Origin of the sequence: Streptomyces sp. NPDC091412, from assembly GCF_044756885.1 — a bacterium.
Taxonomy (GTDB): Bacteria; Actinomycetota; Actinomycetes; order Streptomycetales; family Streptomycetaceae; genus Streptomyces.
In genome coordinates this window covers 292590-348743 of the sequence record NZ_JBIVTV010000002.1, presented here as the reverse complement: position 1 = coordinate 348743, position 56154 = coordinate 292590, and the positions used below count along the sequence as shown (strand labels likewise).

Genomic DNA, 56154 nt, shown 5'->3' with positions numbered 1-56154 from the left:
ATCACCGGGTGGCTGGCCTTGCCGTGGTTGATCAGCTCCTCGGCGACGCGCCTTGCCTGGTTGACGGGGATGGCGAAGCCCAGGCCGATGGAGCCGGCCTGGCCGGTCTGGAGGTCGGAGCCGGTGTCCGCGGAGCGGATGGCGGAGTTGATGCCGACGACCCGGCCCCGGGCGTCGAGGAGGGGGCCACCGGAGTTGCCCGGGTTGATCGGGGCATCGGTCTGGAGGGCGTCGACATAGGACACGTCGCTGCCGTCGCCCTTCTCGCCGCCCGCCGTGATGGGGCGCTCCTTGGCGCTGATGATGCCGGAGGTGACGGTGTTGGCCAGGTCGAAGGGCGCGCCGATGGCGATGACCGGATCGCCCACCTGCACGTTGTCGGAGTTGCCGAGCGGGATGGGGGTCAGGCCGCGCACACCGCGGACCTGGACGACCGCGAGGTCGTATCCGGCGTCCCGGCCGATGATCCTGGCCTTGGCGGTCTGCCCGCCGCTGAAGGTCACCGATATGTCGCCGCCGGAGGCCGCGTTCTCCACGACGTGGTTGTTGGTGAGGACGTGGCCGAGGCCGTCGAGCACGAACCCGGTGCCGGTGCCCTGCTCGCCGGAGCCGCTGACGTGCAGCGTCACCACGCCGGGCAGGGCCCGCGCGGCGATCCCGGCGACGCTGTCCGGGGCACGCCCGGCGGGCTCCTTCCCGGCCTGCGGCAACTCCACGGTGCCCACGCCGCCGTTGCGCTCGATGTACGCCCCGGCCAGCCCGCCGAGCGCTCCGGACACGAGCGCGAGCACCACGGCCGCGCCCACCAGCGCCCGTGTGACCCGCCGGTGCCGCTGCTCGACGCTGAGCACGCCGGCTCCGGTCTGCTGCAACGGCGCGGCGACCCGGCCACCGGCCCAGGGGTCGTAACGCCCCCAGGGGCCGGCTGGGGCGGCACCGTGGTGGGGCTCTGCGGCGCCGGGGGCGGGCATGCCGTACCCGTCACCCACAGCCTGGGCGGGCACGCCGTGCGACGGGCCGCCCCCGAGCGGGGTTCCTTGCAGCACGCCCGCCGGCATGGCGTCCGCGGGTGGCGCCTCCTGCGGTGCGGCGGCCGGGGCCTGCGGCTGCGAGGGGAGGCCGGAGGGCGCGGGGTGGGTGGGAGCCGGGGGCACCGAACCGTACGGCTGGGTGTCCGCGGCGGGCGGGCCCTGGGGGGCGGGTGCAGAGGGGCCGGAGGACGGTGTGCCCTGGGCGGGCGTCACCGCCGGGTGCTGCACCGGCGGGGCGGGCGCCCAGGGACCGGGCTCACCGTACGGAGGGGTGCTGTAGGGATCGGGATCGTGCAGTGGCCTGGGCCGCTCGCCGGAGACGACGGAGGTGTCAACGGCCCCGGAGGGCCCCTCCACGGGACGGTTGGCGACCGTCTCGGCGGAAGCCCCGGGGACACCGGGAACGGCCTCAGCCACCGGCACGGCGGGCCCAGCGGGTACGACGGGTGCAGCGGGTGCAGCGGGTGCAGCAGGTGCAGCAGGATCGCCGGGCACCGCACGCATGCCAGGTGCGGCAGGTACGGCAGGCGCGCAGGGCACGGCAGGCTCGCCAGGTGCGGTGGATACGACCGGCTCGACAGGCACCGCAGGCACGCCAGGTGCGGCAGGTACGGCAGGCGCGCAGGGCACGGCAGGCTCGCCAGGTGCGGTGGATACGACCGGCTCGACAGGCACCGCAGGCTCACCAGGTGCGGCAGGCGCGCAGGGCACCGCAGGCTCGGTACGTGCGGCAGGCTCCGCAGGCTCGGCATCCGTGCCAAGCGTGGCGGGCGTGGTCGACGCGGCCGGTGCCGCCGGTGTGTGGTCCGTTCCGGCGGCAAGGGTGGACGGGGTGCCCTCCGCCTCGGGGGACGCCGGGCGGGGCCGAGCGAGCTCGAAGTCGCCCGTGTCGGGGGCGGCGCCGGAGGTCTGGAGCGGGCGGTCCAGTTCGTAGTCACCGTCTGCGTCGGCGCGTGCGGGGGGCGCGGCCTGCGCCTGCTCGGCCACGGGCCCGCCGGCTGCCGCACCCTGGGCCGGCGTCCCGGCTGTGTCGGCGGCCGGGGCGGGACCGGACGTGCCCTCCGGCCGGTCGTCCGGAGGGACTGAGCGGCTCCACCACTTCGGGCGGGCGGACTTCGTGGGCTTGCCCTCGTTCATGTTCTCCCCACAGCGGGTCGCGGCACGGCTCGTCGTTCGGTGGCCGTACGGCGTCGACTCCGCGCCCCGACCGGTGTCATGGGCGCGACCACTGTGGATTCAACCAGGTTCCCGCGCCGGGGCGCAGGGACCGGTCAGCGCGCGGTGCGGGAGGAGGCGGTGGGAGAGGGCGCGGCGAGCAGACCCGGGGTGGTGAGCCCCGGGTCTGCGGACCACGAGGTCAGGGAGATCGGCGGGGTCGCGGTGAGCGGACGTATCAACGGCGACATGACGGCCGCGCCGGCGACCACCGGGGTGGTGAGCGGATGCATCACGTTCTGCGTCTGCCCGCCGGGAGGCACGGCCCCCGGCAGCAGCGGTGCGGCCGGCGGCGTCGAGGCCGCCTGCACCGAGCCCGACGACCGCTGTCCCCGGCCCGACTGCGGCGCGGCCGACTGGCGGCGCCGCGCGGTGTCGGAGGCCGACGCCGCGCCCGCGCCCGCACCCGCGGTGCGCGCCGGAATCACGTTGCTGCCGGCCCCGGAGCCACCGCGCGCTTCCGCGGCGGTGTCACCCGCCGAGCCGCCGGTGGTCACCCCGCCCAGGGCGAGGGCGGCCAGCGACACCGCCCCGGCGGCGACGAACGCGAACCGCAGCCCGCGCGAGGCGGACCGCTCGCTGTCGGGACGGCCGACGGGGTGGACCCGGAAGCCCCGGTCCTCGGCGGGGACGGCGGGGTGCGACCGGGCCGGCACATACCCGAACTCGAACTGCTCGCCGCGCTCCACCCCGAACACCCCGGAGCCCGAGGACAGCCCCCCGGGCAGCCCTCCGCCGCCCAGCGGCGAACCACCGCCGCCACCGGTACCACCCCCCGGGAGGCCCTGCAGGCGGGCCAGGAAGCTCTCGGAGGGAGGCGGTGGGGCCGCCTGGGCGAAGACGTTCTTCAGACGGCGCTGTGCGTCGACCTCCGCCTTGCACTTCGGGCAGGTGGCCACATGCGCCAGGACACGCTCGCGCGTGTCGTGACCGAGCTCGCCGTCCACGAGGGCGGCGAGCCGGTCTCCCAGATGCTGTTCCGCGAGGCGCCCCGCGGGGTCCGGCCGTGATCCACTCACGCGGTCGCGCCCCCTCCCCCCAGCGCGGGGACCGTGGCCACGAAGCCGCGGCGCTCGGCCCGGGCCTGCGGCGAGCGGTGCGCGAGGGCCTTGCGCAGCTGCGAACGGCCGCGGTGGATGCGGGAGCGCACCGTGCCCAGCTTGACGCCCAGGGTCGCGGCGATCTCCTCGTACGACAGTCCTTCGATGTCGCACAGGACGACCGCGGCGCGGAACTCGGGCGCGAGGGTGTCCAGGGCCTGCTGCACGTCCGCGTCGAAGTGCGCGTCGTTGAACAGCTGCTGCGGAGTGGGCTCCTTGCTGGGCAGCCGCTCGGCCGCGTCGTCGCCGAGCGCGTCGAAGCGGATGCGCTGCTTGCGGCGGACCATGTCCAGGAAGAGGTTCGTGGTGATGCGGTGCAGCCAGCCCTCGAACGTGCCCGGCGTGTAGGTCGACAGGGAGCGGAAGACGCGGACGAAGACCTCCTGGGTGAGATCCTCGGCGTCGTGCTGGTTGCCGGTGAGGCGGTAGGCCAGGCGGTAGACACGGCCGCTGTGCGTGCTGACGATCTCCTCCCAGGTGGGCGGAGTCCACGCCTGCCCGTCCGCGTCGGTCGAGAAGGTCGCGGTCTGGGTGGATTCGGCGGCGTGGCTCACGTCAGCAGCGGTGTTGGTCACGGATTTCGGCCTGCCCGCCGATCCGAGAAAGCGCCGTAGCACTCCTCCCCGATCTCCAGGCGCGGCCGCACCTCCCCTGTCAGCTCTGGTGGTGTCCAGTGGAGCCCCTACCATAGCCACCTCGCCCGTTAGCTCCGGATAAGCAGTTTTACGAGAATTTGACACGTGCTGGCACGGCTGGTGCGTCTGCGTCAGCACTTGCTCGGTGTCCCGATCCATCCCATACCCCCCGTCCACGCCGTCGTCGCGCCCCGTGTCGTTTCCTCACCCCATCAAACGACCGGTCCCATCTGCGGGTTCCCGGCCCCAACGGATACAGTCACGCCCAGGCATCGACGGGGACAGGAGAGGGTCATTACCGGCAACCGGCAGACGAGCTGGGCGTTCGCCGACGCCTATGTCGCCGAGGACGAAGCGCTGCGCTGGGCCCGTGAGCGGGCTCGTGACGCAGGGCTGCGCTCGGTGTCGCCCGGCGCGGGCGCCGCGCTGCGGTTGCTGGCCGCCACCGTGGACGCGAAGGCGGTCGCGGAGATCGGCACCGGCACCGGGGTCTCCGGGATCCACCTGCTGCACGGCATGCGGCCGGACGGGGTGCTGACCACCGTCGATCCCGAGCCGGAGCACCAGCAGTTCGCCCGCCAGGCGTTCCGCGCCGCGGGCTTCGCCGGCAACCGTGCCCGCTTCATCCCCGGCCGCGCCCTGGACGTGCTGCCCCGGCTCGCGGACGCGGGCTACGACCTCGTGTTCTGCGACGGCGACCGGCTGGAGTTCCCCGAGTACCTCGCTGAATCGTTGCGCCTGCTGCGACCGGGAGGCCTCGTCGCCTTCGAGGGCGTCTTCGCGCACGGGCGGACGGTGGACTCCGGACCGCAGCCGACGGAGGTCGTGCGGCTGCGGGAGTTGCTGCGCACAGTGCGCGAGAGCCCCGACCTGACGCCGTCCCTGCTGCCGGTGGGCGACGGGCTGCTGTGCGCCGTCAAGCGCTGAGCGCTCCCGTCACCCGTGTGCCGCGCGCCCCCGCACAAACAGCGACCCCGACACCGCGTACGATGCCGGGGCTACTGAAAGGGTATGGTCGCTTCCGCGTCAGCCGACGACCTTCTTGAGGGCGTCGCCGAGCGCGTCGGCCTCGTCAGGGGTCAACTCGACGACGAGCCGACCGCCGCCTTCGAGCGGAACGCGCATGACGATGCCCCGCCCCTCCTTGGTCACCTCGAGCGGGCCATCACCCGTCCGCGGCTTCATGGCCGCCATGCTCGTTCCCCTTCCTGAAACCCAGCTCATCGTCAAAGCCGACGGCCCACCGACAGGGCACGCGCGCGATCCCTGCCCAGAACGGCACAGGACACGCGACACCGGCATCGAACACATTGCTTCCAAGCCATTATCCCGCATCCCAGGACCCGATGACCAACATCAGTTGGCATCGCTTGGGCAACGCGCGCGAGCAAAACCACTCAATTCGGCGATGTGGCTGCGATACTTCGCGCCCACGCCTTCGTGTGCCCGCCGCGGACGCGCCGGAATTCTTTGACGCAGGTCACATGCCGGGTCCGCGCCCCGGCCGGTGATCTCCGTCATGCTGTCCTCGGACCAGGACCGACCATGACGTACCGAGCGGTACGTCGTCGAGGCGACACCGGAGGGGATGCCCCATGGCCGACACCGTGCTCTACGAGGTGAGCGACGGGCTCGCGACGATCACGCTGAACCGCCCCGAGGCGATGAACGCGCTGAACGTCGCCGCCAAGGTGGCCCTCCGGGACGCGGCCCGGGAGGCGGCGGACGACGACGCCGTGCGGGCGGTGCTGCTGACCGCCGCCGGGGACCGGGCGTTCTGCGTGGGCCAGGATCTCAAGGAGCACATCGGGCTGCTGGCCGCCGACCGGGAGTCCGGGTCGGGGCAGACCATGAGCACCGTGCGGGAGCACTACAACCCGATCGTGCGGGCGCTGGCGGGGGCGCGGAAGCCGGTGGTCGCCGCGGTGAACGGGGTCGCCGCCGGGGCGGGCTTCGGTTTCGCGCTCGCCGCCGACTACCGGATCGTGGCGGACACGGCGTCCTTCAACACCTCATTCGTGGGGGTCGCGCTCACCGGGGACTCGGGGATCTCGTGGACCCTGCCCCGGGTGGTGGGGCCGGCCCGCGCCGCCGACCTGCTGTTCTTCCCGCGCCGCGTCACCGCCCAGGAGGCCCACGAACTGGGCATCGCCAACCGGGTCGTAGCCGCCGCCGAACTGCGGGCCGAGGCCGAGAGGACGGCGCGGGCGCTGGCCGAGGGGCCGACGGTGGCGTACGCGGCGCTGAAGGAGGCGGTGGCCTTCGGACTGACGCACTCCCTGGAGGAGACCCTCCAGAAGGAGGAGGAGCTCCAGACCCGGGCCGGGCAGTCCGAGGACCACGCGATCGCCGTCCAGGCGTTCGTCGACAAGGAGAAGCCGAAGTACCTGGGCCGCTGACCGCGGCGCAGGCGGGTGCCGCCCCTGACCGGCCGGGTCAGGGGCGGCGCGCCACGCAGTCCGCGAGGTGGTCGTCGACCAGGCCGCACGCCTGCATCAGGGCGTACGCCGTCGTCGGGCCGACGAAGCGCAGACCGCGCTTCTTCAGGGCCTTCGACAGGGCCGTCGACTCGGGGGTGACGGCCGGGACGTCGGACAGGGTCCTGGGTGCCGGGCGGACGGCGGGGTCGGGGGCGTGGGACCAGATGAGGCCGTCCAGCTCGCCCGGGGACCAGTCGGCGATCACGCGCGCGTTGGCCAGCGTCGCGTCGATCTTGGCGCGGTTGCGGATGATGCCCGGGTCGGCGAGCAGCCGCTCGCGGTCGGCGTCGGTGAAGTCGGCCACCGCCGCGATCTTGAAGTCGGCGAAGGCGGAGCGGAAGCCGGCGCGGCGGCGCAGGATGGTGATCCAGGACAGGCCGGACTGGAAGGCCTCCAGGGCGAGGCGTTCGTAGAGCGCGTCGTCGCCGTGGACCGGGCGGCCCCACTCCTCGTCGTGGTAGGCCACGTACTCCGCCGTGGACAGGGCCCACGGGCAGCGCAGGGCGCCGTCCGGGCCGGCGATCGCGGCACCCGGCGTCAGGGCCTCTTCCGTCACCGCTGGTCCTCCGGTTCGGGCTTGGTCAGGTGGACGTGGGGGGCCGCGGCCCGGGCACCGGCCAGCGCGGACTCCAGGTCGGCGATCCGCGCGTCGCGCTCGGCGAGTTCGGCGCCGAGACGGCCGAGGGCGTCGTCGACGTCCGCCATGCGGTAGCCCCGGACGGTCAGCGGGAAGCGGAGGCTCTCCACGTCCGCGCGGTCCACCGGGCGGTCCGGTGGCAGCGGGTCCACGAGCCGCTCGGGCGCCGCCTCGGGCAGCGGTCCGGTTCCCTCGCCGCCGCCCACCACCGCGAGGGTCACCGCGGCGACCACGACGGCGAGCGCGACGACCAGGAAGAAGAACATAACCATCGCTGGGGTCCCCACGGAGTCTGTCGTAAGTGTCAGGGTCCGATCGTGCCATGCGAGGCTGACAGTTAGGGTCGCCGGACGACCGAAGACCGGGAAAGGCCCGGGAAGACCGGGCAGGACCGGGCAGAACCGGGAAAAAGAGGAGAGGCCACAGGGGATGCTCAGGCTGGGCAGGCGCGAATTCGACGCGCACGAGCCGGTGATCATGGCGATCGTCAACCGGACCCCGGACTCCTTCTACGACCAGGGCTCGACCTTCCGTGACGAGCCGGCCCTCGCGCGCGTGGAGCAGGCGGTCGCCGAGGGGGCCGCGATCATCGACGTCGGCGGGGTGAAGGCCGGGCCCGGCGACCAGGTGACGGCCGAGGAGGAGGCCCGGCGGACGGTCGGCTTCGTGGCCGAGGTGCGGCGGCGGTTCCCGGACGTGGTCATCAGCGTCGACACCTGGCGGGCCGACGTCGGCGAGGCCGTGTGCGAGGCGGGTGCCGACCTGCTGAACGACGCGTGGGGCGGGGTGGACCCGCGGCTCGCCGAGGTCGCGGCGCGCTACGGCACCGGCCTGGTGTGCACGCACGCCGGCGGCGCGGAGCCCCGGACACGGCCGCACCGGGTGACGTACGACGACGTCATGGCCGACATCCTCCGGGTGACCGTGGGGCTGGCCGAGCGGGCGGTGGCGCTCGGCGTGCCCCGGGAGTCGGTGATCATCGACCCCGGGCACGACTTCGGCAAGAACACGCGGCACAGCCTGGAGGCGACCCGGCGTCTGGGCGAGATGGTCGCGACCGGGTGGCCGGTGCTGGTGTCGCTGTCCAACAAGGACTTCGTGGGCGAGACGCTGGACAAGCCCGTGAAGGAGCGACTGGTGGGGACGCTCGCGACGACGGCTGTCTCGGCGTGGCTGGGTGCCCAGGTGTACCGGGTGCACGAGGTGGCCGAGACACGACAGGTGCTGGACATGGTGGCGTCCATCGCGGGACACCGGCCGCCGGCCGTGGCCCGGCGCGGGCTGGCGTAGGGCTTTCCCGCCGCCGGCGACCCGGTGGGGCCGGGCCGGGCGCACAGCGCCCCGCGGGCTGGTGGGGGCCGGGCGCACAGCGCCCCGCACCCCGCCGTACGGGCGCGCCAGTGCTGTGACCGGGAAGGTCTGCCGGAAAGCTCGCGGCGTCCGGTGCCGGGGGCACCTCCCACGCCCTTCAGGCAGTGGGGGAACATCGCAAGACGGAGCATCGCCCGCGTACCGGATGTACTCGGGTGATGCGACAACGCGGCGTGGGGGTACCCCCGGCCGAAGGCTGGGGGAGTGCCGCGCCGGGCGCCGCGAGCCGGTGAACCTCTCCGGTCACCGCACTAGCGGCCCGCCTCCTTCGACATCAGGGCCACCGCCTCCGCCACGTCGTCCGTGACGTGGAACAGGGTGAGGTCCGCCTGGGCCGCCTTGCCCTGGGCGATCAGGGTGTTCTCCAGCCAGTCGACCAGGCCGCCCCAGTACGCGGTGCCGAAGAGGACGATCGGGAACCGGGTGACCTTCTGGGTCTGCACCAGGGTCAGGGCCTCGAAGAGCTCGTCCAGGGTGCCGAGGCCGCCGGGCAGGACGACGAAGCCCTGCGCGTACTTCACGAACATCATCTTGCGGACGAAGAAGTAGCGGAAGTTGAGGCCGATGTCGACGTAGGCGTTCAGACCCTGCTCGAAGGGCAGTTCGATGCCCAGGCCCACCGAGACGCCGCCGGCCTCCAGCGCGCCCTTGTTCGCCGCCTCCATCGCGCCCGGGCCACCGCCCGTGATCACCGCGAAGCCCGCCTCGACCAGGCCACGGCCGAGCCGCACCCCCGCGTCGTACTCCGGCGAGTCCACCGCCGTCCGCGCGGAGCCGAACACGCTGATGGCGGGCGGGAGTTCGGCGAGCGTGCCGAAGCCCTCGATGAACTCCGACTGGATACGGAGGACGCGCCAGGGGTCCGTGTGGACCCAGTCCGTGGGGGCGCGCTCGTCCAGCAGCCGCTGGTCCGTGGTGCTCGCCTGGACCTGGCCACGCCGCCGGAGGACCGGTCCGAGTCGCTGCTCCTCCGGTGGCTGCTTCTTGCCCTCGGGATTGCCTGTTGGCATGTGCGCTCCCTCCGTGTGCGTGACGTTCCACCTCAGCGTAGATCCGCGGGGGTTACGAGAGGGGGACGTCGGTATGTCCGCCGTGAAGCGCCGTGCGGACGCCTGTGGCGGCGGTCGGACACTCGTGGCGGCGGTCCGGACGCCCGTTGCGGCGGTCCGGACGCCCGTTGCGGCGGTCCGGACGCCCGTTGCGGCGGTCAGTCCGTCAGCCAGGCCCGCAGTCGCTCCTCGCCTGCGAGGATCTTGGCCGTCTCCACCCGCTCGTCGCGCTTGTGCGCCAAGTGGGGGTTGCCGGGGCCGTAGTTGACGGCGGGGATGCCCAGCGCCGAGAAACGCGAGACGTCCGTCCAGCCGTACTTCGGGCGCGCGGTGCCGCCGACCGCCTCGATGAACGCCGCCGCGGCCGGGTGGTTCAGCCCCGGCAGGGCGCCGCCGCTGTGGTCGTCGATCACGAACTCCTCCACCCCGCAGTCCGCGAACACCTCGCGGACGTGGGCGACGGCCTCCTCCTCGGTGCGGTCCGGGGCGTAGCGGAAGTTGACCGTGACCACGCACTCGTCGGGGATGACGTTGCCCGCCACCCCGCCGGAGACGCCGACCGCGTTGAGGCCCTCGCGGTACTCCAGGCCGTCGATGACCGGATAGCGCGGCTGGTACTCGGCGAGCCGCCGCAGGATCGGCGCGGCGGCGTGGATGGCGTTGGAACCCATCCAGCCGCGCGCCGAATGGGCGCGCTCGCCCGTGGTCCTCAGCAGCACCCGCAGCGTGCCCTGGCAGCCGCCCTCGACCTCGCCGTCGGAGGGTTCGAGCAGCACGGCGAAGTCGCCGGCCAGCCACTCCGGGTGCGCCTCGGCGACGTGCTTGAGGCCGTTCAGCTCGGCGGCGACCTCCTCGTTGTCGTAGAAGACGAAGGTCAGGTCGCGGTTGGGGGCGGGGACCGTGGCCGCGATGCGCAGCTGGACCGCCACGCCGGACTTCATGTCGCAGGTGCCGCAGCCCCACAGGACGCCGTCCTCGTCGAGCCGCGAGGGGACGTTTCCGGCGATCGGGACCGTGTCGATGTGGCCGGCCAGGATCACCCGCTGCGCGCGCCCGAGGTTCGTGCGGGCGACGACGTTGTTGCCGAAGCGGTCGACCGTCAGGTGCGGCAGGGCCCGCAGGGCGGCCTCGATCGCGTCGGCCAGCGGCTTCTCGGTGCCGCTCTCCGAGGGGAAGTCGACGAGTCGCGCGGTCAGGCGTGCGGCGTCCAGCGTGAGGTCAAGCGGGTTATCGGCCATGCGGTCGACCCTAACCCGGCGAACCGCCCGTACGTCGCCGCGCGTTGTTCACACCTGCCTCATGCGTCCCGCCGGCCTCCAGTACCTTGTAGGCGTGCCGCACCCTCCCCCCTCATCCAAGCGTCGTGGCCGCCTCCTCCGGTTCGGGGCGGCCGTCGTGGTCCTTCTCGGGCTCGCGGGCTACCTCTCGGTGCAGTACCTCACCGGAGGCACCGGAGGCCCGGGCTGCGAGGTCGTCTCCGGCAAGGGCGACGGCGCGTCGTACCGGTTCACACCGGAGCAGGCGGTGAACGCGGCGACGATCGCGGCCGTCGGCACCGGGCGCGGCATGCCCGAGCGGGCGGTGACCATCGCGCTGGCCACCGCCCTCCAGGAGTCCGCCCTGCGCAACATCGACTTCGGCGACCGGGACTCCCTCGGCCTGTTCCAGCAGCGGCCCTCGCAGGGCTGGGGCACGCCGGAGGAGATCATGGACCCGGCCTACTCGGCGGGGATCTTCTACGAGCACCTGAACAAGGTCCCCGGCTACACGCGGCTGCCGCTGACCGTGGCCGCACAGCGCGTGCAGCGCAGCGGATTCCCGCAGGCGTACGCCAAGCACGAGCCGGACGCGACGCTGCTCGCCGCCGCGCTCACCGGGCGCTCCGGGGCCACGCTGGCCTGCCGGGGCCGCCCGGGTCCCACCCGGACCAGCGGACCCGACGCGGTGCGTGCCGCGCTCGTACGGGACTTCGGCCGGGACGTGGTGCAGGAGGCGGGCGCGGAGGTCGGCGGCAAGCCGTCGCCGACGCCCACCCCGAGCCAGGCCGCGAGCGGGGACGGGCGGACCGTGACGGTGCCCGTGCCCGACGACACGGCCGCCGCCGGGCGCGGCGCGCGGCAGCGCGGCTGGCAGCTGGCGCACTGGGCGGTGGCCAACGCCTCCGCGCTGCACATCGAGCAGGTCTCCTACGGCGGCTGGCAGTGGACGGCCGGGATGACCGACAGCCGGTGGCGGACGGCGCAGACACGGGGTGCCGCCGGAGCGGAGCGGGCGGCGGGCTCGGTCCTCATCACCACGACCGGGCGTTAGTACGGGTCCTCACCCCGACGTGTCACCCCTCCCAAGGGCGCCGGAGCCCTTGGGAGCAGGGGCGGCAAGGGGTTTTGCCGCCGCCCTCCGGCGAGCACCGAGCGCCCTTTGTCCGGTTTTACGCGTACCCGATAATGCGACGCGTTACCAACTCTTTACGTTGGCCCGCCGCAACCTTCGCGGACTTCGAGCGGTAGTCAGAGCGTCCGTTCCCTCCGTCGAAGGAGCAACATGTCCCTCCCCCTGACCCGCCGGATCGCCCGTGCCGCGCTGCTCCTCGCTGCGGGAGCGGCCGCGGGGGTCGGTGCGGCCGGAGCCGCGAGCGCTGCCCCCGAGCTGCCGGCCGCCCCGAACCTCGGTGGGCTGACCGCCCTGGACGGGGTGAGCGTCGGCAACACCGTGGACGGCGCCGCGCAGCACGTCGCCGGGGTCGCGGGCGACGCCGGTGGCAAGGTCGTGAAGCAGGCGACGCCGACGGCGCGGAAGGCGGCGGGCGACGCGGCGGGGTCCGCCGGAGGTCTCCTCGGCGGCGCCACGAACAAGGCGGCCAAGGGCGGGCTGCCGACACAGTCCCTGCCGGTCCCCGGTCTGCCTTTCGGCTGAGCGCCCCTCGAACGACCGACGGGGTCCGGGGTCTTCTCCCCGGACCCCGTCGGCGTGCGGAGCCCGTCCGCGCGTGGACGCGGGTACGGCCGTCGCGGACTACGCGGCCAGGCGCTCCACCGCGGCGCGGACCCGCTCGTCCGTGGCCGTCAGCGCGACGCGTACGAAGTCCGCGCCCGCCGGGCCGTAGAAGTCGCCGGGGGCGACCAGGATGCCTCGTTCGGCGAGGTGGGCGACCGTGGTCCAGCAGGACTCGTCGCGGGTGGCCCACAGGTAGAGGCTCGCCTCGCTGTGCTCGATGCGGAAACCGTGGGCGAGGAGGGCCCGGCGCAGGTCCGTGCGGCGGGCGGCATAGCGCTCGCGCTGCTCGCGGACGTGGGTGTCGTCGCCGAGCGCGGCCACGACCGCCGCCTGCGTCGGCGCCGAGGTCATCATGCCGCCGTGCTTGCGGATCTCCAGCAGAGGGCCGAGGACGGCCGGGTCGCCGGCCAGGAAGGCGGCGCGGTAGCCGGCCAGGTTCGAGCGCTTGGACAGCGAGTGGACCGCGACGATGCCCTCGTACGAGCCGCCGTTCACGTCCGGGTGCAGGACCGAGACCGGGTCCGCCTCCCAGCCCAGCTCCAGGTAGCACTCGTCGGAGAAGACCAGCACGCCGTGCTCGCGGGCCCAGGCGACGATCCTCTTCAGCTCCTCCTTGGGCAGCACCTGGCCCGTGGGGTTGGAGGGCGAGTTCAGCCACAGCAGCTTCAGGCCCGCCGGGTCCAGCTCCGTGGGGCCCGGTACGCCGGTGCCCGGTGTCGCCGAGTAGACGAGGTGCTCGGCGCCGGCCAGGCGGGCGCCGACCTCGTAGGTCGGGTAGGCCAGGCGCGGGTAGGCGACCTTGTCGTCGGGGCCGAGGCCCAGTTGGGTGGGGAGCCAGGCGACCAGTTCCTTGGAGCCCACGATCGGGAGGACGTGCCGGTGGGTGACGCCCCGCGCGCCGAGGCGGCGCTCGACCCAGCCGGTGATCGCGTCACGCAGTTCGGGCGTGCCCCACACCGTCGGGTAGCCCGGGGAGTCCGCGGCCGCGATCAGCGCCTTCTGGATCAGGTCGGGGACCGGGTCCACCGGGGTGCCGACCGACAGGTCGACGATGCCGTCCGGATGGGCTGCGGCCGTCTTCTTGTACGGCTCCAGCTTGTCCCAGGGAAAGGCGGGGAGCCGGTCGGAGAGTGCGGACACGGGGATCAGGCTCACTTTCTGGTCCGGGAAACGCCTCGGTCCCGTGCGGCGGGCGGAGCGCTGGAGTGCGATCAGGCCGTACGGGACCGAGGCGGCGCGAAGGCGGGCCGCTCTTACTGGTTCTGCGGCGGCAGCGCGGCGATGATGGGGTGGTCGCGCTCGATCAGCCCCAGCTTGCTGGCGCCACCGGGAGAGCCGAGCTCGTCGAAGAACTCGACGTTGGCCTTGTAGTAGTCCTTCCACTCCTCGGGAGTGTCGTCCTCGTAGAAGATCGCCTCGACCGGGCAGACCGGTTCACAGGCTCCGCAGTCGACGCATTCGTCCGGGTGGATGTACAAGGACCGCTGGCCCTCGTAGATGCAGTCGACCGGGCACTCCTCGATGCACGCCTTGTCCTTGACGTCGACACAAGGCTGCGCGATGACGTAGGTCACGCTGTCGTTCCTCCTCGATAGGGCGCTGGCGGGCCTCCACAGGCTCCGCCGCCTGGCGCGCGGGAGCGCGGCGTCGTCGATGCCCGCCCCTAGTATCTCCGTTCTGGGGCATGATCCGAACAGGAGGGGTGAACAGACCTGTGGAAATATCGGCTTCAGGACGCCTCGAGGTCCGAATCACCGCTGCTGACGTGGGCAAACGGGTCTCCATACGGCGCTTGAGCGAACCTGGCGCGCCGGGTGAGAAGTTCACCGACACGGTCGGAGTTCTCACATCATGGGACCACGGTGTGCTGCTGATCACACGAAAGAGTGGCGAGACCGTGCGGATCGCGGAGTCCTCCCTGGTCGCGGGCAAGGTCGTACCGGCCGCACCGGCCCGGCGGCGGGGCCCGGTGGCCACGTACGAGGAGCTCGCGCGCGCGGCGGCGCGGGCCTGGCGGCCGGTGGAGAGCGAGCCGTTGGGCGAGTGGGAACTCCGGGCGGCCGCGGGATTCACCCGCCGCGCCAACTCGGTGCTGCCGCTCGGCGATCCCGGACTTCCACTCGACGCGGCCCTGGCCGCCGTACGACGCTGGTACGGCGAGCGCGGCCTGCCCGCGTACATCCAGACGGCCACCGGCGCCGACGGCACGCAGGAACTGCTGTGCGCGGAGCTGGAACGGCGGGGCTGGGTGCGCGAGGTGACCGCCGAGCTGTGGATCGGGGCGCTCGCGCCGGTCGCCGACCGGGCCGAGGGCTCCGAGGTCGTGCTGTCCCGCACGGCCGACGAGGCGTGGCTTGCGCGGTACCAGCGCAAGGGGGTGAGCGAGGTGGCCCTGAAGGTGCTCGGCAGCGGGCCGTCGGTGTGGTTCGCGACGGTGCCCGGTGAGGGCGCTGTCCCCGCGGCGATCGGACGGTGCGTCGTCGACGGCCGCTGGGCGTCCTTCGCCGCAGTCGAGGTGGATCCGGCGCTGCGGCGACGGGGGCTCGCCACCACCGTGCTCGCCGCGCTCGCCCGCAGGGCCCTCGACGAGGGCGCGTCGGCGGCCTGGCTCCAGGTCGAGAGCGACAACGCCGCGGCGCGGGCGCTGTACGCCGGAATGGGCTTCGGCGCGCACCACGCGTACCACCACTACCGCGCCCCGGAATCCGGCGACGGCGGCCACCCGCGGCCGTCACGGGCGGAGTCCGCGCCGGGGCTCCCGTCGGGGCCCCCGCGAAACTCCGGCGCTCGTCCGTCGTAGGGATCGTCGTGAAAGGGCACGAGCCTGCTATGCGTCCCCTGCATCCGCCGTCTCCGGAACGGTCCGCCGCGGTGCGCCGGTGGTTCGGCGAGGAGGTACGGTCCGAGCGGCCGGACCTCGCGACGCTGTGCCTGCTGGTGGGCGCGGCGGCCGACGGGGCGCTGGACGAGGCCGGCATGGACGCGGCGCAGCTGGAGCTGGACCGGCTCGCGGGGCAGCTGCCGTACCGGCCGGGCGGGCCGCGGGACTGGGCGCGGGCCCTGTGCGAACTGCTCGGCGAGCGGTACGGCTTCCACGGCTCGGCGGCGGACTACCAGCGGCTGGAGTCGTCCCTGTTGCACGAGGTGCTGGTGCGGCGGCGCGGGCTGCCCATCCTGCTGTCGGTGGTGTGGATGGAGGTCGCGCGGCGGGCCGGAGCGCCGGTGTACGGGGTCGCGCTGCCCGGGCACTTCGTCGTGGGGTTCGGGGAGGCCGGGGAGCAGGTGCTCGCGGACCCGTTCGACGGGGGCCGGGTGCTCACGGGGGCGGACGCCGAACTGCTGGTGGTCGGGGCGACGGGCGCGCCGCTGCACCCGTCGATGCTGGTGCCCGCCTCTCCCTCGGAGGTCGTGTCCCGGATCCTGAACAACATCCGGGCCTGGGCGGCCATACGGCCCGAGCGGTCGGACGTGGCGCTGTGGGCGGTGGAGCTGTCGCTGCTGCTGCCGTCGCATCCGGCGCGGCTGCGTTACGAGCGGGCGCAGTTGCTGGTGCAGCGCGGGGACTTCGTGGGCGGGGCCCGGGAGCTGGAGGCGTACGCCGACGTGGTGGGCGCGGTGGACGAGCCCGCGGCCGAGCAGGTGCGGGGGCAGGCGCGGGCCGCGCGGGCCCTGCTGAACTGAAGCCGGGCCGAGGCCGCCGGGGGCGCTCGCGCGGCCGCCCGGCCCACCCGGCGAGCGCTGCTACAGCCAGCCCTTCTCCCGTGCGATGCGCACCGCTTCCGTCCTGTTGCGCACCGCGAGTTTCTGGATCGCGGTCGACAGGTAGTTGCGGACCGTGCCCTGGGACAGGTGGAGGGCCGCGGCCAGCTCGGCGTTGGTGGAGCCGTCGGCCGCGGCGCGCAGGACCTCGCGCTCCCGGTCGGTCAGCGGGTTGGCGCCCTCGGCCAGCGCCGCCGCGGCCAGCGTGGGGTCGATGACCCGCTCGCCGCCGAGGACCTTCCGTACCGCCGCGGCGAGTTGCGCGGCCGGGGCGTCCTTGACCAGGAACGCGTCCGCGCCCGCCTCCATGGCGCTGCGCAGATAGCCGGGGCGGCCGAAGGTGGTGAGTACGACCAGTTTCACCGCGGGCAGATCCTTGTGGAGCCGGGCGGCCGCCTCGATGCCGGTGCAGCCGGGCATCTCGATGTCGAGCAGGGCCACGTCGACGCCGTGGGCGTGCGCCGCCGCCACGACCTCGTCCCCGCGCGCCACCTGGGCGACGACCTCGATGTCCTCCTCGAGGCCGAGCAGGGCGGCCAGTGCCTCGCGGACCATCGACTGGTCCTCGGCCAGGAGGACCTTGATCGTTCGGCTCATGCCGGGGATCCTACGTCCGCGGGGGAGGCGAGAGGCACCCGGGCGACGAGCCGGAAGCCCCGCCCGGCGCGCCCCGCCTCCAGTTGCCCGCCCGCCTTCCCCAGGCGCTCGGCCAGTCCCGTCAGACCGTTGCCGGGGCCCTTGCCCACGCTGCCGGAGCCGCCCGAGCCGTTGTCCTCGACGCACAGTTCCAGGAACGGCCCGTCCAGGGTCTGGCGGCGCACCAGGTCGACGGTGCACCGGGTCGCGCCGCTGTGCCGTACGACGTTGGTGATCGCCTCGCGCAGCGCCCAGGCGAGCGCGGACTCGCTCTCCTCGGGGACGCCGTGCAGGTCGGGCTCGGCGGGCACGTCGGCGGCGACGTCGGCGGCGGTCAGCGCCACCTGGGCGCCCGCCAGTTCGGCGTGCAGGCGGGGGCGGCGGTAGCCGGTGACGGCCTCGCGGACGTCGACCAGGGCCTGGCGGCTGACCTGTTCGATGTCGGCGACCTGCTGGGCCGCCTTGTCGGGGTGGTCCGGCAGCATCCGGCCGGCCAGCTCGCTCTTCAGCGTGATCAGCGAGAGTGAGTGGCCGAGCAGGTCGTGCAGGTCGCGGGCGAGGCGCAGCCGCTCCTCGTTGGCGGCGAGCTGGGCCACGGTGGCGCGGGCCTTGCGCAGGTCGATCGTGGTGCGCACGAGTTGCCGTACGCCGGTCATCGCGAAGCCGACGAGCATCACCAGCAGGAACAGGGTCCACTCGCCCTCGGCGCCCGTGTGCCGGGCGACGAGCAGCATCACGGCCGTGGTCAGCGGGATCGTCCAGTAGGCGATCCGCAGCGGGTTCGTCGCGCCGCAGGCCACGGAGACGTACACGAACAGGCCGATCCACGGTGAACCGAGGGTCAGGCACAGCACGACGGAGAGCGCGCCGAGCACGGCGACGAGCCAGCCGACGACCGCCCCGGAGAACGGCCGGCCCATGTTCCGGTAGACCAGCGTCAGATAGGTGCCGGTGAAGGCCGCGAGGCCCGCCCAGCCGGCCGCGGTGGCGGCGGCCGTGTGGGCGCCCGAGACCAGATCGTGCACCGGCGAGCTGAGGAAGATCAGCCAGGGCAGGATCCACACCAGTTTGCGCAGCGCCTCGCCCCCGTTCCGGGGCGGTTCCCCCATGCGCATCAGCCGGTCCGCGCGGGCTTCGCCGGGCCGCAGGTCTTCCGTCATGGCGCTCACGCCTTCAGCGTGTCCTTCCGGTACAGCCAGGCCGCGCCGCCCGCGAACAGGGCGAAGAAGACGACGAGGATGGCGATGTCCTTCGCGTGCGGGGCCTGGCTCTCCTCGATCGCCCGCCCCAGTGCAGCGTACGCGTGCGTGGGAAGCCACTCGGCGATGTCCTGAAGCCACCGCGGGAAGGTGGTCGAGGGCATCCACAGACCGCCGAGCATGGACAGACCGAAGTAGATGATCATGGTGATCGGGCGGACGGCGTCCCCGGTGGCGAGGTAGCCGATGGCGACGCCGAGCGCGGCGAAGACCAGGCTGCCGGCCCAGATCGCGCCGGTGAGGGCGAGCCACTGCCAGGCCTCCAGGCGGACCTGCTTGACGGCGGCGGCGACCACGAAGACGACGACGATGGACGGCAGGCTGACCACGGCGGCGCCGGCGGTCTTGGCGAGGACGTAGCCGCGCCCGGGCAGGGGGGTGAGGCGCAGCTGCCGTACCCAGCCGCTCTCACGCTCCTTGGCGATGCGCTCGCTGTTGCCCATGAGCACGGCGGTGAGCGCGCCGAAGGAGGCCATGGAGACCATCATGTACGTCGGGACGGTCAGGCCGGTGCCGTCGACCTTGGTGACGCCGTCCGCCTTGCCCGCGATGATCAGGAAGAGGATCGAGGGGTAGAGCACCGAGAAGAACAGGAACTTGCGGTTGCGCAGGGCGCGGGCGAGCTCCAGCCGGATCAGACTGTTCACGACTGCCTGGCCTCCTCGGCCTCGGTGATGGCGACGAAGGCCTGCTCGAGCCCGAGCCCGGCGACTTCGAGGTTGCGGGGGTAGACGCCGAGCCCGTACAGGGCGTGCACGGTCGCGTCGGCGTCGGAGGACTGGAAGCGGACGGTCTGCCCGCTCACGGTCATCGAGGTCAGGAAGGGCAGACCGCGCAGGGCGGCCTCGTCGATGGGGCCCTGAAGGTCGAAGGAGACGCGTCGCGCCCCCGCCGTCGCCTTGATCTCGGCGGCGGTGCCGTCGGCCAGCAGCCGTCCCCGGTGCAGCACCAGCACCCGGTCGGCGATGGCGTCGGCCTCCTCCAGGTAGTGCGTGGCGAACAGGACCGCGCGGCCCTGGTCGGCCTGTTCGCGCATGGTGGCCCAGAAGGCCTGGCGGGCGGAGACGTCCATGCCGGTGGTCGGCTCGTCCAGCACGACGAGGTCGCTGTCGCCGGCGGTGGCCAGGGCGAAGCGGACGCGCTGGGCCTGCCCACCGGAGAGCTTGTTCACCTTGCGGTCGGCGATCCGGGAGATGCCGGCCCGGGCCAGCACGTCGGCGGTCTTGTACCGCTTGGGGTGCAGGTCGCAGGCGAGCCGCACCAGTTCCGCGACGGTGACGTCCTCCATCAGCCCGCCGCTCTGCAGCATGGCGCCCACGCGCCCGGCGACGATCGCCTCGCGCGGGCTGGTGCCGAAGACGCTGACGGTGCCGCTGTCGGGCTGCCGGAGGCCGAGCAGCAGGTCGAGGGTGGTCGACTTGCCGGCGCCGTTCGGGCCGAGCAGGGCCACGGTCTCGCCCGGACGCAGGGCGAGGGTCAGCCCGTCCACGGCCCGTACGTCCCCGTAACTCTTGGTCACCTGGTCGAACCCCACCACCGTGGTGGTGCCGGCTCGCTCCGCTGTTGTCGTCATGGCCGCCATGCTGGCCGACGGGCGGGGGCGCCGGGCAGTGTCGGCGGTCCTGACTACCGCATGACAGATGTCATGGCGCCGCGCGGCGGCCGGCCGGCCGCCGGCTCAGCTCAGCGGAGCACCTGGGCCGCCTTCCGCAGAGCGCTCTGCCACCGCTGCCGAACGTCTTCGAGGTCCTGCTTGTTGGCCTCGATGATCTTGTTCTGGTAGGTGGTCTCGACGGACTGCCAGACCGTCACGTAGTCCACCTGCTGCTTGCATTTCACATCGGCCACCGCGGTGGCGATCTCGGCGGCACGGGTCTTCTTCAGGGCGGCGGAGTCTCCCTCGCCCTCGGTCCACCAGGCCGGGTCGCCGGCGGCGGCATGGGGATCCGCGTAGGTGTGGCCGGCCTTCTTCATACAGGCACTCCACTTGGCGTTCACGGCCTTGGCCCGGCTGTCCGCCTCCGTACGCTTCCATCCTTGCTGCTGCGCCAGGTCAACGGCGTTCAACGCCTCCAGCCGGAGCAGGCCGAGCTGCTTCAGGGCCTCGCCGCGGCAGCCGCCCGTGAGGCTCGTTCCGGTCGTCGCCCCGTCACGGCCGGTGTAGGCCTTGGTGAGCGCATCCGTCATGAGGGCCTTGCGCTTCTTCTCCTGCCGCGTCTCCTCGGCCAGTTGCTCGGCGGTCACGCCGGCCGGCGGAGCCAGGTGATAGCCGTACACGCGCACGGTGCCGGGGTCGGTGACCCCGTAGCGCCGCTCATTGGCCGAACGCGCCACGCCCAGCCGCTTCGGACGAGCGGGCCAGGTATATCCCTTCGCCTTCATGCACGTACCGGCCAGTTCGTCGACGGCCTGGTCGAGAACGGCTCGCTGCTCCGCGCTGACGCCATAGGAATCAAGGGGAAGGACCGGCGCCGGGACACCGGCAACGGTCTTCGTGACCGGAGAGGAAGAGATCTCGGGTTCGCTCCCCGTCCGGCCACCCGATTGACATGCCGACAGCACCACGACGGAAAGGACGGCAACGCCGACGGCCACTGAGCTCTTCCGCATCAATTCAGACGCTTTCTTCGCTGGAGAAGCTCCGAACGGGATGCGCCCCGAGAAAGGGGCGCATCGTCGCGTTCAGTTCGGGCAGGCGGAGTTCGAGCCGAAGCAGTGCGAACTCGCCGTGTTGTCGTTGGGTACCTGATTGATCTGTTCACCCGGGGGAATGGCGGTGAGGTTACCGGTGTAACCGGAGTACTGGTAGAAGTACACCAAGGTGTCAGGGTCCATGTTCTTCACCGAGGACATGGTGTTGTCGATGAGGGTGCTGGTGCCGTAGTACGTGCTGCCGTTGTAGTTGGGCTTGCTGTAGAGCGTGTCGTACAGGCCGCCGCTGTAGTTCGCGAGTCTGTAGATGCACACCTCGCCACCACCCGAGGACTCACACACACCGTTGTAACTGCCGGCGAAGGCGGTGCCGCTGAATCCCAGAACCAGCGCCGCGCTCGCCAGCCCCACGAGGGCTTTCTTCCTTGCGCTCATCCACTCACCAATCCTGTCCTCATACCCACTGAAGTCGGCAGGGCGCTGGAATGAGCGCACAACGAATCCCCGACCCCATGGGGTGAACTTGGTTCGGCCCATGCGCCGGAGTGATCCTAGGGGGTCACACAAGTACAGGAGGGATCAATTTCGGTCATTCGCAAGCAGCATCCGGATGCCCTCCGAACGTCAGAGGGCGCCCCGGCCATGGACCGGGACGCCCCCTCGAACTGCTCGCCGCCAGTGCTGCGGCCGGAAAGGTTTGCCGGGAAGCTCACGGCGTCCGGTGCTGGGGGCACCTCCCACGCCCTTCAGGCAGTGGGGGAACATCGCAAGGCGGAGCATTGCCCACGTACGGGATGTACTCGGGTGATGCGACAACGCGGCGTGGGGGTACCCCCGGCCGAAGGCTGGGGGAGTGCCGTGCCGGGCGCCGCGAGCCGGTGAACCTCTCCGGTCACCGCACTAGCTCGGGTTGGTCTCGATCACACCGACCCGGTCCGCCGCCGTCTTGCCGAGCAGGGCCTTGTGCATAGCACCGATGACGTCCTCGGGCGTCACGGGGGTCTTCTTGCCGTTGCCCCGGGTGATCAGCACGCTGTCGTAGGCGCCGCCGTACAGCTCCTTCAGCGCGGCCTTGTCGTAGTACTCGACCAGCTTGTTGCCGACCGGCTTGACGGCGAGGAACCTCCACAGGGAGTTCTGGGGGCTGAACTTGACCTCCACCCCGCCCGCCTCGATCGCGACAATGCCCGACATCGCCGGCTCCGCGAACTCCTTCATCATCCGGTCGACCTCGGCGTTGGACACTGTCGGCTGCTTGGTGACCGTGGGCAGCTGGGCCGGCGTGGCCGTGCCCGTCTCCACCTGCGTGCGGTACGCCTGCTGGACCAGCCGGGTCGAGCCGCCGACGTCGATGCCCTTGCCCGGCTTGCCGTACACGGCGACGGCCTTGCCGGACTGGAACTTGATGCCGCCCTCGGTCATCGACCCGTCGCCGCCCGAGACGCTCTGCAGGGCGACCTGGAGCTTCTCCTCGTCGACCGGCATCCGCGGCTCGATCACCCGGTGGTTGCCGAACAGCGAGCCGATCACCGACATGGGGTTGTAGTCGCTCGTCGCGGCCGAGCTGGCTGTGGCCTGGGTGTCCAACTGGAGCCCGGCCTGGTCGGGCTTGAGGGTGACGGTCCTGCCCTCGACCGACAGCTTCAGCGGCTGGTTCACCCGGCCGCCGAAGGCGTCGTCGAGCTTCTTGACCGCGTCGTCACGGGTGCCGCCGCCGATGTCGACGCCGAGCACGGTGGTGCCCTTGGGCACGTCGGAGTGGTTCATCAGCAGCCCGGCGCCGTAGGCGACACCGGCGACGACGATCACGGCGCCGCAGAGCAGGACGAGCTTGTTGCGGCCCTTCTTCTTGGCCTTGGGCGCGGCGGGGGCCGCGGCGGCGCTCTGCGGGGCCGGCTCGGACAGTCCCGGCGGCATGTGCGCCTGCGGCCCGCTCCAGTCGGCCTCCGGCCCGAACGGCGAGCCGGGACCGGGCTGGATCACGGGCATGCCGCTGGTGACGGTGTTCCCGGAGACGTTGTCCGGCCGGGCGCCGTAACCGGGGGTGCCCGGCTCCGGAACCTGCTGCTGCGGGGTGAGGACCGCGGTGTCGTCGCTCAGACCGCCGCCGGAGCGCGCCGTGTGCGCGCCGTGTGCACCGGCCGGGTGTCCCGCGCCCGCGGCGGGACCCGCGGGTGCGCCGACCCCGGGCGGCCGCAGCGGTCCGTCGCCGGTGACGGGGCCGCCCGTCGGGCCCGTGGGGCCCTGCGGGCCGCCCGGCACACCGGGGGCGCCCGGACCGCCCAGGCCGCCGGTGCCGCTCGGGCCGCCCCGGCCGTCGTGCCCGTTGTCGGAGAAGTACGCAAGGTCCTCGCGGCGCGGCTCGTCGCCGGGGCGGGGGCCGCCGGAGAGCGGGCCCGCGGCCAGCGCCTCGGTGACGTCGAAGGACCCGGTGCCGCCGCCGTGGCCGGGGGCGACGGGGCCGCCGGTGACCCCGGGCAGCCCGGCGCCGTTGGTGGAGCCGGGGCGGGAGCCGTTGGCCGCGCCGGGCACGTTCATGGAGCCGACCACGCCGCCGGGGCGGGCCCCGCCGGAGGAGCCCGGAACGGAGGAGCCGGCGCCCGAGGACCCGGGGACGGAGGTTCCCGGACCGGAGGCGCCGGGGCCCGAACCGTTCGCCGCGGGTGCGCCCGAACCGCCCGGCAGTCCCGCGCCGTTGGTGGAGCCGCCGCCCTGACCGCCTTTGTTCGCCTGGGGCTTGCGGGGCGCGAACCAGTCGCTCGTCACCTTCTCCTCGGCCGGTGCCGCGGGTTCGGCGGGCGGCTCGACGGCGGCCTCGGGCGCCGGGGCGGGCGGCTGCTGGGCCTCGCCGCCGGTGTCCTGGGCGCTGTTCTCGGATCCCTCCGAGGAGACGGGCGTACGCACGACGACCGGCGGGATCGGCCGGGATCCGGGGATGTTGATCCGGATCCGGGTCGTCAGCGTGGTCTCCGTCTTGCGTTCCTCGGGCTGCGTGGCCGAACGGCCCGCGTCCGCACGGTCGTCGGAGACCGCCGGGATTCCGTACGGCGGGGTCCCCGAGGGGTAGGCGGCTCCGCCGCGCCCGTTGGGCCCGGACGACGGAGTGTCAGTTTCACGACTCAAGGCAGGTTCTCCCGATTGGCTCCGCCGCACGTTACGACCTCAGTGCGGGCGGCTCGGCGGCGCGCGCACCACCATACTGGCCACTCCGGGCCCTTATCCCAGGACCGCTGGGTAAACCCCCACCGGACACGCACCGGTCCCACGGGAAGAAGTGGTACGTCACTTGCCAAGTCGGGCGTCGCGGTCGTGCCGTTGCCGCCCCGGCGCAAGGGTGGCGCAGATCACAGCAACGGCCATGCCGCCGAGCAGGAAGAGATAGGAGCCGCTCGCGGCCGCGAAGAAGAAGTCGCCTTCGGGGCGGCCGGCGGTGAGCACGAACACGGTGACCACCCAGCCGGCCGCGCCCGCCACGGCCCCGCCCCGGCTGCGCGCGGCCCGGGCCCCGCCCAGGAACAGCCCGGCGGCGCCCGCGAGCGCGAGCAGCAGCCCGCCGGGGAACCAGGCGGCCTGCACCAGGGCGCCCGCGACCGCGACCACCGCGCCGAGCAGGAAGAGCCCGAGATACGCGGCGGCCCGCCCGGCGGAGGGCGGCTTGAGGGGCTGCGCGAGCATCGGGCCCCCTCCCTCTGAACTCATGACGCCTCCTTCTCGGCCGCGGCGAACAGATCGATCCCGGCGAACAGGTCGGTCTCCCGCTCCCCCTTCCCGGCTCCGGGTTCCCCGCGCACCAGCTCGTAGAACTCGGTGGTGAAGAGCGGCTGGGCGAGCTGGTTGGACAGGGCGAAGTACGGCTCGGCCATCGCGATCTGGGTGGCGTGCGCGGCCATCGCGGCGGTCTTGGCGGCGGCGTACGCGCTGCCGTCGACCGCCGTGGTGACGCGCTCGTCGCCGACGACTCCGGGAACGTCGCCGATCGTCGCCGGCTCGTCGAACGGCAGCCCCGGCAGGTCGTCCTTCAGCCGTGCGAAGGCGGCCTCGGCGACCGGACGCGGGACGCGGTTCCAGTACACCTTGGCGATCCGCCAGGGCTCGCCGAGGTCGGGGCGTACGGCGGGGTCGGCAGCCAGGTCCGCGGCGCGCATCGCGATCCGGTGGGCCTGGATGTGGTCGGGGTGGCCGTAGCCGCCGTTGTCGTCGTAGGTGACGAGGACCTGCGGGCGCACCTCCCGGATCACGGCGACGAGGTGTTCGGCGGCGCTGTCGAGGCCGGCCTGCCACAGGCAGTCCGGGTCGTCGTTGTCGGCGAGCCCCATCATCCCGGAGTCCCGGTACCGCCCGGCCCCGCCGAGCAGCCGGAAGCCCTCGACTCCGAGCTCCCGCATGGCCGCGGCCAGCTCCTGCCTCCGGTACGCCCCGAGCCCGGCCGACCCCTCCAGGTGCCGCAGCTCCTCCGGGATGACCTCGCCCAGCTCCCCGAGCGTGCAGGTCACCAGCGTCACCAGGGCGCCCTCGGCCGCGTACCGCGCCATGGTCGCGCCGTTGTTGATCGACTCGTCGTCGGGATGCGCGTGCACCAGCATCAGCCGCCGAGCGGCCCGTTCCGTCATGGGGCCAACCCTACGAGGGGCCGGTGAGCCGCCCGGCTGCGGCGTCGGCGATCACCGGTGGCAACGTGATCCATTAGACATGTGCACGCCGTAAGTTGGCACCATGTCGACCCAGCCGCAATGCAGTTCTCCCGTCCGGTCGGCCTCCGCGGTACCCGTGCCTCCCCGTCGCCCTGTCGGCATCCTGGTCGCCGTGCTGGTGATCGGCCTCTTGGCCGGCGGAGGCACCGTGGGCGCGGCATGGGGTCTCAGCGGTGACAGCCGGACCAGTGCGTCTGCCCCGGCAGACGACGCACGCGATGCGTGCCGCGCCCTCGATCGACTGGATGAAGCAAAGCTCGAGACCAATGGGTCGGAGTTCGACGTGTCGATGCACCGGCTCGCGGGCGCCAGTGACCTTTCGGCATCGGCAGCCGCGGGCGACCGTCAGTACAAGCCACTCGCGGAAGCCGTCATGCAAGTGATGTTGGGCTATGAGCGGATCCATGACATCGACAAGGAGGGCAAGCAGTCCCTCCAAAAGGCAAGGGGCATCTGCGCCGGCCTCTGACAGCAGCGGGCCGCTGGAACGGGCTGATACGCCGGCTCTGGCTGTGGCCACGCGTGGCGTGAGCGCGATCAGCCTGATTGTTCACCGCCGACGGTATCGGTCCGAGTGCTCACGCATCGGCTGCCGCTGTGCTCTCGTCCTGGTAGCGCGGCAGCCCGTCCGTCGAGATCGTCCAGTCGCCGATGGTGACGTCCTCGCCGTAGACGAAGTCCTTGCGGGTCGCATAGCGGGGGCCGTCCGGGGTGGGGTGGATATCGGTGAAGACGGCGCCTTCGCCGGTGCGCGGGTCGAAGACGGCGTAGACGGGAATGCCGAGCAGCGGATAGTCCCGCGCTTTGCCCACCCAGTCATTGCTCGGGTTCGAACGGGAGACGATCTCGATGGCGGCGATGAGCGTTCGGGGATCGATGGACCCCTCGGTGTCCATGTCCTCTTCGGCGATCACCATCACGTCCGGGCGGCGCATGACGCCTTCGGGCTCGTTCTCCACGTCGGGCTCGCCGGTATGGGCGACGATCTCTTCCGGCATCACCTTTTCCAGGCGCTTCCGGAGCCGCAGTGCGGTCAGCTCGTGGCGGCCGCTGGGCGACATCCTGTCGTGGACGATCCCTTCCCTGGTGATCTCGAATTTGCCCGGCAGCGTGTCGTCCGCGGACTGAACGAAGTCGCGCATGGCCCGGTACAGGTGGGAGCCGCCCTGCTTCGCGTTGTCCGGTACGACGGCCATGGCGCTCGCTCCTCGTCGTCTGTGCCCAGGGGCAAGGATCGTCACGTTCATGCTAGGCGTCCTCCTGGAGATCGGTTCGGCAGTCGCGGCAGCGGCCGGGTTCGGGGGCGCGGAAGGCGCGGTCGCAGCCCGCGCAGGTCTGGAGCGGATGCCGCACGGGCGGAGGGGCGGCCGGGGCGCGGAACGGGAGTGGCGGCGGGAGCTGGGCGGCGAGGCGGTGGGCCAGAACGGCAGCGGGCCGCCGCAGTCCCTCGGGCGGGAGATCGGCGGTCAGGGCATGGCGTACGGCGGCGGGGCCCACTTCACGTTCCAGCCAGGCGGCGACTCCCGGGGCCAGGTGGGCCGTGTCGCAGGCGGAGAGCAGGAGGCGGGAGTCGTGGCGGCGGAGGCCCCCGAGGAGGTCGGAGGCCGCCTTGAGGAGGGCAGGGGCGGGGTACGCGGGGCGCGGGACACCGGGAAGCGGCTTGCGGGGAGCGCGCTTCTCGCGTGCCCGGCCCATCTCGCGCGCCGCCTGCTTCTCACATTGCTCCCGCTTCGGCTCTGTCGTCGCCGGGCGGTGCGGTGCGTCGGGCGCGGTGTGGGGCGCTTCGTCGCGGTGACGGCGGCCTGCGGCCGGCTGGTTGCAGGAGATCGTCCGGGTGACGATACGGCCGCCGGGCACGCGTTCGCGGACGCGGCGCAGGTAACCGTGGGCCTCCAACTCCCGCAGGGCGGCGCCGATACGGGTGGCCCCCTCAGGGAAGCGCGCCGTGAGGGTCTTGATGTCGACGCGGGCGCCCTTCTGCAGCGACTGGAGGTGCACGCCGAGGTCGATGGCGAGCAGCGACAGCTCGCGGTGCTGGGCCAGGTGGTTGCCGATCACCGTGAAGCGCGTGGTGTGGCGGGTGTTGTCGTGGACCAGTCCACCGGTGTGGTGGTCCCGGTTCGGGTCCTTGTCGCCCGCAATACGGAACTGGGCGTGAGAGGGCACGCTAGGGTTCTGGATACCCATCGGGAAGTTGCCTCTTCCTCGGTGGTCAGGCCCTCGCACTGGGATTGCCGTCCCGGCGGGGGCCGTCGCATGTCTGCGGTTGTCGTGCTGGGCTGAGCGTAGAGCCGCCGGGGGCTGTGAAATCCAGCCGCGCCGGGGATGTTCACCCTCCCGAGTGAGCGCGGGCCACGGGCGGGAGGGGTGGGGCTTGGTGGGGGTTCTTTCTCCCTCGTTCCTTTGCTTTCAGCCGTCGGCGGCACCGGAACCCGTGGGCGCGGGTTCCGGTGGCGACAGGCGCAGTTCGGCCCAGATGGTCTTGCGCGGGAAACGCTCCTCGGCCACGCCCCAGCGGTCGGCGAGGGCGTCGCCATCGCCTCCAGCACGGTTCACGTCCGCGACTCGAAGTACATCGAGGGCCCCCGGCTCGCGATGACGCCGGAGTCCTGGACCCGCTTCGTGTCGTACGCCTCAAGGACTGACAGGGCGGAGCGCGCAGCCGGTGACCATTCCAGAACAACTCTGCAGAAATGCCACCCTTTCAGGGAATTGGCGGCATTGCGTCCGATTGGTGATCCTTTTCATGCCCGGTACGCACTCCGAAAGGGATGACATGCGCAAGTTCCTGACCGTCGGGGCCATGGTGGCCGCGACCGCTGCCGCCGCCCTGCTGCCCGCCGGTCCGGCGGCCCCCTCCTCGGCCCCGGCATCGGCCGCGGCGGTCTGCGCGATCGACCACTTCTGCCTCTACGAGTTCTCCAACGGCACCGGCCGCCGCGGCAGCTACGTGAAGGGGACGGACGACGTGAAGCGGCAGAACCTGCCCTCGGCACGCTCGGCATGGAACCGCACCAACGAGTCCTGGTGCGTGTGGAGCAAGGACGACTACATGGGCACCAGGGTGATCATCCAGCCCAACGAGGGGCTCAAGGACCTCCGTGGCGACTTCCGCTCCGCCCTGCCGGCGAGCGCCATCCGCTGCTGAGGCGGACACCCGCCTGTGGTGGGGCAGGTGCCGCCCCACCACCGAGGGCACAGCCCACGGGGACTAGAACTTGAAGTTGCCGATCATCCCCGCGATGTTCGTGGTGAGTTCGCTGATCGTGGGGGCGACCGTGGAGGACGCCAGGTAGAAGCCCAGGAGCATGCACACGACCGCATGGCCGGCCTTGAGGCCCGACTTCTTGATCAGCAAGAAGACGATGATCGCCAGCAGCACCACCGCCGAAATCGAGAGTGCCACGGCGGTTCACCTCCAAAGATCCCAGGACGCGGGGGGTGTCGGGGGTATCGGGGGTCGTCGGACTATGAGGGGCAGATAAATCCACACAGCGGGCAGCAGGTTCATACCCACTATGCGCTAACGATCATAACTATCCGCACGCGCGCATCGGTCGGCGCACGGCCGCACAAGGGGGCGCATGGCCAATATGGTCATGGCATGACGACCGAGCCTGTCTCCTTCCCCCGACGGCACGCGCGGACCCAGCGGTTCACGCTCGGCGCGCCGCGCGCGTTCACCGTGGCTCCCGACGCCTCCCGCGTGGTGTTCCTGCGCTCCGGATCCGGCACCGACCGGGCCAACTCCCTTTGGGTGCTCGATCTTGGCGACGGCGCGGAGCGCATGGCCGCCGACCCGCGCACCCTCCTCGGCGGCGCCTCCGAGCACCTCTCGGCCGAGGAACGGGCCCGCCGCGAACGCAGCCGCGAGGGCGGCGCGGGCATCGTCGGCTACGCCACCGACACCGCCGCGGAGTTGGCGTCTTTCGCCTTGTCAGGGCGGCTTTTCACGGCCGAGTTGCAAGCGGGTACGGCACGCGAACTGCCCGTCCCCGGACCGGTGATCGACCCTCGTCCGTCCCCCGACGGACGGCACGTCGCCTACGTCACCGACGGGACCCTGCGGGTGGTGGGTGCCGAGGGCGACGGCGACCGGGCGCTCGCCGAACCGGAGTCCGAGGGCGTCACCTACGGCCTCGCGGAGTTCATCGCGGCCGAGGAGATGCACCGTTCCCGCGGCTTCTGGTGGGCGCCGGAGTCGGACCGGCTGCTCGTGGCGCGTGTGGACGACACGCCGGTGCGGCGGTGGTGGATCTCCGATCCGGCGCATCCCGGGCGGGAGCCGAGCCGCGTCCCCTACCCGGCCGCCGGCACCCCCAACGCGGACGTACAGTTGTTCGTGTTCGGCCTGGACGGGACCCGCACGGAGGTCCTCTGGGACCGGTCCCGTTACCCGTATCTGGCTCATGTGCACTGGTCAGCGGCAGGGGCGCCACTGCTTCTCGTACAGGCGCGCGACCAGCGCAGCCAGCTGTACCTGGCGGTGGACCCGGAGTCCGGCGCGACCCGTATGGTGCACGCGGACGAAGATCCAGATTGGCTGGATCTTTTCCCCGGAGTGCCGTGCTGGTCCCCCTCCGGGCAGCTCGTGCGACTCGCCGACGAAGGCGGAGCGCGGGTGCTGGCGGTCGGTGAACGACCGCTCACGGGAGCGCAGTTGCACGTGCGGGCCGTGCTGGACGTGTCGGACGACGACGTGCTGGTCTCCGCCTCGGCCGGCGAGGAGGCGGCCGAGCCGGAGACCGGTGAGGTGCACGTCTACCGCGTCAACGAGCTGGGCGTGGAGCGCGTGAGCCAGGAGCCCGGTGTGCACACGGCGGTGCGCGCCGGGGGCGTGGCCGTCCTCGTCTCCGCCACGCTCGACCGGCCGGGCGCCCGGGTGCGGGTGGTGCGCGAGGGCCGGACGGTGGCCACCATCCGCTCCCACGCGGAAGATCCTGGTTTGTCCCCGCGCGTGACCCTCACCCAGGGGGGCGCACGCAGAATCCCGTGCGCCGTGCTTATGCCTACGGACTACCCCCGTGACACTGCCGCCTCCGCCCCCCTGCCCGTCCTCCTCGACCCCTACGGCGGCCCGCACGGCTCCCGCGTGGCGGCCGCGCACAACGCGCACCTCACCTCCCAGTGGTTCGCCGACCAGGGCTTCGCGGTGGTCGTCGCCGACGGCCGCGGCACCCCGGGCCGCTCCCCCGCCTGGGAGAAGGCCGTCCACCACGACTTCACGGTCACCCTCGACGACCAGATCGAGGCCTTGCGGGACCTTGCCAAGACGTATCCGCTCGACCTCAACCGGGTGGCGATCCGCGGCTGGTCCTACGGCGGCTACCTGGCCGCCCTGGCCGTGCTGCGCCGCCCGGACGTCTTCCACGCGGGCATCGCGGGCGCCCCGGTCACCGACTGGCGCCTGTACGACACCCACTACACCGAGCGGTATCTGGGCGACCCGGAGCAGGCTCCCGGGGTGTACGCCCACAGCTCCCTGGTCACCGACGACGGGCTGTCCTCGCCCGCCGAGCCGCACCGGCCGCTGATGATCGTGCACGGTCTGGCCGACGACAACGTGGTGGTCGCCCACGCCCTGCGGCTGTCCTCCGCCCTGCTCGCCGACGGGCGCCCGCACGAGGTGCTGCCGCTGTCCGGGGTCACCCACATGACTCCGCAGGAGCAGGTCGCCGAGAACCTGCTGCTGCTCCAGGTGGACTTCCTCAAGCGTTCCCTCGGGCTCGGCTGAGCGCCGGCGGGACACCGCACACGGGCCTGGGGCCGGGGGCACGCGACACGCCGCCCCGGCCCCGTCCCGGGCCGTGAGGGGCGTCCGCGCGCCGAAGCGGTCACGGTGCCCTGGTGCCGCTGCCCTGTCCCCCGGTGTCCCGCTCCTCCGGCGGCACCACCTGGAGCTCCGCCGCGTAGTGGCACGCCGAGGGGTGCACCGCCGGCCCGGTGTCGTGCCGGAACTCCGCGGGCACCGCCAGCTCCGGCACCTCCAGCGTGCAGCGCTCCCGCGCCTTCCAGCAGCGGGTGCGGAAGCGGCAGCCGGAGGGGATGTTCGTCGGGGACGGCACGTCTCCCGAGAGGATGATCCGCTCCCGGCGTTCCCGTGCCCCGGGGTCCGGCACGGGAACGGCGGACAGCAGCGCCTGGGTGTAGGGGTGCGTCGGATGGTCGTAGATCTGCTCGTCGGTGCCGATCTCGACGATCCGCCCGAGGTACATGACCCCCACCCGGTCGGAGATGTGCCGCACGATCGACAGGTCGTGCGCGATGAAGACGTAGGACAGGTCGAACTCGTCCTGAAGCCGCTCCATCAGGTTGATCACCTGGGCCTGCACCGAGACGTCGAGCGCGGAGACCGGCTCGTCGGCGACGATGATCTCGGGACGCAGGGCCAGTCCCCGCGCGATGCCGATGCGCTGGCGCTGGCCGCCGGAGAACTGGTGCGGATAGCGGTTGATGTACTCCGGATTGAGGCCGACCACGTCCAGCAGCTCCCGCACCCTGCGGCGCCGGTCGCCCTTGGGGGCCGCCTCGGGGTGGATCTCGTACGGCTCGCCGATGATGTCGCCCACCGTCATACGGGGGTTGAGCGAGGTGTACGGGTCCTGGAACACCATCTGGATGTTGCGGCGCACCGCCTTCAGCGCCCGGCCGGACAGCCGGGTGATGTCCTCGCCCCGGTAGCGGATCTCGCCCGCGGTGGGCCGCTCCAGGTTGCACAGCATCTTCGCGACCGTGGACTTGCCGCAGCCGGACTCGCCCACGATGCCGAGCGTTTCGCCCCGGGCCAGGGTGAAGTCGACGCCGTCGACCGCCTTGACCGACCCGATCTGCTTCCTGAACAGGACGCCCCGGGTGAGCGGGTAGTGCTTGACGAGCCCGCTGACCTCCAGGATCGGCTCGGCCGTCCGCTCAGCCGTCTGCTCTGCCATCCAGGCACTCCCTCCAGAAGTGGCAGGCGCTCGCGCGGCTTTCGGAGACCTCGTACAGGGGCGGTACGTCCGTGCGGCACACGTCCCGGGCCATGGGGCAGCGCGGGTGGAACGCGCAACCGGGCGGGATCGCCTGGAGGTTGGGCGGCAGGCCCTTGATGGCGTAGAGCTCCCGGCCCTTGTGCCCCAGGCGCGGGATCGAGTCCAGCAGGCCCTTGGTGTACGGGTGGGCGGGCGCCTTGTAGATGTCGTGCACCGGCGCGGACTCCACGATCCGGCCCGCGTACATCACCGCGATCCTGTCGGCGACGTCGGCGACCACGCCCAGGTCGTGGGTGATGAGGACGAGCCCCATGCGGTACTCGCGCCGCAGTTCGGCGAGCAGGTCCATCACCTGGGCCTGGACGGTGACGTCGAGGGCGGTGGTCGGCTCGTCGGCGATGATGAGCGCCGGCTCCAGGGCCAGCGCCATGGCGATCATGATGCGCTGGCGCATACCGCCGGAGAACTGGTGCGGGTAGTCGCCGACACGCTGCCGTGCGGCCGGGATGCGCACCCGGTCCATCAGCTCCACGGCCCTGGCGCGCGCGTCCTTGCGGGACATGCCCCGGTGCACGACGAACATCTCACCGAGCTGGTCGCCGACGGTCAGTACCGGGTTCAGCGCGGACAGCGCGTCCTGGAAGATCATCGCCATCTCGGCGCCCCGGATCCGCCGCCGTTCGTCCTCCTTCAGTTGCAGCAGGTCCCTGCCGCGGAAGAGGATCCGCCCGCCGCTGATCCGGCCGGGCGGCACGTCGAGGATGCCCATGACCGCCTGCGCGGTCACGGACTTGCCGGAGCCGGACTCCCCGAGGACGGCGAGCGTCTCCCCGGAGTCCACCTCGTAGCCGACTCCGTTGACGGCGTGGACGACGCCGTCCCGGGTCCGGAACTCCACGTGCAGATCACGGACTTCGAGCAGCATGGCGCCGTCACCTCAGCTTCGGGTCGAGGGCGTCGCGCACCGCGTCGCCGAGCATGATGAACGCCAGGACCGTGATCGCCAGCGCCCCGGCGGGCCACAGCAGCGCGTGCGGGGCGTTGCGGACGTACGGGGAGGCGGCGGAGATGTCGATGCCCCAGGAGACGCTGGGCGGCTTCAGCCCGACACCGAGGTAGGACAGGGTGGCCTCCAGCGCGATGTACGTGCCGAGCGCGATGGTGGCGACGACGATCACCGGGGCGACGGCGTTGGGCGCGATGTGCCGCAGCAGGATGCGGGAGTTGGAGGCGCCCAGGGCGCGGGCGGCCTGGACGTAGTCGAGCTGTTTGGCGGTGATGACGGAGCCGCGCGCGATCCGGGCGATCTGCGGCCAGCCGAGCAGCACGATGAACCCGACGACCGGCCAGACGGTGTTGCTCGGCACGACGGACAGCAGGACGAGACCGCCGAGGACGACGGGGATGGCGAAGAAGATGTCGGTGGCCCGGGACAGCACGGCGTCTCCGGCGCCGCCGAAGAATCCGGCGATCCCGCCCAGCACCGATCCGAAGAGCGCCACCCCTAGCGTGGCGCACACGCCGACCGTGACGGACGCGCGGGTGCCGTGGACGGTGCGCGTGTAGACGTCGCAGCCCTGGCCGTCGAAGCCGAAGGGATGGCCGGGCGCGGGGCCGTCCTGGGCTCTGGCCAGGTCGCAGGTGAGCGGGTTGCCCGAGGCGATCAGGGACGGCCGGATCGCGATGACGACCAGGAAGCAGATCACCAGCGCGGAGAGGATGAAGACGGGGTTGCGGCGCAGGTCGCGCCAGGCGTCGGACCACAGGGAGCGGGGCTTGCCCTCCGGCCCGCCCGGCGCCCGCTCCAGCGTCGTCGCCTCGCTCGCCGCGAGGTCCATCGCACCGCCCATGCCGGTTCCGGCGATGACGCGCTCGGGCTCCTGCGACTGCTCAGGCATAGCGGATCCTCGGGTCGAGTACGGCGTACAGCAGGTCCACGAGCAGGTTGGCGACCAGGAAGACCAGGACGAGGACCGTCACGAAGCCGACGACGGTCTGGGTGTTCTGCCGCAGGATGCCCTGGTAGAGCTGGTAGCCGACGCCGTGGATGTTGAAGATGCGCTCGGTGACGATGGCGCCGCCCATCAGCGCGCCGATGTCGGTGCCGATGAAGGTGACCACGGGGATCAGGGAGTTGCGCAGCAGGTGCCGGACGACGACCCGGCGCCGGGGCAGTCCCTTGGCGACGGCCGTGCGCACATAGTCCGAGCGCCGGTTCTCGGCGATGGAGGTACGGGTCAGCCGGGTCACGTAGGCGAGGGAGACGGAGGCGAGGACCAGGCCGGGCACGATCAGCTCGCCGAAGGCCGCCGCCGGGGACACCGAGGGTCTGATCCAGCCCCACTGGACGCCGAACAGCAGTTGCAGCAGCAGACCGGTGACGAAGGTGGGGACGGAGATGACGACGAGGGTGAGGACCAGGACCGAGGTGTCCACGGGACGGCCCCGGCGCAGTCCGGTCAGCACGCCCAGGGTGATGCCGACGACGATCTCGAAGAGGATCGCGACGACGGTCAGCCGGATGGTGACGGGGAACGCCGACGCCATCAGCTGTGTGACGGGCTGCCCGTTGAACGCGGTGCCGAAGTCGCCGGTGAACACGTTGCCCATGTAGGTCGCGTACTGCTGCCACAGCGGCTTGTCGAGGCCGAACTCCCGTCTGAGCTGGGCGGCCGTCGCGGTGTCGCAGGCGCGCTCGCCGCACAGTCCGGCGATGGGGTCGCCCATCACGTTCACCATCACGAAGATCAGCAGGGTGGCCCCGAAGAACACCGGGATCATCTGGAGCAGCCGCCTGGCGACATACCGTCCCATGCCGGATCAGCCGACCTTGATCTCGTCGTAGACGGGGACGCTGAACGGGTTGAGCGCCACGTTGTGCAGCCGGTCGGAGTAGCCGGCGCTGCCGTTCTGGTACCACAGCGGGATGGCGGCCATGTTGTCCCGTACGACGCCCTCGGCCTGCTGGAAGAGGCCGATCGCCCGGGGTCTGTCGGTCTCGGCGTTGGCCCGGTCGACGAGGTGGTCGAACCGCTTGTCGGACCACTTGCCGTCGTTGGAGGAGGCGTCCGTGTAGTACAGCGGTTGCAGGAAGTTCTGGATCAGCGGGTAGTCCATCTGCCAGCCGGCCCGGAAGGGTCCGGTCATCCGGTGCCGGCCGATCTGGTTGCGGAAGTCGGCGAAGGTGCCGACCGGGTTGCCGACGCATGCCCTGTCGTTGCCGAGCGCGTTGTTGATGGAGTTGCACACGGCGTCCACCCACTGCCTGTGCGAGCCCGTGTCCGCGTTGTACGTGATCTTCACCTGGCCGCCGGGGAGCCCGCCGCCCTCCTGGACCAGCTTCCTGGCCCCGGCGGGGTCGTAGTCGCAGGCACGGCCGCACAGGCCCGGCTTGAAGCCGCCGGCCGTGCCGAGGACCGGTGAGGTCCAGTCGGTGGCCGGGGTGCGGGTGTTCCGGAAGATGGTCTCGGTGATCTGCTTGCGGTTGATGGCCATGGACAGGCCGGTGCGGACCTTGCGCGCCCCGCCGGTGTTCCACTTCGGGTCGTAGAACGGGAAGGCGAGGGTCTGCAGGATGCCGGCCGGGCTGTTGATGTAGCGGCCGGCCAGGTCGGTCCGCACGTTCTTGAGCTGGCCGGCGGGGATGTCGTCGACGAGGTCGAGGTTGCCGGCCAGCACGTCGGTGTACGCGGTGTTGCTGTCGGTGTAGACCACCAGGGTCACGCCGTCGTTCCGTGCCTTGTCCGGACCGGGGTAGCCGTCCCACTTCCTGAGGGTCATCTGCGCGCCCCTGGTGTACGACTCGATGGTGTACGGGCCGTTGCCCACCGGCTTGTCCAGCCAGGCGGCGTGGTGGGTGAAGAAGGCGCGGGGCAGCGGGGCGAAGGCGGCGTATCCGAGGGTGTCGGGGAAGGTGGAGAACTTCTGGGCGAGGGTGACGGTGAAGGTGCGCGGGCCGGTGACCCTCAGCCCGGAGAGGGTCTCGGCGCTCTGTTTTCCGCTCTCGGGGTGGACCTTGCCGTAGCCCTCGATGTAGCCGAAGAAGTAGGCGTTCTTCTGGTTGTTCCGCAGGCTCGCGCCGTAGTTCCAGGCGTCGACGAAGGACCTGGCGGTGATTGGTTCACCGTTGCTGAACCGCCAGCCGTTCCTGACGGTGATGGTGAAGTGCCGCGAGTCGGTGGTGTCGATGCGCTCGGCGAGCATGTTCTCGGCCTTGGCGGTCTTCGGGTTGTACCGCTTCAGCCCGCGGAAGATCATGTCGAGCACCTTGCCGCCCTGCACCTCGTTGGTGTTGGACGGCTCCAGCGGGTTCTGCGGGTCGCCCCAGGAGGCGGTCAGCGCCTTGGCGCCGACGCCCGCTCCCCCGCCCCCGCAGGCGGCGAGGACGAGCACGGCCCCCACCGCCCCCGCGGCAGCGCGCGCGACTCCACGCATGGGTGCCTCCTCGGGATGCGGTGACCTGAGACATATCAGCACATAAGCCGCATATCACGCGGTCGCCGCACCGGGCACTCCCGCCGGACGGGTGGAAGGGTCCACGGAGGACCGACCGACTACGTCATCGGCGGGGTCCTCGGCATCCTTGGCACGCTCAGGCGAAAGCCGGGTACGGGTCCGTCGCGAGTCGCGCGTGGAGGTGGGTGTCGTCGTACGTGCCCGGCGCGCCCGAGGCGGGCAGAAAACCGCGCAGCACGCCCTCGTACACGAAGCCGCAGCGGTCGGCGACCCGGCAGGAGGCCGTGTTGCCGACGGCGTGCCCCAGATCGATGCGGTGCAGGCCGAGCTGTTCGAAGCCCCAGCGGACGCACAGCTCGACGGCCCGGGTCATCGTGCCGCGGCCGCGCGCCTCGGGCAGGAGCCAGTACCCGACCCCGGCGTGGCCCATGCGGGGCTCTATCTTGTGGAGTTCCACGCTTCCGAGCACCTCTGCGGTGGCCGCGTCGGTGACGCAGTACGGCGCGAACGTGCCCTGTTCGAGTAGCGCGGCGCGTCTGGCGATGAAGGCCAGCGCTCCGGCCTCATCCATGGGCATGGGCTGGGCGCCGGACCAGCGCCGCGACTCGGCGTCGTTCAGGCCCCTCAGCAGGGCCGGCACGTCGTCCTCGCGCCAGGCCCGCAGGCGCAGGCCGAAGCCGTCGAGTTCCGTGTACGGCAGGGCGTTCGCCGCCGCGGTCTCCGTCATGGGGTGCTCCTTGGGAACAGTAGGGAACCGGTCCGCCCAGCGCTGTGCCCGCCCGGCACGCGGACGCCACCCGGCACGCGGACGTCGCCCGGCGTCACGGGTGCTCGCCGGGCGGTCCGGGATCCGTTCCGTCCGGCGCGGCGTCGGCGTGCTCCCCGGCCGGCTCGGGGCGGGCCACGAGCTCCACTTCGAAGCCGTCGGCGTTCTCCAGGTAGGCGGCGTAGTGCCGGGGGCCGCCGGCGTACGGGTGACGGTCGGCGAACATCAGTGTCCAGCCGTGCCGGGACGCTTCGGTGACCAGGGCGTCGAGCCCGTGCCGGGTGGGCACATGGAACGCCAGGTGGTTGAGGCCGGGGCGGAGCCGGTCGTGCCGGTCCCCGCGGAGGGCCGGGGACCGCTCGATCACGAGGTAGGTGTCACCCGACCGCCAGCTCACCCCCGCCGGCCAGTCCTGGTACGGCGACCAGCCGAGCCGTTCGAGGAGCCAGCCCCAGCAGGCGCGGGCGCGCTCCAGGTCGGCCACCCAGAGCTCGATGTGATGCAGTGTCACCCAGTGGCTCCCCTTCTCCGGCGCTCCGTGACGTTGCCCGCCGACCGGGAAACGGCCGGCGCATACGGCTGGTTCCCGGCACCGTCCTGCGGTACCGGGAACCAGTTCGGGGATCAGGCCCTGTGCCTCAGCGGGTCATGCCGCGCCGACGACGTCCTTCTCCTCGGCGAAGTGGCAGGCCGACTCGTGGGCCGCCGGGGAGTCCGAGCCCTTGAAGCGCTCGGGCACGGCGAGCAGCGGGACCTCCTCGGCGCACTTGTCCTGGGCCTTCCAGCAGCGGGTGCGGAAGCGGCAGCCCGAGGGCGGGTTGGCCGGGGACGGCACGTCGCCGGCCAGGATGATCCGCTCCCGGTGCTCGCGGGCCTCGGGGTCCGGCACCGGAACCGCCGACAGCAGCGCCTGGGTGTAGGGGTGCGTCGGGTGCTCGTAGATCTGCTCGTCGCTGCCGATCTCGGCCATCTTGCCGAGGTACATCACGCCCACGCGGTCCGAGATGTGCCGGACGATCGACAGGTCGTGCGCGATGAAGACGTAGGAGAGGTTGAACTCGTCCTGCAGGCGCTCCATCAGGTTGATGACCTGCGCCTGGACTGACACGTCCAGGGCCGAGACCGGCTCGTCGCAGATGATGACCTCGGGGTTGAGCGCGAGGCCGCGGGCGATGCCGATGCGCTGGCGCTGGCCGCCGGAGAACTGGTGCGGATAGCGGTTGATGTACTCCGGGTTGAGGCCGACGACGTCCAGCAGCTCCTGCACCTTGCGGCGCCGGTCGCCCTTGGGGGCCACCTCGGGGTGGATGTCGAAGGGCTCGCCGATGATGTCGCCCACCGTCATACGGGGGTTGAGCGAGGTGTACGGGTCCTGGAACACCATCTGGATGTTGCGGCGCACCGCCTTCAGCGCGCGCCCGGACAGCCGGGTGATGTCCTGGCCCTTGTAGAAGATCTCGCCGGCGGTCGCCTGCTCCAGGTTCATCAGCAGCTTGGCGACGGTGGACTTGCCGCAGCCGGACTCGCCCACGATGCCCAGGGTCTCGCCCTGGTACAGGTCGAAGGAGATGCCGTCGACGGCCTTGACCGCGCCGATCTGCTTCTTGAACAGGATGCCCTGGGTCAGCGGGAAGTGCTTGACCAGGTTGCGGACCTGGAGGATCGGCTCGCCGCGGTCGACGGGCGCGTCGATCGCCGCGACCGCCTCCTCCTCGGAGGCCGCGTCGACGGTGTCCACCTCGGAGACGTTCGGCGTGGCGTCGTCCTGCGGCTCGTGGTCCTTCGCGAGCTTCGTGGGCTCAGCCATGGATCGTCTCCTTCCAGAAGTGGCATGCGGAGCGACGGCCGGGCAGCTCCGTGCCGTCGCGCTCGGTCACCGGCACCAGCGGCGGTGCGTCGGTGCGGCAGATGTCCTGGGCCATGCCGCAGCGCGGGTTGAACGCGCAGCCCGGCGGGATCGCCTGCAGGTTGGGCGGCAGACCCTTGATCGCGTACAGCTCCTGGCCCTTGTGGTCCAGGCGCGGGATCGAGTCCAGCAGGCCCTTGGTGTACGGGTGCGCGGGGCGCTTGTACAGCTCGTGCACCGGCGCGGTCTCGACGATCCGGCCCGCGTACATCACCGCGATCTTGTCGGCGACGTCCGCGACCACACCCAGGTCGTGGGTGATCAGGATCAGACCCATGTTGTACTCGCGCTGAAGCTCCGCGAGCAGGTCCATCACCTGGGCCTGGACGGTCACGTCGAGAGCCGTGGTCGGCTCGTCGGCGATGATCAGGTCCGGCTCCAGGGCGAGCGCCATGGCGATCATGATGCGCTGGCGCATACCGCCGGAGAACTGGTGCGGGTAGTCGCCGACACGCTGGGCGGCGGCCGGGATGCGCACGCGGTCCATCAGCTCGATGGCCTTGGCCTTGGCGTCCTTCTTGGACATGCCCTGGTGCGCCCGGAACATCTCGCCGAGCTGGTAGCCCACCGACAGCACCGGGTTGAGCGAGGACAGCGCGTCCTGGAAGATCATCGCCATCTTGGCGCCGCGCAGCTTGCGCCGCTCGCTCTCCGGCAGGCGCAGGATGTCCTGGCCCTGGAAGAAGATCTCGCCCTTGGCGATCCGTCCGGGCGGGCTGTCCAGAATGCCCATGATCGCCTGCGCGGTGACGGACTTGCCGGAGCCCGACTCACCGAGCACGGCGAGCGTCTCGCCCGCCCTGACGCTGTAGTTGACGCCGTTGACCGCCTTGGTCACGGTGTCACGGACCTTGAACTCCACGTGCAGGTCGCGGACTTCGAGAAGCGGCGCGGTCCCGTCCGCCCCAGTGTTGCCGGGTGCCATCTCCAGGCTGGTCATGCCGTCACCTTCATCGTGCTTGGTCACAGGGGTTCGACTCATGGCGGTGCCTCACCGCAGCTTCGGGTCGAGCGCGTCGCGCAGGCCGTTGCCCAGCAGGATGAAGCCCAGCGCGGTGATGACGATGGCGAGGCTCGGGTACGTCCACATGAAGTCCTTGACGCCCATGAAGCCGCGGCCCGCGGCGATCATGTTGCCCCACTCGGCGACCTCGGGGTCGACGCCGACGCCGAGGTACGACAGCGACGCCTCCGCCACGATCGCGATACCGACGTTGCTGGTGCCGTACACCAGCACCGACGTCAGCGAGTTGGGGAGGATGTGCCTGCGGATGATCCGGCTCTGGCTCGCGCCCAGCGCCTTGGCCGCGTGCACGTAGTCCATCTCGCGCACCGAGAGGATCTGGCTGCGCAGCAGGCGGGCGAAGGTCGCCCAGGTGAAGATGCCGAGCGAGAGCACGACGGGCAGCACGCCGCGGCCCATCAGCAGGATGATGACGATGGCGCCGATGAGCAGCGGGAAGGCGAAGAAGATGTCGGCGACGCGCATGATCACCGTGTCGACCCAGCGGCCGTAGTAACCGGCCAGGGAGCCCAGCAGGATGCCGATGGTGAGGGCCACGAGGATCGAGGCGAGACCCACGACGATGGCGATGCGGCTGCCGTAGATGAGCCGGGAGAGCTGGTCGCGGCCGAGGGCGTCGGTGCCCAGCAGGTGATCGCCGCCCGGGGACTGCAGCGTGTTCATCAGGTTCTGCTTGAGCGGGTCGTACGGCGCGAGCAGCGGGGCGAAGATCGCGACCAGGATGAGGACGACGATGATCGCCAGGCCCACCACGGCCAGCTTGTTGGCGAAGAAGCGGTGCCGGATGTCGGACCACTGGCTGACCCTGGCGACGCTGGGTTCGGCGTCCGGCCGCGCCGGGGCGGGGCCGGCCGCCGTCGGCTCTCCCGTGCCCGAGACGAGTTCGGTCATTGTGTGACTCCTAGAGGAAAACGACCCTGCGGGTCAGGCAAGGCGGATGCGCGGGTCGAGAGCGGCGTACAGCAGGTCGACGATCAGGTTCAGCACGACGAAGACCGCCACGCTGATCGTCACCACCCCGACGATGATGGGGTTGTTGTTCTGCTGGATCGCCTGGATCAGCGCGAGGCCGATGCCGTTCCAGTTGAAGATCGTCTCCGTGATGATGGCGCCGCCGAGCAGCGAGCCGAAGGAGATTCCCAGGTAGGTGATCACCGGGATGACCGAGTTGCGCATGATGTGCCGGGCGAGCACCGTCCGGCGGGGCAGGCCCTTGGCGATGGCCGTCTTGACGTAGTCGGCGCGCAGTACCTCCAGCATCGTGCTGCGCGCGAGCTGGGCCACGAGGGCCGCGTCGATGATGGCGAGGGTCACGGCGGGAAGGACGATGGCGTCGAGACTGTCGCCGGCGATCAGCGGGAACCAGCCCAGCTCGATGACGAAGACGCGCTGCATGATCATGCCGAGCACGATGGACGGCACACCGATGGCCAGGGTCGTGAGGAAGGTCGCCGACACGTCCCAGACGGAGTATCTGCGCATGGCGGCGAGCACGCCGACCGAGATACCGATGACGATGTCGATCACGATGGCTGCGACAGCCAGCTTCGCGGTGTTCCCGAGCTTCGGGACCAGGATCTCGGTCACCGGCCGGCTCTGCGTGTAGTCCGTGCCCAGGTCGCCGGTGACGAGCTTGCCGACGTACGTCCCGTACTGGACGACCAGCGGCTTGTCGAGTCCGTACTGCTTGTGCATCTCCGCGATGACGGCCGGGTCCCGCGCCTTGTCGCTGCCGGCGATCTGACCCACCGGGTCGCCGGGGATCACGAACAGGCAGGCGAACAGAATCATCGTCGCGCCGAGCACGACCACGACGAGCTGGCCCAGCCTGCGGACCACGTACCTTCCCATAACTGCCTCTCTACCTCGCTGCCACTTCCTCAGCAGCTCCCTCGCGCCCCGGAATGTGGGGGGGTGGGGTGGGGGCGGGAGAGGTGGATCACACCCCTCCCGACGGTCGGCGGGGGTCGTGGTGTCCGAGCCCCAGCTCGAACCCCACGACCCCCGGTTTCCGGATTCCGCGCCGTGCGCGGCGACCCGTTACTTCAGCTTGATCTCAGCGAGGTTCGGGTCCTCGTGGAAGTCCATCGCCATGTTGTCGAACTTCTTGGTGTTGGCGAGACGCAGCTGGTGACGGTTCCAGAGCGGGATCAGGGCCATGTCGTCCATGGCGACCTTCTCCGCCTCCTTGTAGATCGCGTTGCGGCCGGCCTGGTCCTCGGTGGCGCGGGCCTTGGCGAGCAGGTCGTCGAACTTCTTGTTGCTGTAGCGGCCGCGGTTGTCACCGGTGACCTTGCCGGAGGCGTCCTTGTTGATCGACGCGGTGTCCAGCAGCGGGTACAGGAAGTTGTCCGGCGTCGGGTAGTCCGCGCCCCAGGCGAAGCGGTACAGGCCGGTCGCGTTCGGCTTCTGCTGGTCGCCGAGGAGCTCGGCGAACGGCTTGCCGGTCGCCTTCACCTTGACGCCGAGGACCTCCTCGAGCTGCTGCTTGACGGCCTGGATCCACTCCTCGTGGCCCGCACCGGTGTTGTAGCCGAGCTCGATGGTGGTGCCCGGCTTCAGGCCGCCTTCCTTGGCGAGCTGCTTGGCCTTGGCCTTGTCCTGCGCGACACAGGAGGTGCACAGGTCCTTCTGGTACACGTCCTTGAACGCCGGCGGCAGGATCGTCGTCGACTTGCTCTGCATGTTCTGGAAGACGCCCTTGATGATGGCGTCCCGGTCGATCGCGTAGGAGACGGCCTCGCGCGCCTTCGCGTTCTTCAGCGGACCGTTGTCCGTGATCGGCAGGAGGTAGTTCATACCGTTGGTGTCCTGCTCGAGCCACTCACCCTGCGGGTCGTACTTGGCCTTGGCGGCCGGCAGCTGCGGGGTGGGCATACGGGCCCAGTCGTACTGACCCGACTCGAAGCCCTGGTACTCCAGCGTCACGCCGTTGTTGGAGTTCAGGATGTCGATCTGCACCTTGTCCAGGTGCGCCTTCGTCAGGCCGTAGTCGTCGTTGCGGACGAGCGTGATCGACTTGTTGTGCTCCCACTTGCCCGACATCTTGAAGGGGCCGTTGCCGATGGGGGCGTCGTTGTACGCCTTGTTCTTGGCGTCGCCCGCGACCTTCGGGACGGGGCTGAAGACCGTGTGGGTGAGCTTGATGTAGAACTCGAAGTCCGGCTCGGACAGCTTCACCTGGAGGGTGTTCGGGTCCGGGGCGCTCAGGCCGGTCATGGTCTTGGCCTTGCCGGACTGCACGTCGCCGAAGCCCTCGACGCCGGCCATGTGGTAGGCGACGTCGGACGCGGCCGACTTCTGCGCCACGCGGTTCCAGCCGCGGATGAAGGACTCGGCGTCCACGGCCTCGCCGTTGGTGAACTTGGTGTCCTTCTTGATGCCGAAGGTCCAGGTCTTGCCGTCGGAGCTGACCTTCTTCGAGGTGGCCAGTGCCGGAACGACCTGACCGTCGGCGGTCGGCAGGTACAGACCGGTGAAGAGGTTGGTCGTGACGAGGATGCCCTCGGACTCCTGGGCGTTGTAGGGGTCAATGGCCACCGGCTCGGTGATACCCATCCGGAAGGAGCCACCGTCCTTGCCGGAGCCCTTGCCGCTGCCGCCGCTGCTGCTGTCGTCGCCGCCTCCGCAAGCGGTCGCAGCCAGGGCTATGACGATTGCACCAGCGACCCACTTGGCGCTCCTGGCACCACGCATGGGTTCCTCCTCTGAGTCCTATGTTCACCGCAAGGCGGAGCACACGACATCCCGCGGACACGAAGAACGGGGAAGGTCGGATGCACCCGCAACGCTCGTGAGTCGGCGCCTCCTGCAGCGCATGACCCGTCGACCCGAGCTCTACGCGCCTAACTATCTGCCATTGCTCACCGGTGGGACCACTGCCATTTGGTCTCGGTTCGATCACACCTGATGTCTACATCTTCCAAAATCCGGACAAACCGTTTGGCGAAAGATCCCTGCGAAACGGACTTGTTACACAACTATCGGGATCGAGTGTCCGGATAGCGGACAACGTGACGGCAAATCAGTTGCGTCCGCCGGCAAAGTCGTGCTCGCGACACCGCGAGCGGGATGAACCGGGACACACCCACCGAAGGGCAGGCACATTTGCGCCACCCTAGTGCCGCGGAGTCGCTGATGCGATCCCTGAGCGGCCCCCCGGCCGCTCCCTAGGGAAAACCCTCTATCCGCTGGTCCCGCCCGCGAACGCACCGCGGCCGGGGCTCCTTGCGGAACCCCGGCCGCGGCCGGGCGTGGTGCGCCCCGATCAGCGGGCCCGACAGGGCCCAGGGGTCAGCAGTACCCCTTCTTCGCCGCGAGCTTCACGGTCCCGCTCTTCGGCTTCTCGCTGCACTTGACGGCGCCCTCCGCCTGGACGTTCCAGCTGCGCGCCTTGCCGTAGCCGACCTTGGTCCAGTCCGTGCCGTTGCTGTTGCAGGTCTTGGCCTTGTAGTAGCCGGAGGCCTTCTTGACACCGCTGAAGACCACGTAGGTCCCCGGCTTGTTGAAGTTGAAGGTGACCGACTCGCTCGTCTCCTTCGTCTTCTCCCCCGCCTTGGTCAGGGTCCCGGAGACATGGGCATCCATGCTGGAGATGACCCAGCTGGCCGAGTAGCTGGCCCCGCCGGTGATCTCCCGGCCGGAACTGACCGTCCTGCGGTAGGTCGCGGACTTGGTGTAGGTGCCGGTGCCTCCGCTGGGGATGTTGATCTGCTTGGCGTGGGTGATCACCCAGGCGTTGCTCAGGCTGGACCAGGTCGCGGACTTGTAGCCCGGCTCACACACCAGGGGCTTGGCGCTGGCCGAGGTCACCGGACCGAGCACCACGATCGACGCCGCGGCCAGACCCGTGGCCGCCACCGCCGAGACAAACCTCTTGGTCACTGTCTTCTCCCCGTTTCAACTGGCCCGGCCGGCTGGTCCCGGCCGGGCGGCCGCCTCGCCGAATGACGAGGCCGGGTCAAAGTAGACAGTCGTGATCCAAGGGACACCAGCGACTTGAGAGAAACCTGAGCTTGCGGCCGGTTGCGGCCTTCGCGCCGGTCTGGGACGACGGCAGGGTGATGGAAACCCGTACCATGGGGTGAGGCCGTGGCGTGTCCCGCCCGGCAGGGCCCGCGTAACACCGACGTACGCGCAGGTCGTCCGCACACTTCGGGAGTACGCCTCACTATGGCCACGCGCCACGACATCCGCAACGTCGCCATCGTCGCCCACGTCGACCACGGCAAGACCACCATCGTCGACGCCATGCTGAAGCAGGCCGGCGCCTTCGCCGCGCACCAGCTCGACCAGGTCGACGACCGCATGATGGACTCGAACGACCTGGAGCGTGAGAAGGGCATCACGATCCTCGCCAAGAACACGGCGGTGAAGTACCACCCCAAGGACGGCGGGGAGCCCATCACGATCAACATCATCGACACCCCCGGCCACGCCGACTTCGGCGGTGAGGTCGAGCGCGGCCTGTCGATGGTCGACGGCGTCGTCCTGCTCGTCGACGCCTCCGAGGGCCCGCTGCCGCAGACTCGCTTCGTGCTGCGCAAGGCCCTCCAGGCCCGGCTGCCCGTGATCCTCTGCATCAACAAGACGGACCGGCCCGACGCCCGCATCGACGAGGTCGTCAACGAGGCCTACGACCTGTTCCTGGACCTGGACGCCGACGAGGACCAGATCGAGTTCCCGATCGTCTACGCGTGCGGCCGGGACGGCATCGCCTCGCTGACCAAGCCGGAGGACGGCACGGTCCCCTCCGACTCCAGCAGCCTGGAGCCGTTCTTCTCCACGATCCTCCAGCACATCCCGGCCCCCGTCTACGACGAGGCCGCCCCCCTCCAGGCGCACGTCACCAACCTCGACGCCGACAACTTCCTCGGCCGTATCGCGCTGCTGCGCGTGGAGCAGGGCGAGCTGCGCAAGGGCCAGACGGTCGCGTGGATCAAGCGCGACGGCTCCGTGCACAACGTGCGGATCTCCGAGCTGATGATGACCGAGGCGCTCACCCGCAAGCCCGCCGAGAAGGCCGGCCCCGGTGACATCTGCGCCGTCGCGGGCATCCCGGACATCATGATCGGCGAGACCCTGGCGGACACCGAGAACCCGATCGCGCTGCCGCTGATCACGGTCGACGAGCCGGCGATCTCCATGACCATCGGCACCAACACCTCCCCGCTGGTCGGTCGCGGCGGCACCGGCAAGGGCGCCGACGCGAAGACGGCCGTCAAGGACCGCAAGGTGACCGCCCGCCAGGTCAAGGACCGCCTGGACCGCGAGCTGATCGGCAACGTGTCGCTGCGCGTACTGGAAACCGACCGCCCCGACGCCTGGGAGGTCCAGGGCCGCGGCGAGCTGGCGCTGGCCATCCTGGTCGAGCAGATGCGCCGCGAGGGCTTCGAGCTGACCATCGGCAAGCCGCAGGTGGTCACCAAGGAGGTCGACGGCAAGGTTCACGAGCCGGTCGAGCGCATGACGGTCGACGTGCCCGAGGAGCACATGGGTGCCGTCACGCAGCTCATGGGCGTGCGCAAGGGCCGGATGGACAACATGTCCAACCACGGCTCCGGCTGGGTCCGCATGGAGTTCGTCGTGCCCTCCCGGGGTCTGATCGGCTTCCGCACCGAGTTCCTGACCCAGACCCGCGGCACGGGCATCGGCCACTCCATCCACGAGGGCTTCGAGCCCTGGTTCGGCACGCTGCAGACCCGCAACAACGGCTCCCTGGTCGCCGACCGCTCCGGCGCCGTCACCGCCTTCGCGATGACCAACCTCCAGGAGCGCGGCGTGCTCTTCGTGGATCCGGGCACCGAGGTGTACGAGGGCATGATCGTCGGTGAGAACTCCCGCTCCGACGACATGGACGTCAACATCACCAAGGAGAAGAAGCTCACCAACATGCGGTCGTCGTCGGCCGACTCGTTCGAGGCGATCGTCCCGCCGCGCAAGCTCTCCCTGGAGCAGTCGCTGGAGTTCTGCCGCGACGACGAGTGCGTCGAGGTGACCCCGGAGGCGGTCCGCATCCGCAAGGTCGTCCTCGACCAGCGCGACCGCGCCCGCGCGGCCAGCCGCGCCAAGCACGCCTGACCCTCGGGCACAACGTCACCGGCAGGCGCCGCTCTCCGGAGCGGCGCCTGCCGGCGTGTTTGCGGCGTCAGCCCTTCGGCGACCCGCCGCCCGACGGCTGTGCCCCCTTCTTCAGGAAGCCCATGTCCTCGTAGACGGGGGTCTGGAAGCCGAAGGCCCCGACGTTCGCGAGGTACTTGCGGACGGCCGTCAGCTGGGAGCGCTGGTAGAGGGGGATCGAACCGGCCGCCGCCCAGATGCGGGCGTCGGCCTTGCGCAGCAGGCCGGCCTGCTCGTCCTCGTCCAGGGTGGTGAGGGCCTGGTCGAAGAGCTGGTCGACCTGGTCGGTGCCGACGCGGGTGTAGTTCTGCTGGACGTTCAGGGAGCCGTCGGCGGCCGGTACGGGCTTGGCGTAGATGGGGCGGGCGTCGGTGGCCGGCCAGGCGGAGGCGGGCCAGGAGTACAGCGCGAGGTCGAACTGCCCGGAGGCGATGTGGTCCCGGAAGTAGCTCTCGTCGGGGACCCTGGTGATCTCCGTGCCGACGCCGACCTTCTTGAGCATGGCCGTCACCCGGTCGGCCACCTTGCGCAGCGAGTCCGAGCCGGGGCCGGAGGGAACCACGAAGCGCAGCATGAGCGGCTTGCCGTCCTTGGCCAGCGGCCCGGCGGCGGCGCCGGGCCGCGGCGCGGCGGTGCCCTTGGGGGCGTAGGCGCCGGGCGCGCCGCCCTGCTTGAGGTGGTCGTTCGTATACTGTCTGCCGTCCTGGGCGAGTTGCGTGGCGCCCTCGTCGCCCGGCCCGCGCTGCTCCCGCTGGTCCTTGTGGTCCCGCTCCTGCTCGCTCGGGCCAGGCGCCTTGCCGTCCTCCACGTGGTCGTTCTGGCCGACGCTGCGCGTCCCGTCGCCGTCCCCGGCGGAGTTCTGTGAGCCGTGGCCCTCGCCGCCTGCCGCCTTGTCCCCCTTCTTGGGCTCCTTGGGCTCCTTGGACTCCTTGGACTCCTTGGGGTCCTTGACCGGCCCTGGCACCCAGCCGGCGTCCGCGAGCAGGTCCCGCGCCTGGGCGGTGTCCTGGCCGCCGAGGGCGTCGCTGCTGTCGGCGTAGGCGTTCTGGCCGGACACGGCGAGGTGGCTGCCGACCGGGACCGCGGGCAGGCCGAGCGGCTTCAGGACGATCTCGGCGAGTTCCTTGCGGTCCAGCGCGTGCGCCACCGCGTGGCGGACGCGCTCGTCGGCCAGGGGGCCCTCGGAACCGTTGAGGGCGAGCTGGGTGTACGCGGGCTCCAGCGACTTGCGCACCTGGAAGTCGCGCAGCACCTGCTGCTGCCGCGGGTCCGTGGTGAGCGACGTGCGCTCCGCCGCCAGGGTGCGGCGCTCACGCTCGGCGGCCTGCTCGTCGGATCCGTGCAGCACCGCCCAGGAGAGCAGCGCCCTGGCGGCGGTGCGGCCGCCGGCCGGGCCCTGGAGGGGGCTGCCGCCCCGGGCGCCGGCGGACGTGATCCGCGGGACGTCGGCGGGGTCGATGTCGGCCACGTCCACGGAACCCTCGGCGAGGGCGGCGGCCCGCTTGTCGCGCGGCACCTCGTGCAGCACGATCTCGGACAGCTTGACGGGGCGGCCCCACCAGCGCGGATTGCGGCCGAGGACGATGTCCTTGGCCTTGGTGTCGATCTTCTGCACGGCGAACGGTCCGGCGCTGACCGCCAGCTTCCTGCGGGCGTCGTCGTTGAAGGCGTTCGCGGTGCCCATGACGTCCTTCGGGTACAGCGGCGAGAACAGCGACCGCCAGTCGGCGTAGGGGCGGGCGAAGGTGACCCGGACCTCCAGCTCGTTGGCGCCGCGCTCGATCTTCTCGATGCGGTCGTATCCGGCGTTGCGGGCGGTCCAGTACGCCGAGTTCTTGCCGGACAGGGCGCGCCACTGGGCGGCGAAGTCCGCGGCGCCGATCTCGCGGCCGTCGCTCCAGACGGCCTGCTGGTTGAGCCGGTAGACGACGACCTGCTTGGGCTCGGTCTCGACCACCCGGGCGGACTCCAGGTAGTCGGCGTCGGGCTGCGGGTGGCCGTTCGCGTCGAGCCGGAACATGGTGGGCAGCACGGCCTGGGCGATGCGGGTGGTGCCGGCGTCGGCGTCCGTCTGGAAGGCGTTCAGCGTCTGAGGCATCGCGTCCACCGCCCAGCGCAGCCTGCCTCCGTCGGCGATCTGCTTGCGGGCTGCGGGCGCGATGTCCTGGGCGGCCAGCGGCTTGTTGCCCTCGTCGTCCGAGCCGCAGCCGGCGAGGAGGGGCACCGCGAGGGCGCCCGCGGCCAGGAAGGCGACCGAGCGCATGACCGCGCGCGGACCGACACCGTCGTAGGACATCTGCGCTACCTCCGTGGAGCCGCTCCCGCCGGTGGCACGGGTGGGGTTTGATCGCATTTGGCGGTATTTTGGTGCTCATCAGATCTACGGCCCACTGAAGAGGAAAGGGTTCGTCTGCCGGAGGCGACACGGCGGAGCGGGTCCGGAAGGTCACCCGTTCGGCGCAGGTCGTTCCCGGCGCACACAGAGCGCGTGCGGGCGTGCGTGTGGGATGTGCAATCCGCCAATCGCGGCACATCCCTTCCCACCGACAGGTGTGACGCGCAACACTCGCAGGCGCATGAACGTTGCCGCCTAGGGCTGTACGCCCATGGAAGCGAGGTCACGTCATGTCCGTGCACGACGACCTGACGTCGGTCCAGCGAGCCCTCGACGATCTGCTGCGGTCGGTGGGCCGACTGGAGCAGCAACTCGGTGGCGGGCTGGAGATACGCCGCGTGCGTACCGACGCCGACCACCTGCGGGAGAGTGTGGCCCTGCTGCGCGAGGCCTCCCAGAGTCAGGCCGCCCCCCAGCGGCCCTCGCTCGTCACCATCTCCGACGCTCCCTACGACATCTCCCTGTGGACGGACTCGGACGACGAGGGACTCGGCGCCCGCGACCGCCACGCCCCCTAACCGACCGCGCATGACCCGAAGGGGCTCGGCACCGGCTCCAGTGCCCCGGAGGCGAGCCCGACAGGAAGGTGCGTCCCGCATTGGCCACAGGTACGGAACCTCCCGGCACACAACCCCATCCGCTCGGCGGCGGTGTCCGCTCCCCCGGGCGGGCCGCGATCGCCGCCCGGCATCTGCGGACCGACCGCTGGTGGCTGGCGCCCGCCGCCACCGCGGCCGGACTGCTCGCGTTCGTCGTGTACTCGACCTGGCGGGCTTTCGCGAACGCGCACTACTACGCGGCGCCGTACGTCTCGCCGTTCTACTCGCCGTGTCTGGCGCAGAACTGCCGGACCATGCACGCGGGACCCAACGCCGACCTGTTCGGCAGCTGGTGGGCCATCTCCCCGGCGATCATCATCCTGATCTTCCCGCTGGGCTTCCGGCTGACCTGCTACTACTACCGCAAGGCCTACTACCGGGGCTTCTGGGCGTCCCCGCCGGCCTGCGCGGTCGCCGAGCCGCACCGCACGTACACCGGTGAGACCCGCTTCCCTCTGATCCTGCAGAACGTCCACCGGTACTTCTTCTACGCGGCGATCCTGGTCGCCGGCGTGCTGACCTACGACACCGTGCTGGCCTTCCGCGACCAGCACTACCGCTGGGGCCACATGGGCCTCGGCACCCTGGTCTTCCTGGCCAACATCGTGCTGATCTGGGCGTACACGGTCTCCTGCCACTCCTGCCGGCACATCGTGGGCGGCAAGCTCAAGCACTTCTCGAAGCATCCGGTGCGCTACCGCCTCTGGCAGTTCGTGAGCCGGCTGAACGCCCGCCACATGCAGCTCGCCTGGGCCTCGCTGTTCAGCGTGGCGCTCGCCGACTTCTACGTGTTCCTGGTCGCCTCCGGCGCCTTCGACGATCCGCGGTTCTTCTGATGAGTACGACGAGTGGGGCCTTGTGATGTCCGTGGTGGACCGGCAGGAGTGGGACGTCGTCGTGGTGGGCGCGGGCGGCGCCGGGCTGCGGGCCGCGATCGAGGCGCGCGAGCGCGGGGCGCGTACCGCGGTGATCTGCAAGTCGCTGTTCGGCAAGGCGCACACGGTGATGGCCGAGGGCGGCATCGCGGCGGCCATGGCCAACGCCAACGAGCACGACAACTGGCAGGTCCACTTCCGCGACACCATGCGCGGCGGCAAGTTCCTCAACCAGTGGCGGATGGCCGAGCTGCACGCGCAGGAGGCGCCGCAGCGGGTGTGGGAGCTGGAGACCTGGGGCGCGCTGTTCGACCGTACGAAGGACGGCCGGATCTCGCAGCGCAACTTCGGCGGGCACGAGTACCCGCGCCTGGCGCACGTCGGCGACCGTACGGGCCTGGAGCTGATCCGGACGCTCCAGCAGAAGATCGTCTCGTTGCAGCAGGAGGACAAGAGGGAGACCGGGGACTACGAGTCCCGTCTGAAGGTCTTCCAGGAGTGCACGGTGACGAGGGTCCTCAAAGACGGCGACCGTGTCTGCGGGGTCTTCGCCTACGAGCGCGAGTCCGGCCGCTTCTTCGTGCTGGAGGCGCCCTCGGTCGTCATCGCGACCGGCGGCATCGGCAAGTCGTTCAAGGTGACGTCCAACTCGTGGGAGTACACCGGCGACGGGCACGCGCTCGCGCTGCTCGCCGGGGCGCCGCTGCTGAACATGGAGTTCGTGCAGTTCCATCCGACGGGCATGGTCTGGCCGCCGTCGGTGAAGGGCATCCTCGTCACCGAGTCGGTCCGCGGCGACGGCGGAGTGCTGCGCAACTCCGAGGACAAGCGGTTCATGTTCGACTACATCCCCGACGTCTTCAAGGAGAAGTACGCCGAGTCGGAGGAGGAGGCGGACCGCTGGTACGAGGACCCGGACAACAACCGGCGCCCGCCGGAGCTGCTGCCCCGTGACGAGGTCGCCCGCGCCATCAACTCCGAGGTCAAGGCAGGTCGCGGCTCACCGCACGGCGGGGTGTTCCTGGATGTGTCGACGCGGATGCCGGCCGAGGTCGTCCGCCGCCGGCTGCCCTCGATGTACCACCAGTTCAAGGAACTGGCCGACGTCGACATCACGGCGGAGCCGATGGAGGTCGGCCCGACCTGCCACTACGTCATGGGCGGCATCGCGGTCGACTCCGACACGGCGGCCGCCCGCGGCGTGCCGGGGCTGTTCGCGTCCGGGGAGGTCGCGGGCGGTATGCACGGCTCCAACCGGCTCGGCGGCAACTCGCTGTCCGACCTGCTGGTGTTCGGACGCCGGGCCGGGTGGCACGCGGCCGAGTACGCGCGGGGGGCGGCGCGCGAACGCCCGGCCGTGGACGGCACCCAGGTGGACGCGGCGGCCGCGGAGGCGCTGCGGCCGTTCTCGGCGGAGGGCGGTCAGGACGGGGAACCGGCGGCCGGGCCGCCGGAGAACCCGTACACCCTGCACCAGGAACTCCAGCAGACCATGAACGACCTGGTCGGCATCATCCGCCGCGAGGGCGAGATGGAGCAGGCGCTGAAGAAGCTCGCCGAACTGCGGGTACGCGCGCGGCGCGCCGGGGTCGAGGGGCACCGGCAGTTCAACCCCGGCTGGCACCTCGCGCTCGACCTGCGGAACATGCTGCTGGTCAGCGAGTGCGTGGCGCGCGCCGCGCTGGAGCGCACGGAGTCGCGCGGCGGGCACACCCGGGAGGACTGCCCGTCGATGGAGCGCGCCTGGCGCCGGATCAACCTGCTGTGCCGGCTGACCGACCCGACGGGCGGGCTGGCGGCGACGGACCCCGTACGCGGCCAGATCACCCTCTCCCGGGAGACCACCGAACCCATTCGCCCCGACCTGCTCGCCCTCTTCGAGAAGGAGGAGCTGGTCAAGTACCTCACCGAAGAGGAGCTGTACGAGTGAGCAGCTACGAGGCCCGCTTCAAGGTGTGGCGGGGTGACGCTCGGGGCGGGGGCCTGGAGGACTTCGCGGTCGAGGTCAACGAAGGCGAGGTGGTCCTTGACATCGTCCACCGGATCCAGGCCACCCAGGCGCCGGATCTCGCCGTGCGCTGGAACTGCAAGGCGGGCAAGTGCGGTTCGTGCTCCGCGGAGATCAACGGGCGGCCCCGACTGATGTGCATGACCCGTATGTCGGTCTTCGAGCCCGAGGAGACGATCAGCGTCTCCCCGCTGCGGACCTTCCCGGTCGTGCGTGACCTGGTGACGGACGTCGGCTACAACTACGCCAAGGCGCGCGAGGTTCCGGCCTTCGTCCCGCCGGACGGTCTCGGTCCCGGCGAGTACCGCATGTTCCAGGAGGACGTGGACCGGTCGCAGGAGTTCCGCAAGTGCATCGAGTGCTTCCTGTGCCAGGACGTGTGCCATGTCGTGCGCGACCACGAGGACAACAAGCGGGCGTACGCGGGCCCGCGCTTCCTGATGCGCGTCGCCGAACTCGACATGCACCCGCTGGACGCCGCCGCGGACGCGGGCCTGGACCGCAAGCGCGCGGCCCAGGACGAGCACGGGCTCGGCTACTGCAACATCACCAAGTGCTGCACGGAGGTCTGCCCCGAGGGCATCAGGATCACCGACAACGCGCTGATCCCCTTGAAGGAACGGGCCGTCGACCGCAAGTACGACCCGCTGGTGTGGCTGGGGTCGAAGATCGGGCGGCGGTCGTCCTAAGCCGCGTCCTGGGGGCGGTTCAGGGAGTCCGTGCGGGCGGGGCGCTGGGACACGAACTGAAGGAACGAGCCCAGAAAGAACACGGCCATGCCCACGAGCGCGAGGTTGAAGTGGGCGGCCGGCCTGCCGCCGAGCCCGCCGAGGCACAGGAGGAACGCCCCCATGCCGGCGGCGGCGGTCAGTGAGCCGTACCCCCACAGCTTGGGCCGCAGGACCTTTTTCCGGCCGACCGTCGGCACCCATCCGGTCGTGATCGCCAGGATCCCGATCGCTGCCCCGCCCGCCGCGACCACGAGGGCCAGGGCGGTCGTCCACATCGCCGTCGAGTGCATGCCGCTCATCCTCCCATCGACGCCGTGATCATGACAGGTCGGTCCAGCCTTCCCGGTACGCGGTCCAGTCGTCCTCCGTGGCGGCGAAGTCGACGTACAGCGCGACGCCGAAGCGCTCACGGCCGGCGTCCGTGCGGGAGAGGCCGAGGCGGACACCCCGGACGGCGGCGGGAACGGTTTCGGCGGAGGCGCGGTGGCCGAAGCGGTTGTCGTGGAAGAACGGCAGGCCCATCAGCAGGTCGGTCGTGGGCGGGGTGGCCTCCAGGGCGAGGGAGGTCTGCTGGGCGACGTACCCACCGTAAAGGCTCGGTAGCGGCTGCATGGTGTCGTACGACATCAGGGCGATCTGGTCGACACGGCGGGTGACCTGGGCGAAGTACGCCTGCGACCACCACTTGGGGTGGTTGGTGAGCGTGCCCCACACGGAGTGGAAGGCGGGCAGCGGGTCGATCTGGTGAGCGGCGACGGACAGGGGGACGCCGTGGGCGCGGGTGACGGCGCGCAGGTCGTCGAGCAGGTCGAGGTAGTCGCGGTCGCCGGAGTGCAGCGGCTCCAGGTCGAAGTGGGCGCCGTCGAAACCGGCCGCCAGGATCTCGCGGGTGGAGGTGACGACGGCCGCGCGCGTCGCGGCCCGCTCGAGTCGCATCCCGTCCGGGCTCTCGGTGGCCAGTTCGTCCCCGAGCCACGCCTGCACACGTACGCCGGGCAGCGCGCGGTGCACGGCCGGTATCAGCCAACCGGCTTTGGAATAGGACGACTTGGGGAGCGTGCCGTCGTGTTCGAGCGGTCCCGCGTGCACGTAGAGGTCGCGGATGCCGGTGCCGCGCAGGCGCCGGGCAAGAGCCGCGACATCGGCGTCCGTCTTCCTGCCGTCCACCCAGGCGTGGCCCAGCCAGATCGCGTCCTGGCCCCTGGTGTACGTCCCGTCGGCGGGGTCGCCCGTGTAGTTCACCCGCAGGGCGGTCTCGGCGGCGAGCAGCGGCAACACCAGCAGCAGGACGACACCGAGGGCGACACGACGGACCCAGCGCAGCCCACGACGCCGCCGGGACGGCGGACCCGCGCGCCCCGGATCGGGGTCGGTGCGCGCCGTGTCCACGGCGCGTGGCACGTCGGCGGCTTCTCGCCCGGCAACGGTGCCACCCGTACCGGACGCGCTCGCCGCGCGTGTGCCGCCGTCCTTGCCGGTCTCGCTCCCCGCGCGTGTGCCGCCGTCCTTGCCGGTCTCGCTCCCCGCGCGTGTGCCGCCGTCCTTGCCGGTCTCGCTCCCCGCGCGGGTGCCGCCGTCCTTGCCGGTCTCGCTCCCCGCGCGGGTGCTGTCGTCCCTGCCGGTCGCGCTTTCCGCGCCGGTGGTCTCTCGCTCACCGGCGGGGTCGTCCGTGCCGGACGCGTCCTCCCCGCCGGTGATACTGACCCCGCCGGTCGCGGGCTCCGCGCCGGCGGTCCCCCGCCCGCCGGTGATGTCATCCGTACCGGAGGCATTCTCCGCACCGGTGGTACCGGACG

At 71.3% G+C, this 56154-nt stretch carries 54 protein-coding genes and 1 pseudogene (1 of these 55 cut by a window edge); 16 read left to right on the top strand and 39 right to left on the bottom strand.

The features are described from left to right. The 3 genes from ACIQMV_RS05710 to sigE form a co-directional block, all read right to left on the bottom strand. Positions 1-1535, bottom strand: the 5' portion of a protein-coding gene (locus ACIQMV_RS05710) for a trypsin-like peptidase domain-containing protein (RefSeq protein ID WP_402591392.1). 283 nt of this gene lie to the left of the window's left edge; only the first 1535 of its 1818 coding nucleotides appear in the window; it begins with the start codon at positions 1533-1535; its stop codon lies beyond the left edge, outside the window. A 767-nt stretch (positions 1536-2302) separates the two neighbouring features. After that, positions 2303-3265 (bottom strand): anti-sigma factor family protein, encoded by a 963-nt coding sequence (locus ACIQMV_RS05705; protein ID WP_402591390.1) that lies wholly within the window; start codon positions 3263-3265, stop codon positions 2303-2305. Next, entirely contained in the window at positions 3262-3963 is a 702-nt protein-coding gene (gene sigE, locus ACIQMV_RS05700; RefSeq protein WP_141358680.1) for an RNA polymerase sigma factor SigE, read from the bottom strand. Before sigE ends, ACIQMV_RS05705 begins: the two co-directional genes overlap by 4 nt. Positions 3964-4209: 246 nt before the next feature. On the opposite strand from sigE, the gene ACIQMV_RS05695 reads away from it, so the two are divergent. Then, positions 4210-4908 (top strand): O-methyltransferase, encoded by a 699-nt coding sequence (locus tag ACIQMV_RS05695; RefSeq protein WP_402591926.1) that lies wholly within the window; start codon positions 4210-4212, stop codon positions 4906-4908. Between the two features lie 99 nt (positions 4909-5007). Here the strand turns inward: ACIQMV_RS05695 and ACIQMV_RS05690 are convergent, their stop codons facing one another. Continuing rightward, positions 5008-5175 carry a DUF3117 domain-containing protein gene (locus ACIQMV_RS05690; RefSeq protein WP_003966491.1) on the bottom strand — a complete coding sequence of 56 codons (168 nt, stop codon included), beginning with the start codon at positions 5173-5175 and terminating at the stop codon, positions 5008-5010. 401 nt (positions 5176-5576) lie between these two features. On the opposite strand from ACIQMV_RS05690, the gene ACIQMV_RS05685 reads away from it, so the two are divergent. Next, positions 5577-6380: an enoyl-CoA hydratase/isomerase family protein gene (locus ACIQMV_RS05685; protein WP_401778146.1), complete on the top strand. Its 804-nt coding sequence runs from the start codon at positions 5577-5579 to the stop codon at positions 6378-6380. Positions 6381-6417: 37 nt separating this feature from the next. On the opposite strand, the gene ACIQMV_RS05680 is transcribed toward ACIQMV_RS05685, so the two are convergent. Further along, positions 6418-7002, bottom strand: coding sequence for a DNA-3-methyladenine glycosylase I (locus tag ACIQMV_RS05680; RefSeq protein WP_402591925.1), 585 nt, complete (start codon positions 7000-7002; stop codon positions 6418-6420). Positions 7003-7013: 11 nt separating this feature from the next. Then, positions 7014-7370, bottom strand: a complete 357-nt coding sequence (locus ACIQMV_RS05675; protein ID WP_141366278.1) for a DivIVA domain-containing protein — start codon at positions 7368-7370, stop codon at positions 7014-7016. A gap of 157 nt (positions 7371-7527) precedes the next feature. Between ACIQMV_RS05675 and folP the strand changes: the two genes are divergently transcribed. Continuing rightward, on the top strand, positions 7528-8388 hold the full coding sequence (gene folP, locus ACIQMV_RS05670; RefSeq protein WP_402591387.1) for a dihydropteroate synthase: 861 nt from the start codon (positions 7528-7530) through the stop codon (positions 8386-8388). A gap of 332 nt (positions 8389-8720) precedes the next feature. Here the strand turns inward: folP and ACIQMV_RS05665 are convergent, their stop codons facing one another. Both ACIQMV_RS05665 and dapE read right to left on the bottom strand, forming a co-directional pair. Next, positions 8721-9479: a TIGR00730 family Rossman fold protein gene (locus ACIQMV_RS05665; RefSeq protein WP_141358686.1), complete on the bottom strand. Its 759-nt coding sequence runs from the start codon at positions 9477-9479 to the stop codon at positions 8721-8723. A gap of 197 nt (positions 9480-9676) precedes the next feature. After that, positions 9677-10756, bottom strand: a complete 1080-nt coding sequence (gene dapE / locus ACIQMV_RS05660) for a succinyl-diaminopimelate desuccinylase (RefSeq protein WP_402591384.1) — start codon at positions 10754-10756, stop codon at positions 9677-9679. A gap of 61 nt (positions 10757-10817) precedes the next feature. Here dapE and ACIQMV_RS05655 point away from each other — a divergent pair, with 61 nt between their 5' ends. Together ACIQMV_RS05655 and ACIQMV_RS05650 are read left to right on the top strand one after the other, a co-directional pair. After that, positions 10818-11828: a heavy metal transporter gene (locus tag ACIQMV_RS05655; protein ID WP_141358690.1), complete on the top strand. Its 1011-nt coding sequence runs from the start codon at positions 10818-10820 to the stop codon at positions 11826-11828. Positions 11829-12059: 231 nt separating this feature from the next. Beyond that, positions 12060-12431 (top strand): ATP-binding protein, encoded by a 372-nt coding sequence (locus ACIQMV_RS05650; protein ID WP_402591382.1) that lies wholly within the window; start codon positions 12060-12062, stop codon positions 12429-12431. Between the two features lie 99 nt (positions 12432-12530). Here the strand turns inward: ACIQMV_RS05650 and ACIQMV_RS05645 are convergent, their stop codons facing one another. After that, a complete protein-coding gene (locus ACIQMV_RS05645; RefSeq protein ID WP_402591380.1) occupies positions 12531-13652 on the bottom strand; it encodes a bifunctional succinyldiaminopimelate transaminase/glutamate-prephenate aminotransferase in 1122 nt (373 codons plus the stop codon). A gap of 113 nt (positions 13653-13765) precedes the next feature. Then, a complete protein-coding gene (gene fdxA, locus ACIQMV_RS05640) occupies positions 13766-14086 on the bottom strand; it encodes a ferredoxin (protein WP_100568222.1) in 321 nt (106 codons plus the stop codon). A 140-nt stretch (positions 14087-14226) separates the two neighbouring features. Between fdxA and ACIQMV_RS05635 the strand changes: the two genes are divergently transcribed. Both ACIQMV_RS05635 and ACIQMV_RS05630 read left to right on the top strand, forming a co-directional pair. Beyond that, positions 14227-15312, top strand: a complete 1086-nt coding sequence (locus ACIQMV_RS05635) for a GNAT family N-acetyltransferase (protein ID WP_402591924.1) — start codon at positions 14227-14229, stop codon at positions 15310-15312. A gap of 29 nt (positions 15313-15341) precedes the next feature. After that, on the top strand, positions 15342-16193 hold the full coding sequence (locus ACIQMV_RS05630) for a transglutaminase-like domain-containing protein (RefSeq protein WP_141358697.1): 852 nt from the start codon (positions 15342-15344) through the stop codon (positions 16191-16193). 60 nt (positions 16194-16253) lie between these two features. Here ACIQMV_RS05630 and ACIQMV_RS05625 read toward each other — a convergent pair whose 3' ends face one another. From ACIQMV_RS05625 to mshB, 9 genes are all read right to left on the bottom strand, one after another. Continuing rightward, on the bottom strand, positions 16254-16868 hold the full coding sequence (locus ACIQMV_RS05625) for a DNA-binding response regulator (protein ID WP_401773363.1): 615 nt from the start codon (positions 16866-16868) through the stop codon (positions 16254-16256). After that, positions 16865-18067, bottom strand: a complete 1203-nt coding sequence (locus ACIQMV_RS05620; protein ID WP_402591923.1) for a sensor histidine kinase — start codon at positions 18065-18067, stop codon at positions 16865-16867. Before ACIQMV_RS05620 ends, ACIQMV_RS05625 begins: the two co-directional genes overlap by 4 nt. A 5-nt stretch (positions 18068-18072) precedes the next feature. Next, entirely contained in the window at positions 18073-18813 is a 741-nt protein-coding gene (locus ACIQMV_RS05615; RefSeq protein ID WP_141358700.1) for an ABC transporter permease, read from the bottom strand. Then, the gene (locus tag ACIQMV_RS05610) at positions 18810-19739 is read right to left on the bottom strand and encodes an ABC transporter ATP-binding protein (protein WP_402591377.1); all 930 of its coding nucleotides are present in this window, start codon (positions 19737-19739) and stop codon (positions 18810-18812) included. Before ACIQMV_RS05610 ends, ACIQMV_RS05615 begins: the two co-directional genes overlap by 4 nt. 110 nt (positions 19740-19849) lie before the next feature. Next, positions 19850-20548: a hypothetical protein gene (locus ACIQMV_RS05605; protein ID WP_401773359.1), complete on the bottom strand. Its 699-nt coding sequence runs from the start codon at positions 20546-20548 to the stop codon at positions 19850-19852. A 300-nt stretch (positions 20549-20848) separates the two neighbouring features. Beyond that, positions 20849-21253, bottom strand: coding sequence for a peptidase inhibitor family I36 protein (locus ACIQMV_RS05600; RefSeq protein ID WP_172632855.1), 405 nt, complete (start codon positions 21251-21253; stop codon positions 20849-20851). 465 nt (positions 21254-21718) lie between these two features. After that, positions 21719-23941 carry a hypothetical protein gene (locus tag ACIQMV_RS05595; protein WP_402591374.1) on the bottom strand — a complete coding sequence of 741 codons (2223 nt, stop codon included), beginning with the start codon at positions 23939-23941 and terminating at the stop codon, positions 21719-21721. A 159-nt stretch (positions 23942-24100) separates the two neighbouring features. Further along, positions 24101-24517, bottom strand: a complete 417-nt coding sequence (locus ACIQMV_RS05590) for a DUF6113 family protein (RefSeq protein WP_141358711.1) — start codon at positions 24515-24517, stop codon at positions 24101-24103. Further along, positions 24514-25428, bottom strand: coding sequence for an N-acetyl-1-D-myo-inositol-2-amino-2-deoxy-alpha-D-glucopyranoside deacetylase (gene mshB / locus ACIQMV_RS05585; protein ID WP_402591372.1), 915 nt, complete (start codon positions 25426-25428; stop codon positions 24514-24516). Before mshB ends, ACIQMV_RS05590 begins: the two co-directional genes overlap by 4 nt. A 193-nt stretch (positions 25429-25621) precedes the next feature. On the opposite strand from mshB, the gene ACIQMV_RS05580 reads away from it, so the two are divergent. Beyond that, on the top strand, positions 25622-25978 hold the full coding sequence (locus ACIQMV_RS05580; protein ID WP_402591370.1) for a hypothetical protein: 357 nt from the start codon (positions 25622-25624) through the stop codon (positions 25976-25978). A gap of 109 nt (positions 25979-26087) precedes the next feature. Here the strand turns inward: ACIQMV_RS05580 and ACIQMV_RS05575 are convergent, their stop codons facing one another. The 3 genes and pseudogenes from ACIQMV_RS05575 to ACIQMV_RS05565 all read right to left on the bottom strand — a co-directional run. After that, the gene (locus tag ACIQMV_RS05575) at positions 26088-26705 is read right to left on the bottom strand and encodes a Uma2 family endonuclease (RefSeq protein ID WP_402591368.1); all 618 of its coding nucleotides are present in this window, start codon (positions 26703-26705) and stop codon (positions 26088-26090) included. Positions 26706-26757: 52 nt separating this feature from the next. Then, the gene (locus tag ACIQMV_RS05570) at positions 26758-27696 is read right to left on the bottom strand and encodes a helix-turn-helix domain-containing protein (protein ID WP_402591366.1); all 939 of its coding nucleotides are present in this window, start codon (positions 27694-27696) and stop codon (positions 26758-26760) included. Between the two features lie 222 nt (positions 27697-27918). Beyond that, positions 27919-28041, bottom strand: a pseudogene (locus ACIQMV_RS05565) (ATP-binding protein); the annotation flags it as partial. 3 nt (positions 28042-28044) lie between these two features. Here ACIQMV_RS05565 and ACIQMV_RS05560 point away from each other — a divergent pair. Continuing rightward, positions 28045-28284 carry a DUF397 domain-containing protein gene (locus ACIQMV_RS05560; protein ID WP_402591922.1) on the top strand — a complete coding sequence of 80 codons (240 nt, stop codon included), beginning with the start codon at positions 28045-28047 and terminating at the stop codon, positions 28282-28284. Between the two features lies 1 nt (position 28285). Then, a complete protein-coding gene (locus ACIQMV_RS05555; protein WP_402591364.1) occupies positions 28286-28657 on the top strand; it encodes a peptidase inhibitor family I36 protein in 372 nt (123 codons plus the stop codon). Positions 28658-28720: 63 nt separating this feature from the next. Here the strand turns inward: ACIQMV_RS05555 and ACIQMV_RS05550 are convergent, their stop codons facing one another. Continuing rightward, positions 28721-28915, bottom strand: coding sequence for a hypothetical protein (locus ACIQMV_RS05550; RefSeq protein ID WP_030419064.1), 195 nt, complete (start codon positions 28913-28915; stop codon positions 28721-28723). Positions 28916-29113: 198 nt separating this feature from the next. On the opposite strand from ACIQMV_RS05550, the gene ACIQMV_RS05545 reads away from it, so the two are divergent. Then, a complete protein-coding gene (locus ACIQMV_RS05545; protein ID WP_402591362.1) occupies positions 29114-31243 on the top strand; it encodes a prolyl oligopeptidase family serine peptidase in 2130 nt (709 codons plus the stop codon). 100 nt (positions 31244-31343) lie between these two features. Here ACIQMV_RS05545 and ACIQMV_RS05540 read toward each other — a convergent pair whose 3' ends face one another. The 13 genes from ACIQMV_RS05540 to ACIQMV_RS05480 all read right to left on the bottom strand — a co-directional run bounded on the left by ACIQMV_RS05540 (position 31344) and on the right by ACIQMV_RS05480 (position 45515). Continuing rightward, a complete protein-coding gene (locus ACIQMV_RS05540; RefSeq protein ID WP_141358723.1) occupies positions 31344-32438 on the bottom strand; it encodes an ABC transporter ATP-binding protein in 1095 nt (364 codons plus the stop codon). After that, positions 32419-33405 carry an ABC transporter ATP-binding protein gene (locus tag ACIQMV_RS05535; RefSeq protein ID WP_402591359.1) on the bottom strand — a complete coding sequence of 329 codons (987 nt, stop codon included), beginning with the start codon at positions 33403-33405 and terminating at the stop codon, positions 32419-32421. Before ACIQMV_RS05535 ends, ACIQMV_RS05540 begins: the two co-directional genes overlap by 20 nt. A gap of 7 nt (positions 33406-33412) precedes the next feature. Then, positions 33413-34378, bottom strand: coding sequence for an ABC transporter permease (locus ACIQMV_RS05530; RefSeq protein WP_402591357.1), 966 nt, complete (start codon positions 34376-34378; stop codon positions 33413-33415). Beyond that, the gene (locus ACIQMV_RS05525) at positions 34371-35294 is read right to left on the bottom strand and encodes an ABC transporter permease (RefSeq protein WP_141358729.1); all 924 of its coding nucleotides are present in this window, start codon (positions 35292-35294) and stop codon (positions 34371-34373) included. Before ACIQMV_RS05525 ends, ACIQMV_RS05530 begins: the two co-directional genes overlap by 8 nt. A 6-nt stretch (positions 35295-35300) precedes the next feature. Further along, positions 35301-36914 carry an ABC transporter substrate-binding protein gene (locus ACIQMV_RS05520; RefSeq protein WP_402591355.1) on the bottom strand — a complete coding sequence of 538 codons (1614 nt, stop codon included), beginning with the start codon at positions 36912-36914 and terminating at the stop codon, positions 35301-35303. A gap of 157 nt (positions 36915-37071) precedes the next feature. Beyond that, positions 37072-37662 carry a GNAT family N-acetyltransferase gene (locus tag ACIQMV_RS05515; RefSeq protein WP_402591353.1) on the bottom strand — a complete coding sequence of 197 codons (591 nt, stop codon included), beginning with the start codon at positions 37660-37662 and terminating at the stop codon, positions 37072-37074. Between the two features lie 94 nt (positions 37663-37756). Then, positions 37757-38212: a VOC family protein gene (locus tag ACIQMV_RS05510; RefSeq protein WP_216372774.1), complete on the bottom strand. Its 456-nt coding sequence runs from the start codon at positions 38210-38212 to the stop codon at positions 37757-37759. Between the two features lie 135 nt (positions 38213-38347). Further along, positions 38348-39508 carry an ABC transporter ATP-binding protein gene (locus tag ACIQMV_RS05505; RefSeq protein ID WP_401773338.1) on the bottom strand — a complete coding sequence of 387 codons (1161 nt, stop codon included), beginning with the start codon at positions 39506-39508 and terminating at the stop codon, positions 38348-38350. Beyond that, on the bottom strand, positions 39501-40547 hold the full coding sequence (locus tag ACIQMV_RS05500; protein ID WP_402591350.1) for an ABC transporter ATP-binding protein: 1047 nt from the start codon (positions 40545-40547) through the stop codon (positions 39501-39503). Before ACIQMV_RS05500 ends, ACIQMV_RS05505 begins: the two co-directional genes overlap by 8 nt. A 51-nt stretch (positions 40548-40598) precedes the next feature. Then, positions 40599-41522 carry an ABC transporter permease gene (locus ACIQMV_RS05495; RefSeq protein WP_402591348.1) on the bottom strand — a complete coding sequence of 308 codons (924 nt, stop codon included), beginning with the start codon at positions 41520-41522 and terminating at the stop codon, positions 40599-40601. 33 nt (positions 41523-41555) lie between these two features. After that, a complete protein-coding gene (locus ACIQMV_RS05490; RefSeq protein ID WP_253266065.1) occupies positions 41556-42482 on the bottom strand; it encodes an ABC transporter permease in 927 nt (308 codons plus the stop codon). Between the two features lie 189 nt (positions 42483-42671). Continuing rightward, positions 42672-44327, bottom strand: a complete 1656-nt coding sequence (locus tag ACIQMV_RS05485) for an ABC transporter substrate-binding protein (RefSeq protein ID WP_402591345.1) — start codon at positions 44325-44327, stop codon at positions 42672-42674. Positions 44328-44924: 597 nt separating this feature from the next. Further along, positions 44925-45515, bottom strand: a complete 591-nt coding sequence (locus ACIQMV_RS05480; RefSeq protein ID WP_402591343.1) for a hypothetical protein — start codon at positions 45513-45515, stop codon at positions 44925-44927. A gap of 288 nt (positions 45516-45803) precedes the next feature. Here ACIQMV_RS05480 and typA point away from each other — a divergent pair, with 288 nt between their 5' ends. Beyond that, positions 45804-47711 (top strand): translational GTPase TypA, encoded by a 1908-nt coding sequence (gene typA / locus ACIQMV_RS05475; protein WP_402591341.1) that lies wholly within the window; start codon positions 45804-45806, stop codon positions 47709-47711. Between the two features lie 67 nt (positions 47712-47778). Here the strand turns inward: typA and ACIQMV_RS05470 are convergent, their stop codons facing one another. Continuing rightward, the gene (locus tag ACIQMV_RS05470) at positions 47779-50046 is read right to left on the bottom strand and encodes an ABC transporter family substrate-binding protein (protein WP_402591921.1); all 2268 of its coding nucleotides are present in this window, start codon (positions 50044-50046) and stop codon (positions 47779-47781) included. 329 nt (positions 50047-50375) lie between these two features. Here ACIQMV_RS05470 and ACIQMV_RS05465 point away from each other — a divergent pair, with 329 nt between their 5' ends. The 4 genes from ACIQMV_RS05465 (at position 50376) to ACIQMV_RS05450 (ending at position 54316) form a co-directional block, all read left to right on the top strand. Then, complete coding sequence (locus ACIQMV_RS05465) at positions 50376-50663, top strand: hypothetical protein (RefSeq protein WP_398226310.1); 288 nt, start codon at positions 50376-50378, stop codon at positions 50661-50663. Between the two features lie 80 nt (positions 50664-50743). After that, complete coding sequence (locus ACIQMV_RS05460) at positions 50744-51580, top strand: hypothetical protein (protein ID WP_402591339.1); 837 nt, start codon at positions 50744-50746, stop codon at positions 51578-51580. Positions 51581-51605: 25 nt separating this feature from the next. Then, complete coding sequence (locus ACIQMV_RS05455) at positions 51606-53549, top strand: fumarate reductase/succinate dehydrogenase flavoprotein subunit (RefSeq protein ID WP_402591337.1); 1944 nt, start codon at positions 51606-51608, stop codon at positions 53547-53549. Next, a complete protein-coding gene (locus ACIQMV_RS05450) occupies positions 53546-54316 on the top strand; it encodes a succinate dehydrogenase/fumarate reductase iron-sulfur subunit (RefSeq protein WP_402591335.1) in 771 nt (256 codons plus the stop codon). The genes ACIQMV_RS05455 and ACIQMV_RS05450 overlap by 4 nt, the downstream gene beginning before the upstream one ends. On the opposite strand, the gene ACIQMV_RS05445 is transcribed toward ACIQMV_RS05450, so the two are convergent. Both ACIQMV_RS05445 and ACIQMV_RS05440 read right to left on the bottom strand, forming a co-directional pair. Then, a complete protein-coding gene (locus tag ACIQMV_RS05445) occupies positions 54313-54648 on the bottom strand; it encodes a hypothetical protein (RefSeq protein WP_402591333.1) in 336 nt (111 codons plus the stop codon). The two genes, ACIQMV_RS05450 and ACIQMV_RS05445, sit on opposite strands and share 4 nt — an antisense overlap. Positions 54649-54676: 28 nt before the next feature. After that, on the bottom strand, positions 54677-55747 hold the full coding sequence (locus ACIQMV_RS05440) for a hypothetical protein (RefSeq protein WP_402591920.1): 1071 nt from the start codon (positions 55745-55747) through the stop codon (positions 54677-54679). Positions 55748-56154 lie beyond the last annotated feature (407 nt).

Coding starts and splice junctions, on each gene's coding strand:
- ACIQMV_RS05540 (WP_141358723.1), bottom strand. CDS start 32,438: ATGGCAGAGCAGACGGCTGAGCGGACGGCCGAGCCGATCCTGGAGGTC.
- ACIQMV_RS05515 (WP_402591353.1), bottom strand. CDS start 37,662: ATGACGGAGACCGCGGCGGCGAACGCCCTGCCGTACACGGAACTCGAC.
- ACIQMV_RS05465 (WP_398226310.1), top strand. CDS start 50,376: ATGTCCGTGCACGACGACCTGACGTCGGTCCAGCGAGCCCTCGACGAT.
- ACIQMV_RS05470 (WP_402591921.1), bottom strand. CDS start 50,046: ATGTCCTACGACGGTGTCGGTCCGCGCGCGGTCATGCGCTCGGTCGCC.
- ACIQMV_RS05690 (WP_003966491.1), bottom strand. CDS start 5,175: ATGGCGGCCATGAAGCCGCGGACGGGTGATGGCCCGCTCGAGGTGACC.
- ACIQMV_RS05625 (WP_401773363.1), bottom strand. CDS start 16,868: ATGAGCCGAACGATCAAGGTCCTCCTGGCCGAGGACCAGTCGATGGTC.
- ACIQMV_RS05505 (WP_401773338.1), bottom strand. CDS start 39,508: ATGGCTGAGCCCACGAAGCTCGCGAAGGACCACGAGCCGCAGGACGAC.
- ACIQMV_RS05600 (WP_172632855.1), bottom strand. CDS start 21,253: ATGAGCGCAAGGAAGAAAGCCCTCGTGGGGCTGGCGAGCGCGGCGCTG.
- ACIQMV_RS05455 (WP_402591337.1), top strand. CDS start 51,606: ATGTCCGTGGTGGACCGGCAGGAGTGGGACGTCGTCGTGGTGGGCGCG.
- ACIQMV_RS05530 (WP_402591357.1), bottom strand. CDS start 34,378: ATGCCTGAGCAGTCGCAGGAGCCCGAGCGCGTCATCGCCGGAACCGGC.
- dapE (WP_402591384.1), bottom strand. CDS start 10,756: ATGGCCGATAACCCGCTTGACCTCACGCTGGACGCCGCACGCCTGACC.
- folP (WP_402591387.1), top strand. CDS start 7,528: ATGCTCAGGCTGGGCAGGCGCGAATTCGACGCGCACGAGCCGGTGATC.
- ACIQMV_RS05500 (WP_402591350.1), bottom strand. CDS start 40,547: ATGACCAGCCTGGAGATGGCACCCGGCAACACTGGGGCGGACGGGACC.
- ACIQMV_RS05490 (WP_253266065.1), bottom strand. CDS start 42,482: ATGGGAAGGTACGTGGTCCGCAGGCTGGGCCAGCTCGTCGTGGTCGTG.
- ACIQMV_RS05620 (WP_402591923.1), bottom strand. CDS start 18,067: ATGACGGAAGACCTGCGGCCCGGCGAAGCCCGCGCGGACCGGCTGATG.
- ACIQMV_RS05520 (WP_402591355.1), bottom strand. CDS start 36,914: ATGCGTGGAGTCGCGCGCGCTGCCGCGGGGGCGGTGGGGGCCGTGCTC.
- ACIQMV_RS05545 (WP_402591362.1), top strand. CDS start 29,114: ATGACGACCGAGCCTGTCTCCTTCCCCCGACGGCACGCGCGGACCCAG.
- ACIQMV_RS05605 (WP_401773359.1), bottom strand. CDS start 20,548: ATGAAGGCGAAGGGATATACCTGGCCCGCTCGTCCGAAGCGGCTGGGC.
- ACIQMV_RS05685 (WP_401778146.1), top strand. CDS start 5,577: ATGGCCGACACCGTGCTCTACGAGGTGAGCGACGGGCTCGCGACGATC.
- ACIQMV_RS05445 (WP_402591333.1), bottom strand. CDS start 54,648: ATGCACTCGACGGCGATGTGGACGACCGCCCTGGCCCTCGTGGTCGCG.
- ACIQMV_RS05495 (WP_402591348.1), bottom strand. CDS start 41,522: ATGACCGAACTCGTCTCGGGCACGGGAGAGCCGACGGCGGCCGGCCCC.
- ACIQMV_RS05555 (WP_402591364.1), top strand. CDS start 28,286: ATGCGCAAGTTCCTGACCGTCGGGGCCATGGTGGCCGCGACCGCTGCC.
- ACIQMV_RS05610 (WP_402591377.1), bottom strand. CDS start 19,739: ATGACGACAACAGCGGAGCGAGCCGGCACCACCACGGTGGTGGGGTTC.
- ACIQMV_RS05665 (WP_141358686.1), bottom strand. CDS start 9,479: ATGCCAACAGGCAATCCCGAGGGCAAGAAGCAGCCACCGGAGGAGCAG.
- ACIQMV_RS05485 (WP_402591345.1), bottom strand. CDS start 44,327: ATGCGTGGTGCCAGGAGCGCCAAGTGGGTCGCTGGTGCAATCGTCATA.
- ACIQMV_RS05570 (WP_402591366.1), bottom strand. CDS start 27,696: ATGGGTATCCAGAACCCTAGCGTGCCCTCTCACGCCCAGTTCCGTATT.
- ACIQMV_RS05675 (WP_141366278.1), bottom strand. CDS start 7,370: ATGGTTATGTTCTTCTTCCTGGTCGTCGCGCTCGCCGTCGTGGTCGCC.
- ACIQMV_RS05525 (WP_141358729.1), bottom strand. CDS start 35,294: ATGGGACGGTATGTCGCCAGGCGGCTGCTCCAGATGATCCCGGTGTTC.
- ACIQMV_RS05650 (WP_402591382.1), top strand. CDS start 12,060: ATGTCCCTCCCCCTGACCCGCCGGATCGCCCGTGCCGCGCTGCTCCTC.
- ACIQMV_RS05575 (WP_402591368.1), bottom strand. CDS start 26,705: ATGGCCGTCGTACCGGACAACGCGAAGCAGGGCGGCTCCCACCTGTAC.
- typA (WP_402591341.1), top strand. CDS start 45,804: ATGGCCACGCGCCACGACATCCGCAACGTCGCCATCGTCGCCCACGTC.
- ACIQMV_RS05630 (WP_141358697.1), top strand. CDS start 15,342: ATGCGTCCCCTGCATCCGCCGTCTCCGGAACGGTCCGCCGCGGTGCGC.
- ACIQMV_RS05535 (WP_402591359.1), bottom strand. CDS start 33,405: ATGCTGCTCGAAGTCCGTGATCTGCACGTGGAGTTCCGGACCCGGGAC.
- ACIQMV_RS05590 (WP_141358711.1), bottom strand. CDS start 24,517: ATGAGTTCAGAGGGAGGGGGCCCGATGCTCGCGCAGCCCCTCAAGCCG.
- ACIQMV_RS05655 (WP_141358690.1), top strand. CDS start 10,818: ATGCGTCCCGCCGGCCTCCAGTACCTTGTAGGCGTGCCGCACCCTCCC.
- mshB (WP_402591372.1), bottom strand. CDS start 25,428: ATGACGGAACGGGCCGCTCGGCGGCTGATGCTGGTGCACGCGCATCCC.